General features: G+C 67.6%; 45 protein-coding genes, 1 tRNA gene, 2 rRNA genes and 2 pseudogenes (2 of these 50 running past the window's edge). 27 read left to right on the top strand and 23 right to left on the bottom strand.

What is annotated here, in order from left to right; all coding sequences use genetic code 11:
• From M2351_RS35200 to M2351_RS35220, 5 genes are all read left to right on the top strand, one after another.
• A 23S ribosomal RNA gene (locus M2351_RS35200) occupies positions 1-1,930 on the top strand (it extends 816 nt beyond the left edge of the window).
• 124 nt (positions 1,931-2,054) lie between these two features.
• Positions 2,055-2,170, top strand: a 5S ribosomal RNA gene (gene rrf, locus M2351_RS35205).
• 90 nt (positions 2,171-2,260) lie between these two features.
• Positions 2,261-2,337, top strand: a tRNA-Met gene (locus M2351_RS35210).
• A gap of 424 nt (positions 2,338-2,761) precedes the next feature.
• Positions 2,762-4,009, top strand: a complete 1,248-nt coding sequence (locus M2351_RS35215) for an efflux RND transporter periplasmic adaptor subunit (RefSeq protein ID WP_264660648.1) — start codon at positions 2,762-2,764, stop codon at positions 4,007-4,009.
• Positions 4,006-6,165 carry an HlyD family efflux transporter periplasmic adaptor subunit gene (locus M2351_RS35220; protein ID WP_264660649.1) on the top strand — a complete coding sequence of 720 codons (2,160 nt, stop codon included), beginning with the start codon at positions 4,006-4,008 and terminating at the stop codon, positions 6,163-6,165. Before M2351_RS35215 ends, M2351_RS35220 begins: the two co-directional genes overlap by 4 nt.
• A 140-nt stretch (positions 6,166-6,305) precedes the next feature.
• Here the strand turns inward: M2351_RS35220 and M2351_RS35225 are convergent, their stop codons facing one another.
• Together M2351_RS35225 and M2351_RS35230 are read right to left on the bottom strand one after the other, a co-directional pair.
• Positions 6,306-6,938 carry an efflux RND transporter periplasmic adaptor subunit gene (locus M2351_RS35225; RefSeq protein WP_264660650.1) on the bottom strand — a complete coding sequence of 211 codons (633 nt, stop codon included), beginning with the start codon at positions 6,936-6,938 and terminating at the stop codon, positions 6,306-6,308.
• Positions 6,939-7,066: 128 nt separating this feature from the next.
• Positions 7,067-8,689, bottom strand: coding sequence for a TolC family protein (locus M2351_RS35230; protein WP_264660651.1), 1,623 nt, complete (start codon positions 8,687-8,689; stop codon positions 7,067-7,069).
• A gap of 399 nt (positions 8,690-9,088) precedes the next feature.
• Here M2351_RS35230 and M2351_RS35235 point away from each other — a divergent pair, with 399 nt between their 5' ends.
• Entirely contained in the window at positions 9,089-22,255 is a 13,167-nt protein-coding gene (locus M2351_RS35235) for a VCBS domain-containing protein (protein ID WP_264660652.1), read from the top strand.
• Here the strand turns inward: M2351_RS35235 and M2351_RS35240 are convergent.
• From M2351_RS35240 to M2351_RS35255, 4 genes and pseudogenes are all read right to left on the bottom strand, one after another.
• On the bottom strand, positions 22,137-22,997 hold the full coding sequence (locus M2351_RS35240; RefSeq protein WP_264660653.1) for a hypothetical protein: 861 nt from the start codon (positions 22,995-22,997) through the stop codon (positions 22,137-22,139). The two genes, M2351_RS35235 and M2351_RS35240, sit on opposite strands and share 119 nt — an antisense overlap.
• On the bottom strand, positions 22,957-23,280 hold the full coding sequence (locus tag M2351_RS35245) for a hypothetical protein (protein ID WP_264660654.1): 324 nt from the start codon (positions 23,278-23,280) through the stop codon (positions 22,957-22,959). Before M2351_RS35245 ends, M2351_RS35240 begins: the two co-directional genes overlap by 41 nt.
• The gene (locus tag M2351_RS35250; RefSeq protein ID WP_264660655.1) at positions 23,277-23,423 is read right to left on the bottom strand and encodes a hypothetical protein; all 147 of its coding nucleotides are present in this window, start codon (positions 23,421-23,423) and stop codon (positions 23,277-23,279) included. Before M2351_RS35250 ends, M2351_RS35245 begins: the two co-directional genes overlap by 4 nt.
• A gap of 25 nt (positions 23,424-23,448) precedes the next feature.
• Positions 23,449-24,093, bottom strand: a pseudogene (locus tag M2351_RS35255) (IS5 family transposase); the annotation flags it as partial.
• 663 nt (positions 24,094-24,756) lie between these two features.
• Here M2351_RS35255 and M2351_RS35260 point away from each other — a divergent pair.
• From M2351_RS35260 to M2351_RS35270, 3 genes are all read left to right on the top strand, one after another.
• The gene (locus M2351_RS35260; RefSeq protein WP_264660656.1) at positions 24,757-25,020 is read left to right on the top strand and encodes an IS1/IS1595 family N-terminal zinc-binding domain-containing protein; all 264 of its coding nucleotides are present in this window, start codon (positions 24,757-24,759) and stop codon (positions 25,018-25,020) included.
• A 245-nt stretch (positions 25,021-25,265) separates the two neighbouring features.
• Positions 25,266-25,577, top strand: a complete 312-nt coding sequence (locus M2351_RS35265; protein ID WP_406567481.1) for a DDE-type integrase/transposase/recombinase — start codon at positions 25,266-25,268, stop codon at positions 25,575-25,577.
• Positions 25,578-25,651: 74 nt separating this feature from the next.
• Positions 25,652-25,969: an HD-GYP domain-containing protein gene (locus M2351_RS35270; RefSeq protein WP_319801964.1), complete on the top strand. Its 318-nt coding sequence runs from the start codon at positions 25,652-25,654 to the stop codon at positions 25,967-25,969.
• Between the two features lie 288 nt (positions 25,970-26,257).
• Here M2351_RS35270 and M2351_RS35275 read toward each other — a convergent pair whose 3' ends face one another.
• Positions 26,258-27,457 (bottom strand): IS256 family transposase, encoded by a 1,200-nt coding sequence (locus M2351_RS35275; protein WP_264654291.1) that lies wholly within the window; start codon positions 27,455-27,457, stop codon positions 26,258-26,260.
• 709 nt (positions 27,458-28,166) lie between these two features.
• Entirely contained in the window at positions 28,167-28,424 is a 258-nt protein-coding gene (locus tag M2351_RS45380) for a TRAP transporter large permease subunit (protein WP_406567482.1), read from the bottom strand.
• Between the two features lie 335 nt (positions 28,425-28,759).
• On the opposite strand from M2351_RS45380, the gene M2351_RS35285 reads away from it, so the two are divergent.
• On the top strand, positions 28,760-29,902 hold the full coding sequence (locus M2351_RS35285; protein WP_264660659.1) for an MBL fold metallo-hydrolase: 1,143 nt from the start codon (positions 28,760-28,762) through the stop codon (positions 29,900-29,902).
• Between the two features lie 64 nt (positions 29,903-29,966).
• Positions 29,967-30,578: a hypothetical protein gene (locus M2351_RS35290; RefSeq protein ID WP_264660660.1), complete on the top strand. Its 612-nt coding sequence runs from the start codon at positions 29,967-29,969 to the stop codon at positions 30,576-30,578.
• 92 nt (positions 30,579-30,670) lie between these two features.
• Here M2351_RS35290 and M2351_RS35295 read toward each other — a convergent pair whose 3' ends face one another.
• From M2351_RS35295 to M2351_RS35315, 5 genes are all read right to left on the bottom strand, one after another.
• Positions 30,671-30,952 (bottom strand): hypothetical protein, encoded by a 282-nt coding sequence (locus tag M2351_RS35295; protein ID WP_264660661.1) that lies wholly within the window; start codon positions 30,950-30,952, stop codon positions 30,671-30,673.
• A 29-nt stretch (positions 30,953-30,981) separates the two neighbouring features.
• Complete coding sequence (locus M2351_RS35300; RefSeq protein WP_264660662.1) at positions 30,982-31,227, bottom strand: helix-turn-helix domain-containing protein; 246 nt, start codon at positions 31,225-31,227, stop codon at positions 30,982-30,984.
• 358 nt (positions 31,228-31,585) lie between these two features.
• Positions 31,586-32,560 (bottom strand): recombinase family protein, encoded by a 975-nt coding sequence (locus M2351_RS35305; protein ID WP_264660663.1) that lies wholly within the window; start codon positions 32,558-32,560, stop codon positions 31,586-31,588.
• 509 nt (positions 32,561-33,069) lie between these two features.
• Positions 33,070-34,596, bottom strand: coding sequence for an IS66 family transposase (locus M2351_RS35310; protein WP_264660664.1), 1,527 nt, complete (start codon positions 34,594-34,596; stop codon positions 33,070-33,072).
• A 105-nt stretch (positions 34,597-34,701) separates the two neighbouring features.
• Positions 34,702-35,604 carry a class I SAM-dependent methyltransferase gene (locus tag M2351_RS35315; RefSeq protein ID WP_264660665.1) on the bottom strand — a complete coding sequence of 301 codons (903 nt, stop codon included), beginning with the start codon at positions 35,602-35,604 and terminating at the stop codon, positions 34,702-34,704.
• A gap of 368 nt (positions 35,605-35,972) precedes the next feature.
• Here M2351_RS35315 and M2351_RS35320 point away from each other — a divergent pair, with 368 nt between their 5' ends.
• The 14 genes from M2351_RS35320 (at position 35,973) to groL (ending at position 47,814) form a co-directional block, all read left to right on the top strand.
• Entirely contained in the window at positions 35,973-37,568 is a 1,596-nt protein-coding gene (locus M2351_RS35320; RefSeq protein ID WP_264660666.1) for a hypothetical protein, read from the top strand.
• A gap of 201 nt (positions 37,569-37,769) precedes the next feature.
• On the top strand, positions 37,770-38,081 hold the full coding sequence (locus tag M2351_RS35325) for a hypothetical protein (protein WP_264660667.1): 312 nt from the start codon (positions 37,770-37,772) through the stop codon (positions 38,079-38,081).
• 11 nt (positions 38,082-38,092) lie between these two features.
• Complete coding sequence (locus M2351_RS35330; protein WP_264660668.1) at positions 38,093-38,296, top strand: hypothetical protein; 204 nt, start codon at positions 38,093-38,095, stop codon at positions 38,294-38,296.
• A gap of 54 nt (positions 38,297-38,350) precedes the next feature.
• Positions 38,351-39,052, top strand: coding sequence for an SOS response-associated peptidase (locus tag M2351_RS35335; RefSeq protein ID WP_264660669.1), 702 nt, complete (start codon positions 38,351-38,353; stop codon positions 39,050-39,052).
• Between the two features lie 545 nt (positions 39,053-39,597).
• Positions 39,598-40,938: an IS5 family transposase gene (locus M2351_RS45385; RefSeq protein ID WP_406567480.1), complete on the top strand. Its 1,341-nt coding sequence runs from the start codon at positions 39,598-39,600 to the stop codon at positions 40,936-40,938.
• 494 nt (positions 40,939-41,432) lie between these two features.
• Positions 41,433-41,903 (top strand): Hsp20 family protein, encoded by a 471-nt coding sequence (locus tag M2351_RS35350; protein WP_264660670.1) that lies wholly within the window; start codon positions 41,433-41,435, stop codon positions 41,901-41,903.
• 106 nt (positions 41,904-42,009) lie between these two features.
• The gene (locus M2351_RS35355) at positions 42,010-42,504 is read left to right on the top strand and encodes an Hsp20/alpha crystallin family protein (RefSeq protein WP_264660671.1); all 495 of its coding nucleotides are present in this window, start codon (positions 42,010-42,012) and stop codon (positions 42,502-42,504) included.
• 173 nt (positions 42,505-42,677) lie between these two features.
• The gene (locus M2351_RS35360) at positions 42,678-43,361 is read left to right on the top strand and encodes an ETC complex I subunit (RefSeq protein ID WP_264660672.1); all 684 of its coding nucleotides are present in this window, start codon (positions 42,678-42,680) and stop codon (positions 43,359-43,361) included.
• Positions 43,362-43,373: 12 nt separating this feature from the next.
• Positions 43,374-43,733: a hypothetical protein gene (locus tag M2351_RS35365; protein WP_264660673.1), complete on the top strand. Its 360-nt coding sequence runs from the start codon at positions 43,374-43,376 to the stop codon at positions 43,731-43,733.
• A gap of 151 nt (positions 43,734-43,884) precedes the next feature.
• Positions 43,885-44,259 carry an SPW repeat protein gene (locus tag M2351_RS35370; RefSeq protein ID WP_264660674.1) on the top strand — a complete coding sequence of 125 codons (375 nt, stop codon included), beginning with the start codon at positions 43,885-43,887 and terminating at the stop codon, positions 44,257-44,259.
• 28 nt (positions 44,260-44,287) lie between these two features.
• On the top strand, positions 44,288-44,566 hold the full coding sequence (locus M2351_RS35375; protein WP_264660675.1) for a hypothetical protein: 279 nt from the start codon (positions 44,288-44,290) through the stop codon (positions 44,564-44,566).
• Positions 44,567-44,944: 378 nt separating this feature from the next.
• Entirely contained in the window at positions 44,945-45,784 is an 840-nt protein-coding gene (locus M2351_RS35380) for a S1C family serine protease (protein WP_264660676.1), read from the top strand.
• 65 nt (positions 45,785-45,849) lie between these two features.
• Positions 45,850-46,140 carry a co-chaperone GroES gene (groES, locus tag M2351_RS35385; protein ID WP_264660677.1) on the top strand — a complete coding sequence of 97 codons (291 nt, stop codon included), beginning with the start codon at positions 45,850-45,852 and terminating at the stop codon, positions 46,138-46,140.
• A gap of 39 nt (positions 46,141-46,179) precedes the next feature.
• The gene (gene groL / locus M2351_RS35390) at positions 46,180-47,814 is read left to right on the top strand and encodes a chaperonin GroEL (protein WP_264660678.1); all 1,635 of its coding nucleotides are present in this window, start codon (positions 46,180-46,182) and stop codon (positions 47,812-47,814) included.
• A gap of 149 nt (positions 47,815-47,963) precedes the next feature.
• Here groL and M2351_RS35395 read toward each other — a convergent pair whose 3' ends face one another.
• From M2351_RS35395 to M2351_RS35425, 7 genes are all read right to left on the bottom strand, one after another.
• Complete coding sequence (locus tag M2351_RS35395; protein ID WP_264660679.1) at positions 47,964-48,674, bottom strand: IS6 family transposase; 711 nt, start codon at positions 48,672-48,674, stop codon at positions 47,964-47,966.
• A 257-nt stretch (positions 48,675-48,931) separates the two neighbouring features.
• Entirely contained in the window at positions 48,932-50,443 is a 1,512-nt protein-coding gene (locus M2351_RS35400; protein WP_319801960.1) for a PAS domain-containing sensor histidine kinase, read from the bottom strand.
• Between the two features lie 109 nt (positions 50,444-50,552).
• Entirely contained in the window at positions 50,553-50,762 is a 210-nt protein-coding gene (locus M2351_RS35405) for a dodecin family protein (RefSeq protein WP_264660681.1), read from the bottom strand.
• A 368-nt stretch (positions 50,763-51,130) separates the two neighbouring features.
• Positions 51,131-51,754, bottom strand: a complete 624-nt coding sequence (locus M2351_RS35410) for a 2OG-Fe(II) oxygenase (RefSeq protein ID WP_264660682.1) — start codon at positions 51,752-51,754, stop codon at positions 51,131-51,133.
• Positions 51,755-51,842: 88 nt separating this feature from the next.
• A complete protein-coding gene (locus M2351_RS35415) occupies positions 51,843-52,010 on the bottom strand; it encodes a hypothetical protein (protein ID WP_264660683.1) in 168 nt (55 codons plus the stop codon).
• 543 nt (positions 52,011-52,553) lie between these two features.
• A complete protein-coding gene (locus tag M2351_RS35420; RefSeq protein WP_264660684.1) occupies positions 52,554-54,116 on the bottom strand; it encodes a hypothetical protein in 1,563 nt (520 codons plus the stop codon).
• A 56-nt stretch (positions 54,117-54,172) separates the two neighbouring features.
• Entirely contained in the window at positions 54,173-54,898 is a 726-nt protein-coding gene (locus M2351_RS35425) for a hypothetical protein (protein ID WP_264660685.1), read from the bottom strand.
• A 254-nt stretch (positions 54,899-55,152) separates the two neighbouring features.
• On the opposite strand from M2351_RS35425, the gene M2351_RS35430 reads away from it, so the two are divergent.
• Positions 55,153-55,398 carry a HigA family addiction module antitoxin gene (locus M2351_RS35430; RefSeq protein ID WP_264660737.1) on the top strand — a complete coding sequence of 82 codons (246 nt, stop codon included), beginning with the start codon at positions 55,153-55,155 and terminating at the stop codon, positions 55,396-55,398.
• Positions 55,399-55,453: 55 nt separating this feature from the next.
• On the opposite strand, the gene M2351_RS45030 is transcribed toward M2351_RS35430, so the two are convergent.
• Positions 55,454-55,978 (bottom strand): DinB/UmuC family translesion DNA polymerase, encoded by a 525-nt coding sequence (locus tag M2351_RS45030; protein ID WP_319801961.1) that lies wholly within the window; start codon positions 55,976-55,978, stop codon positions 55,454-55,456.
• Positions 55,979-55,986: 8 nt separating this feature from the next.
• Between M2351_RS45030 and M2351_RS35440 the strand changes: the two genes are divergently transcribed.
• Positions 55,987-56,445: a transposase gene (locus tag M2351_RS35440; RefSeq protein ID WP_264660687.1), complete on the top strand. Its 459-nt coding sequence runs from the start codon at positions 55,987-55,989 to the stop codon at positions 56,443-56,445.
• Positions 56,446-56,508: 63 nt separating this feature from the next.
• On the opposite strand, the gene M2351_RS35445 is transcribed toward M2351_RS35440, so the two are convergent.
• Both M2351_RS35445 and M2351_RS35450 read right to left on the bottom strand, forming a co-directional pair.
• Positions 56,509-57,003 carry a hypothetical protein gene (locus M2351_RS35445; protein ID WP_264660688.1) on the bottom strand — a complete coding sequence of 165 codons (495 nt, stop codon included), beginning with the start codon at positions 57,001-57,003 and terminating at the stop codon, positions 56,509-56,511.
• Between the two features lie 434 nt (positions 57,004-57,437).
• Positions 57,438-57,671, bottom strand: a pseudogene (locus M2351_RS35450) (IS481 family transposase); it runs 726 nt beyond the window's last position.

A 57,671-nucleotide genomic window follows, 5' to 3' on the forward strand; every position in this document is an offset into this window, starting at 1 on the left:
TAGCGCGTCGGACGATTGCCCACGGGGGTAGAGCACTGGATGGGCTAGGGGGGCGCGAGCCTTACCAAACCTAACCAAACTCCGAATACCGTGGAGCACAGTCCGGCAGACAGACGGTGGGTGCTAAGGTCCATCGTCGAGAGGGAAACAGCCCAGACCGCCAGCTAAGGTCCCCAAATCACGGCTAAGTGGGAAAGGATGTGGGAAGGCCATGACAACCAGGAGGTTGGCTTAGAAGCAGCCATCCTTTAAAGAAAGCGTAATAGCTCACTGGTCTAGTGAAGCCGGCCTGCGCCGAAAATGTATCGGGGCTCAAGCCGTGTACCGAAGCTGCGGATGTATCGCAAGATACGTGGTAGCGGAGCGTTCCGTAAGCCTGCGAAGGGCGTCCGTGAGGGTGCCTGGAGGTATCGGAAGTGAGAATGCTGACATGAGTAGCGACAAACAGTGTGAGAAACACTGTCGCCGAAAGTCCAAGGGTTCCTGCGCAAGGTTAATCCACGCAGGGTGAGCCGGCCCCTAAGGCGAGGCCGAGAGGCGTAGTCGATGGGAACCAGGTTAATAGTCCTGGGCCTGGTGGTGTGTGACGAATTCCAACGCGTGTATGTCCTGATCGGATTGGACATGCTGTAGAGGGGTTCCAGGAAACAGCCCCACCGTATAGACCGTACCCGAAACCGACACAGGTGGACTGGTAGAGCATACCCAGGCGCTTGAGAGAATGGTGTTGAAGGAACTCGGCAAATTGCCCTCGTAACTTCGGAAGAAGAGGGCCCCGTTCGTGCGCAAGCGCGGGCGGGGGGCACAGACCAGGGGGTAGCGACTGTTTACTAAAAACACAGGGCTCTGCGAAGCCACACAAGGCGACGTATAGGGTCTGACGCCTGCCCGGTGCCGGAAGGTTAAGAGGAGGGGTTCACGCTCCGAATTGAAGCCCCGGTAAACGGCGGCCGTAACTATAACGGTCCTAAGGTAGCGAAATTCCTTGTCGGGTAAGTTCCGACCTGCACGAATGGCGTAACGACTTCCCCGCTGTCTCCAACACCAACTCAGCGAAATTGAACTCTCCGTGAAGATGCGGAGTACCCGCGGTCAGACGGAAAGACCCCGTGCACCTTTACTACAGCTTTGCAGTGGTGCTAGGGATCTCATGTGTAGGATAGGTGGGAGGCTAGGAAGCCCGGGCGCCAGCTCGGGTGGAGCCATCCTTGAAATACCACCCTTGAGGTCTCTGGCATCTAACCGCAACCCGTGATCCGGGTTCGGGACCCTGCATGGCGGGTAGTTTGACTGGGGCGGTCGCCTCCCAAAGTGTAACGGAGGCGCGCGATGGTTGGCTCAGAGCGGTCGGAAATCGCTCGACGAGTGCAATGGCATAAGCCAGCCTGACTGCGAGACCGACAAGTCGAGCAGAGACGAAAGTCGGCCATAGTGATCCGGTGGTCCCACGTGGACGGGCCATCGCTCAACGGATAAAAGGTACGCCGGGGATAACAGGCTGATGACTCCCAAGAGTCCATATCGACGGAGTCGTTTGGCACCTCGATGTCGGCTCATCACATCCTGGGGCTGGAGCAGGTCCCAAGGGTTCGGCTGTTCGCCGATTAAAGTGGTACGTGAGCTGGGTTTAGAACGTCGTGAGACAGTTCGGTCCCTATCTGCCGTGGGTGTCGGAGTTTTGCGAGGATCTGTCCCTAGTACGAGAGGACCGGGATGGACATACCTCTGGTGGACCGGTTGTGACGCCAGTCGCATCGCCGGGTGGCTAAGTATGGACGGGATAACCGCTGAAAGCATCTAAGCGGGAAACCCACCTCTAAACCAGAACTCCCTTGAGAGCCGTGACAGACCATCACGTCGATAGGAGGCATGTGGACGGGCGGCAACGCCCGAAGCTGAGCCTTACTAATCGCTCGATCGGCTTGATCCCATCGCCGCCGCGCCACGCGCAGCGGCCAGCCCACACACAAAACACCCAACTCCGCCGCAAGAAGCAAACGTCCTCACTTACAAGACAGCCCGTCCGGTTGGATGGCTCGCGTGTGCCTTGGTGACCTGGTGGTCATGGCGAGGCTCCCAACACCCGATCCCATTCCGAACTCGGCCGTGAAACGCCTCAGCGCCGATGGTACTGCGTCTCAAGACGTGGGAGAGTAGGTCGCCGCCAGGTCACCACGGCACACGCCAGGCCAACCCGCCCGGACAGGCCGACCAGTACACCGTCACTTGCACATGTCCTCACAGCGTCCCGACCCACACCCGCGGGGTGGAGCAGCCCGGTAGCTCGTCAGGCTCATAACCTGAAGGTCGCAGGTTCAAATCCTGCCCCCGCAACCAAATCAGCCCGTCAGGCCCCACGCCCGACGGGCTTTTTGCTGTCGACTCACCACAGACGTGGTGCCGTCGGTCTTCACCCGGCTCCAACCTTTGCCTTCGAAACGCTCCGTGTTGGAGCGGAACTCTCATTTTGCCATAGGTCTCGGTTTAGGGCGATCTTACCGATTGCCGGAATCGTGCGTCTTAGCGGAATCTTCAATGATCGAGCCTCACTAAAGAGGACGGAAATCGCTCATTCGAGACAATACCGCGATAGATGATGACCACAGACATCAAGAACGGCGCGCAGCAGGATTCTCCGGTCGATGGTCATGCCAATCGACAGATTGGTGCCTTGACTGGCCTTCTGCAACTGGAGAGACGCGCCAGGCGGGCAGGGACGATTGAGGAATTCGGATTTCTGGCGGTCAATGAAACCTTAGGGTTGATCCGGTACCGGCAGGCTGCGCTGTGGCGGTGTGACGGTCCGCAGGGCGGTCGTCTGGCCGCGTTGTCCGGGGTGCCGCTGCTCGATCGCCGGGCGCCCTTCGCGGTCTGGCTGGAGCGCGTCCTGAGGCAGGTGGCCACCGACCAGGGCGCATCAACGGACGCGAGCGGGCCACGGCGCATCGATGCGGTGTCCCTGTCACCGGAGCTGGCCCGGGACTGGGCGGAGTGGTTGCCGGCGCACGTGGTGTGGGTGCCGCTGCTTGGCCGCGGGCCTTCGCCGCTCGGGGCGCTCGTGCTCGCCCGGGAGGAACCCTGGGGGGATGCGGAGCTGCACCTGCTCGGCTACATCGCCGACGCCTATGGTCACGCCTGGCAGGCCTTGGAGGGCGTCTCCCGCTCCGGGATCGGGGCACTGTTCCACCGGCGGCGCGCCCGCGCGGCGGCGTTCGCCCTGGCGCTCGCCGGCGTGGCGGCGGTGCTGGCCTATCCGGTCCACCAGTCGGCCCTCGCCCCGGCGGAGGTGATCGCCCGCAACCCCACCGTGGTCCGCGCGCCCATCGACGGCGTGGTCGACCGGTTCGAAGTGCAGCCGAACGAGGAGGTGCGGGAGGGGCAACTGCTTCTCGTGCTCGACCGCGTGCGCCTGCAGAACCGCCTGGACATCGCCCGCAAGGCCTACGAGGTGGCGGAGGCGGAACACCGGCAAGCCGCGCAGCAGGCGCTGTTCGACCCGAAGAGCAAGGCCAACCTCGCGGTGCTGAAAGGCCGCATGGAACAGCAGGCCGCCGAGGTTGCCTATGTGGACAGCCTGCTGGCCCGCGTGGAGATCCGGGCGCCGCGGGCCGGCGTCGCGGTTTTCGACGACGTGAACGACTGGATCGGCCGGCCGGTGAAGATCGGCGAGCGCATCCTGACCGTCGCCGACCCGCGCGATACTGAATTGGAAGTCCGCCTGCCGGTTGCCGAAGCCATCGCGCTGGACCCTGGGGCGGATGTCCGCTTGTTCCTCAACATCGATCCTCAGAACCCGGTGTCGGCCTCCCTGACCTACGCCGGATACCAAGCGGAGCCCACGCCCGACGGCGTTCTGGCCTACCGGCTGAAGGCGCGCTTTGCCGACGACGCGCCGCCGCCGCGCATCGGGCTGAAGGGCACGGCGAAGCTCTACGGCCACGACGGGCGGGTGATCGAACTGCTCCTGCGGCGGCCCTTGGCCAGCCTTCGCCAGAGGCTCGGCCTGTGAACGCTGCCGCGATCACGACGGCGGCGGTCTCGTCGGTGCGGGTGGACGCGCCGCCGCGGATGCCGCCGCTGCGCGAGGAGCTGATCCTGCACCCGGGACCGCGGGCGCCGGGCGGCGCCCCGACCTGGACGTTGCAGGACCCGTCCAGCAACCGCTTCTTCCGCATCGGCTGGGCGGAGCTGGAGATGCTGGCGCGCTGGGACCGCGGCACGCCGGACGCCATCGCGGCGGCGGTGTCGGCGGAGACCACGCTGCGCGTCTCGCCGGGGCAGGTCGAGGGCTTCGCGCGTTTCCTGTGGACGCAGGGGCTGTTGCAGGCCTTCGGGGACGGTGCGCTCGGCCGGCTGAAGGCGCACGCGGCCGCGGCCAAGCCGCCCTTCCTGACGTGGCTGCTGCACACCTACCTGTCCTTCCGCATCCCGCTGGTGCGGCCGGACCGCTTCCTGCGGGCGACGATGCCGCTGGTGGCGCTGCTCTACACGCGGCTGTTCCTCGCGCTGACCGTGCTGGCGGCTCTGGTCGGCGGGGCGCTGGTGCTGCGGCAATGGGACGCCTTCCTGGGGACCTTCCCGCACTTTTTCACGCTGGAGGGGGCGGCGCTGGCCGGCCTCGTGCTCGGCGGGGCGAAGCTGGCGCACGAGTTGGGGCACGCCTACACGGCCCGGCGCTTCGGCTGCCGCGTGCCGTCCATGGGCATCGTCTTCCTGGTGCTGTGGCCGGTTCCCTACACCGACGTGACCGACGCCTGGAGGCTGGTGTCGCGCCGCCAGCGCCTGGCCATCGGAGCGGCGGGCATGGCGGCGGAGCTGGTGCTGGCCGCCTATGCCACGCTGGTCTGGAGCTTCCTGCCGGATGGGCCCTTGCGCAGCGTCGCCTTCCTGCTCGCCGGGTCGACGTGGCTGCTGACGCTGGCGGTGAACCTGAACCCGCTGATGCGCTTCGACGGCTACTTCCTACTGTCGGACTGGCTGGACGTGCCGAACCTCCAGGACCGCGCCTTCGCACTGGCCCGCTGGCGGCTGCGCGAGACGCTGTTCGGCCTGGGCGAGGCGCCGCCGGAGGCGCTGCCGGCGCACAAACGGCGCGTCATGCTGGCCTACGCCTACGCGACGTGGCTGTACCGCTTCTTCCTGTTTCTGGGCATCGCGCTGCTGGTCTACCACCTGTTCTTCAAGCTGCTGGGGCTGTTCCTGATGATGGTCGAGATCGGCTGGTTCATCCTGCGTCCCATCCAGAAGGAGTTGAAGGCCTGGGCCGAGCGCCGCGCCCGGTTCCGGCCGAACCGACGCTTGGCGGTGACGGTCGCGGCGGCGCTGACGGCGGTCGGTCTGCTGCTGGTCCCCTGGCGCGGCACGGTGAACGCGCCGGCGGTGCTGCGCGCCGAGCAGCAGGCGTCGATCTTCGTGCCGAAGGGCGCGCGTCTCGTCGAGGTCGGCGCCGTGTCCGGCGGGGCGGTGGAGGCGGGCCAGCCGCTGTTCCGCTTCGACTCCCCTGACCTCGCCCACGACCGCGCGCAGGCCGAGCGCAAGGCGGAGGTCGCGCGCTGGCGCACGGAGGTGCAGAGCCTCGACCGCAGCCTGCTGGAACGCACCCAGGCCGGCTGGCGCGAGCTGGAAGCCGCCCAGGCGGAAGCGAGGGGGCTGGCGGAGGAAGAAGCGAAGCTGACCGTCACCGCCCCCTTCGCGGGCGTGGTCCAGGACGTCGCGGACCCGCTGTCGCCCGGCGAGTGGCTGCCGGAAGGCATGAAGCTGGCGACGGTGGTGTCGCCGCGATCCCCCTTGATCGAGGCCTATGTGGCGGAGGAGGACTTGGCCCGCGTGCCCACCGGCGCGTCCGGCGCTTTCCTGGCCGATGCCGGGGAGGACCGCTGGATCCCGGCGCGCGTCGTCGCCATCGCCGCCACCAGCAGCCGCACGCTGCCCGAGCCGGCGGTCGCCTCGGTCTACGGCGGGACGGTCCCGACCCGGATCACGCGCGGCGACGTGCTGGTCCCGGAATCGCCCGTCTATCGCGTGCTGTTGCGCCCGGAGGAAGGGGCCGCCACGCCGGCCCGGATCACCCGCGGCATGGTGCGGATGGATGGTGCGGCCGAGAGCATGGTCGCGCGCCTGTGGCGGATCGCCGTCGGCGTGGTGCTGCGGGAAAGCGGGTGGTGAACAGCGCCTGAACTGGGCCCCTACCCCAACCCTCCCCCGCCCAGCTCACGCGCAAGCGAAGCTTGCGCTGACGCGGCAGGCGGACCTTTGGTCCGCCGAGAGCGGGGGAGGGTTAGGGTGGGGCCCCAGTGCGACCGCTTCTACCGCGGCAACTCGAACTGGGCGGTGCCGCTCATTCCGGCGATCAGATCGGGGGTGGGCTGGATCAGGCTGCCGAAGATCTTGATCGACTGGCTGACCGGGTCGATCCGGGCGCCCAGGCGGACGATCTTGGCGGAAACGGTCTTGCCCGTCTCCTCGATGCGCACGGAGAAGGGCGTGCCCGGCTTCAGCCAGGACAGCCAGCGGGACGGGACGATCAGCTCCACCTCCAGGTCCCGGTCGTCCAGGATTTCCATCAGCTCGTGCCCTTCGGCGACGTACTGGTCGCGGCGGACCTTCAACTCGACGACGCGGCCGGGGTAGGGGGCGGTGATGGAGCAGCGGTCAACCAGCGTCTGCATCATGCTGACCTCGGCCTCGGCGGCGGCGAGCTGGGCGGCGGAGGCCTCCACCTCCAGCGCGCTGATCGAGTTCAGCTTGTCGAGGCGGGTGTGGACCTGGTGGGTCTTGCGGGCGCCCTGGGCCTGGGCGCGGGCCTTCTCCAGCCGCGCTTTGTGCAGGGAGCAGTCGATCCCGGCGATGCGCTGCCCGGCGTTGAAGCGCTCCCCCTCGCGCAGTGGCAGGTCGGCGATGCGGCCGGGAACCTCGGTCGAGAGAATGGTGCTGCGCACCGGGCTGAGCTGGGCGCGGATCTCGCCGGGGGCGTCGTTCGCGGATGGTGCCTGCTCCGCCCAAGCCGGCGCCGCCAGGAGCAGACCGCCGATGGCGGCGGCCCACAGGGAATGGGCGAGGCGGGCGTTCAGGACACCGGCTCCTTGCTCGGACCCGCCTTTTCGGCCGAGGTCGCGGCCGGAGCGGCCGGGGCCGTGTCGTCCTTCAGTTCCTTGGCTATGCGGCCGGACTGCCAGTCGGCGAGGACGCGGTCGATGCCCATGGACAGGCCCTTGACGTCGTGGCTCTCCACCGTGTCCGGCATCGGGTCGAGGCCGAGCGCGACGTAGACGGTGGAGATCGCGTTTTGCAGGTCGGCGTAGGCGCGGTCGCGCGCCAGTTCCGCGTTGATAGCCGAGGCTTTGGCACGGATGCGTTCCAGCCCGGACTCGGCGCTTGCGGTCGCCTGTTGCTGCACCTGTTCGTTGATGCGCCGCTCGATGGATTCCAGAAGCTGCGTCTGTTCGTAGGTGGTGTGGGCGCGCAGGAACTGCTGCTGGGCGACGTGCACCTGGGTCAGCGTCGCCATGCTGACGGCCAGCCGGCGGAAGTCGCTCGCCTCCTCCTGCGCCTCGGCGGCGGTGATGGCGGCCGGGCCGGAGGCCAGCGTCACGAGGTTGTAGGCGAGCCGCGCCCCTGCCTCCGCCCAGTTGTTGTACACGAGGAAGGAGTTGCTGTCGTAGTTGTAGCCGCCGGTCAGGCTGATGCCCGGCAGCATGCGCACCATGGCCTTGCGGACCTCGGCCACATTGATGCGCTTCTGGTAGCGTTCCTCCTGCAACTCCGGCCGGCGGAGCAGGGCGACCGTCTCCATCCGCTCCATGGGGATGGACAGTTCGGGCAGGGTCTTGCGGAAGCCGTCCGGTAGCTGAAGCGAGTAGGTCTGGCCGAGCGGCAGGTTCATCAGAGCGGCCAGCTGCGCCTTGGCGATGGCGAGGTCCTGCTGCACCGTTTCCAGCTGGCGGATGATCTCGATCAGCGCCTTCTGGTAGCGCAGAGATTCCAGCGGCGGGCGCAGCCGCTCCTCCTCCACTGTCTGGCTGTCCTTCAGCGCCTTGCGCGCCTCCTCCAGCACGGGGGCGATGCGGCCCTCCAGGCGCTCGCCCGTGGCGGCCTGCCAATAGGACGCGCGCACCTGCTGGATGATGGCGTTGATGATGCGGCGGCGCCGTTCCCCGGAGATCAGGACGCGGTCGGCCTGCTGGTGCGCCTGGAAGTAGCTGACGCCGAAATCGAGGATGTTCCAGGTCAGCGTCAGGTCGGCCGTCGCCCGGTTCCGGTCCTGGCTCATCGACGGTTCCAGCGAGCGGACGCCGGTCGTCGTGTTGCGGCTGACGGTCAGGTAGTCCTTGTCGCGGGTGGTCAGGCCGGCGCTCGCCGCCAGTTTGGGCAGCAGGTCGTAGCTGGTCAAGGTCAGCTGGCGCGACTGCACCGCCTCCTCCAGCATCGCCTGCCGGTAGTCGAGGTTGTACTTGATAGCGCGGGCCATCGCCTCGGCGAGCGAGATCGGACCGGCGACCGGTTCCTGGTCGGTGAACAGGCGGGCGCGGTCGGCCTCAACCTGGGCACGGCGCTCCTCCAGCGTCAGCGGCTCGGGCGTCACCGCGCAGGCGCCGAGGGCCAGGGCGAGCGCCAGCAGGGCCGCGCCCTTGGCGCCATTGCGCGTCCGATTGCCGCTCAGTCGAGCCTGTCCCGCCGTCCCTGCCGCCATGACCAGATATCTCGCATTCGATTTGCTTTCTAAATATGCCTATGTCACATTCAAGTATGTCGTGCAAGAGCATCGTTGAGGACAAATTTTCAGTTGGTAAATGAAAGGTAAACGACGCTCTTTAAGCATGACGATAGGATAGAACTAACGGTGCATTGGGTGTTGTGCAGCTTCCGATTGCGATCAATCTGCTGTGTAGCGAGCAAGATTTCGGGAATCACCCGGTGGTTGTGGGAATTTCGGGCGATATGCGGTTTTCGACATAGCGAGCGCTGAGCGCGCCCGAATGGGCGTGACGGGAAAAAACAAAGCCAAACGGGCGAGCAGGCGGGGCAGAGGCAGATCATGGGCATCATGAAGCACAGGGATGCTAAGCGGGTTTCGAAGGTTGGGGCGCCGATGGACGGGGCTGCCCAGGCGGCCTTCCCGGCGGCCATCACGACCACGGCGCTCGCCCTTGAACCACGCTTCCTGTTCGACGCGGCCGGAGTCGCCACCGCCGTCGAGGTCGCCCACGCCGACGACCACGCCATTCCCGCGGCGACGCCGGACCCGCACGCGGTCGACCAGCAGCTGCTCGCCGGGCTCGCGGCGCAGCCGGCGGCCGCGGACGCCGCGGCACAACCCGCGGCACCCCCCGCCACATCCGCGCCGGCACCAGCCCAGCCGGCGCACGAGGTCGTGTTCGTCGACGCATCGGTGCCACAATACGAAAAGCTGCTCCAGGGACTGCCGCCGGCCACCCAGGTCGTGACGATCGACGCCAACCGCGACGGCCTCGCGCAGATCGCCGACGCGCTGAAGGGCCAGCAGAACGTCACGGGCATCCACATCCTGTCGCACGGCTCCGCGGGCGAGATCTCGCTCGGCAACGCGGAGATCAGCAGCGCCACGCTGGCGACCCACACGGCGGAGCTGGATGCGATCAAGGGCGCGCTGGCGCCCGGCGCCGACATCCTGATCTACGGCTGCGACGTGGCGCAGGGCGAGCAGGGCGTCGCCTTCGTGAACCGCCTCGCCGCGGCCACCGGCGCCGATGTGGCCGCGTCCGTGGACGACACGGGCAGCGCGGCGCTGGGCGGCAACTGGGTGCTGGAGGAACACACCGGCGCCATCGAGACCTCCATCGCCGTCAGCGCGGCGGGGCAGGAGGCCTACCAGGGCCTGATGGCAAACATCCTGCCGGGCTCCGCCGGCTGGACGCCGCTGATGCAGGGCACACTGTTCGATCCCAACAACGACACCCAGGCCAAGGCCGCGGACACCGACCTCGTCGGCGACACCGCCCACGCGGTGCTGTACGGCGCCTACGACAACAACGGCACGCCGGACAACCCCAACGACGACTTCCTGGCCTTCCGCATCCGCATTGACAATCCGACCAGTTCCACGGAGTTCGGCGGCGTCGCGGTCATCGGCATCGACGCCAACCAAGACGGCCGCATCGACCTGTTCCTGGCGGTGGACGGGCGCAACAACACGCAGGCGGTGCGCATCCTCGACCCGGGCACCGGGCTCAACAACTCGCCCAACACGACAACGACCTCCGCCCTTCCTGCCGGCTGGCTGGCCAACAACGGCGTCTATTCCTTCACCGCCACCAACTATTCGGTCGCCGCGGTCAGCGCCGCCAACGATCCGCAGTGGACCGGCAACACCGACCTCGGCAACGACGGCAAGACCGACGTCTTCGTCAGCTTCAAGATCCCGATGGCCGACATCGCGGCGGTCATGACCAAGCCGTCGGCCACCGACCGCAACGGCAACGTCGGCCCGCGCGGCACCACGGGCATCGCCGGCTTCACCAAGGACACCACCGTCTCCTACGTCCTGATGACGGAGACGCAGCCGGGCCCGATCAACGGCGACCTGGGCGGCGTCGGCGCCAATTACGACAAGAACCTGACCTTTGCGCAGCTCGGCGCCATCACCGGGCCGATGACGCCGTCCAACCCGCTGGCGGTGGGGCAGTCGGTCACGATCAACCACACCATCGGCGACGGCAACCTGTCGGCCAACGAGGACGGCGCCGTCCTGCTGCAAGGCAAAGTCGGCTCGACCACCGCCGACGGCTCCTGGGTCAAGGTCACCGTCACGGACGGCGCCAGCCACAGCGTGACCGGCTATGCCCAGGTCAGCGGCGGCGCTTGGCAGATGACCAAGGATCTGTCCTCGCTCAACGACGGTACCCTGTCGGTGTCGGCGGAGCTGTGGACGACGGGCACCGGCTCCGGGTCGCACGTCACCAACTCCGTCGGCGACAGCACCACCGTGCTGCACGACCGGACGCCGCCGGTCATCGCCGTCGATCCGGTGCTGACCGCCGGGCGCCCGACCATCGGCGGTACATCGGACCTGCCGGTGGGGTCCACTCTCACGGTGACCGTCGATCCCAACGGCGACGGGATCCTGACCGACGCGGTGACCTACACCACCACCGTCCGGAACGGGCAGGTCTGGAGCATCGACACGGCGGCGATCGCGCCGACCACCGGCACGATCGCCGTCGCCGGCCTGACCCGCTACGCCACCGTGACGGCCAGTGCGTCCGACACCGCCGGCAACGCCACCACGGTCACCGCGATCACCCGGCCCACCGTCGATGCGCTGGTCACCATCAGCGCCACCCCGACCATCACCGGAACCTGGGGCGGCACCAACGGAGGCACCGATTCGCTGTCCGTGACCGTCGGCGGTGTCGACCTCACCAGCGCGCTCGTCATCAGCGGCAAGACCTGGTCGGTCACCATTCCCGGCGACAAAGCCCTGGTCGCAGGCCAACAGTACGAGGTCGTGGCCAAAACCACGCGGGCGGGCGGCGCGATCGCCATCGATGCCACCAGCAGCGAGGTGGCCGTCCTTGCCGGCAACAGCGTCGCCATCGGCAGCAACGCCAGCCAGACCGTCACCACTCCGACGATCAGCGGCACCACCACGCTGGCCCAGGGGTCGGTCCTCACCGTGCGGCTCGACCCGAACGACGACGGGAATCTTAGCGACGCGGTGACCTATGCGGTCATCGTCGGCACCAACGGCGCCTGGACCCTGAACACCGCGACCGCCACCCCCATCGCGGGCGCCATGCCGTCCGACGGGCTGAACGGTGCGGTGGGCGTGCTGGTGAAGGGGGTGGATCCCAACGGTCAGCCGTTGAGCGCCACGCAGACGATGACGATCACCGTGCCGGTGGTGAAGATCTCCTCCGTCGGCGGGGCGATCGGCGGCACGGGGCTGGCCGGGGATTTCATTCTCAACGGCACCGAGGACGTCTCCGTTACCATGACCGGAACGTCCAGGAATCTCGCCGGCCAAACCATGTCGGTCTCCGTTACCGACGGCACCACGACGAGGACGGCCAGCGGCACCGTGGCCCTCGACGGAAGCTGGTCGGTCACCTTCTCCGGCGCGCAGTCCCTGAATGGGCTGAAGGACGGCACCCTGACCGTCACCGCGCAGTCGTCCACCGCCTCCGCCACCACGGTGTTGACACACGACAAGACGCCGCCGGTCATTCAGATCAACGTCCCGACGCTGCTCAGCAACAACAGCCAGGTGATCACCGGGGCGTCCGACCTTCCCGATGGCAGCGTGATCAATCTGGTTATCACAACCTCCGTAACCAAAGCCGGTTCGACAACGACAAAGACGGTCAACAGCACCGCCACCGTCACCAAGGGTGCGTGGACGACCCCGACGCTGACCCTCGACGCTGGCGCCAGCGTGTCGATCACCGCGTCGAGCACGGCCACCGACACGGCTGGCAATCCTCCGGCCAATGCGACGGCGGCCACGGCGGTCGCCTCGAACAACGGCTTCAAGCAGCCGAGCGTGACGGTCAACACCATCGCCGGCGACAACATCATCACCTCGCCCGAGATAACGGCGGGACCGATCACCATCAACGGCGCCTGGGACAGCGGCACCAACGCGTCGTCCGGCACCGTGACGGTGACGATCACCGGCGTGTCGTCGGGCGTGGGCAGCGGCGTTCCCGCTGCGGGGCAAAGCTACACCATCACAAAGACCGCGTCGGCCGTGACCTCGACCACCAACGGCTGGTCGGTCACCCTGACCAGCGCGGAGGTGCAGTCCTTCCAGAACGGAACGCTGACGGTCAAGGCCAGCACCACCGTCAGCAGCGCGACGGCGGAGGCGGTGGCGCTGCCCGTCGTGGCGCTGTCCAACGGTGTCGGCCAGTCCGTCAGCATCACCAGCCCCATCGGGGATGGCAATCTGTCCAAGACCGAAGGTCAGTCGGTCGTCATTTCCGGCACGGCCAGCAACGCCATCAACCAGGCGGTGACGATCACCGTATCCGACGGCACCCACAGCGTCACCGGCAGCGCAACCGTGGCGGCAAACGGCCAGTGGTCCACCGCCGGCCTGGACCTGTCCACGCTGAACGACGGAACGCTGACCGTCACGGCCGCGCTGGGCAGCAAGCAGGCGACCGCCTCTGTTCTCTATGACAAGACGCCCCCGGTGTTCGCCATCACGTCGGCGGCATCGGTGGTCGTGGCTCGGCCGTCCATTGGCGGCACCGTAACCGGGTTGTCGTCGGGGACCGTTCTGACCGTCACCGTCGATCCCAACCGGGACGGCAACACGGTGACCTACCTCGCGGTCGTGGGCGCCAACGGGGCCTGGAGCGTCGACACCTCGAAGGCGGCTCCCTCCTCTGGCACCCTGCCGGAAACCGGCATCCCCGCCGGGGCATCCATCACCGTGTCCGGCACCGACGCGGCGGGCAACACGACGACGGCGACGGCCGCCTCCGTTACCGCGATCAGCGACGATGCCGGCATATCCGCCAGCGATTTCCGCACCAACGACACCACGCTGGTCTTCACCGGAACCGCCGCGCCCAATGCCGCCGTGCAGGTCACGCTGACCAGCGCGGCCAATTCAACGGTCGTCTTCCAGACTTCCGTGCAGGCCAACGCCCAAGGCGTCTGGACGCTGGACCGCTCCGCCGCGGCGGCGCTGGGCGGTGGCACATACACTCTGACGGCCGCCACGACCGACAGCGCGGGCAACACGGCAACGGCCACGCAGGCGGTCGTCGTCGACGTGGCCCCGCCGACGGTCGCCATCACCGGTATGACCGACGACACGGGGACGGCCGGCGATTTCATCTCCAACGACACCACGCTGCTTTTCTCCGGCACGGCCGAAGCCGGCAGCCGCGTGACCGTTACCCTGACCAACGCCGCCTCCACTCAGGTTTTCCGGGCCGTCGTCGTGGCTGACGCGAACGGGGCCTGGTCGGTGGACCGCACCGGGCAAGCCGCGCTCGCCGACGGTGCTTACACGCTGACGGCCGTCGCCAACGACGCGGCCGGCAACAGCGCCACCGCGACGCGCACCGTGGTCGTCGACACCACGGCGACGCTCGCCATCACCACCAACTACAAGGCGTCGTCCACCGCCCCCGTCATCACCGGCTCCAGCGATCTGGAGGCGGGCCAGAGCATCGACGTGACGGTGAACGGCGCCACCTACCGCGTCCAGGCCCAGTCCGGCGGCGGTTGGAGCCTCGACCTCGCCTCCGCCCTGCCGACCTCCGGCACGAAGACGGCGCTGGTGGACGGGCAGAGCTACACCATCACCGCCACGGGCACCGATGTGGCCGGCAACACGGCGACCGCCGGCAAGACGATGCTGGTGGACGTCAGCGCGCCGAAGGTCGCGATCGTCAGCCCGCTGGACTGGAACGGCGGCAACAGCAACGGCGTCCTCACCCTGGCGGAGGACCGCAGCGTCGTCATCAAGGGCACCACGGCCAAGGGGGCTTCGACGACCGCGCTGGCCGGCGGGCAGATCGCCGTCACCATCACCGACGGCACGACGACGATCAGCGACACGGCCACCGTGCAGGCCGACGGCAGCTGGAGCCTCGCCGCGCTGAACCTGCGCGGGCTCGCCAACGGCACCATCACCGTCGCCGCCACCTATGTGGATTCGAGCGGAGTCGCCTACACCGACGTCGCGACCGTCCTGCACGACAAGAGCGGACCGGTGTCCATCGACGGCATCAGCACCGACACGGGCGCGCCGGGCGACTTCGTCACCGCCGACCAGACGCTGGTCTTCCGCGGCAGCGCCACGGCGGGCCAGCCGGTCACCGTGACGCTGACCAATTCCGGCAACGGCACGGTCTTCAGCGCGACCGTCACCGCGTCGGCCAATGGTACCTGGAGCTACGACAACCAGGGCAACACGCTGCCCAGCGGCACCTACACGCTGACCGCCACCAGCAACGGCACAACCGCCACCCAGGCCATCACCGTCGACGCCGTTGCGCCGGCGGGCCCGGTCACGGTGGCGAGCCAGACCACGGGAAGCGTCACCCCGACCATCACGGGAACCGCGACGGTCGGCGCCGGCGAGACGCTGACCGTCACGGTGAACGGCAAGACCTACACGGCCGGAGACGGCAGCCTGACCCTGACCGGCACCTCCTGGTCGCTGACCATCCCGGCGGCGGACGCGCTGGCCCCGGCCAGCACGGACAACGGCTTCAACGGCACGTACTCGGTCACTGCGACGATCCGCGACACGGCCGGCAACACGCTTAGCGATGCGACGAGCAACGAGCTGACGGTCACCGACGTCACCAAGCCCGTCATCGACCTGGACAGCGTCGCGAGCGGCGTCAACTACGCGGTCACCAGCACCGACGGCGCCGCGGTCAGCCTCGACAACGACGGCGCCGCCGCCACGGTGGTGGAGGCGAACAAGCTCCAGAACCTGACCGTCACCGTCGGCGGGTTGCAGAACGGCGGCAGCGAAAAGCTCATCCTCGGCCGGACGACGGTCGCCGCGGACGGCTCCAGCGGCAGCAAGCTGGACATCCTCGTCGGCAACGTCCGGGTGAACCTGAGCTACGCGTCGGGCGTCTTCACCATCACCAAATACGACTGGTCCAGCCTGACCGCCGCCGAGGCGCAGGCGGTGATCCGCGACATCCAGTACCAGAACGCGCTGGGGACCGGCTCCACCGCCGGCCAGCGGACCTTCGCGTTCCAGACCGTCGACCAGGCGGGCAACCTGTCGGACGCGGCGACGGCCACCGTCACGGTCGCCCTGGGAAGCACTCAGACGCCGACGACCACCCAGACGGTGACCATCACCAAGGCGGTGGACGACGTCGCGCCGCGCACCGGCGATCTGGCGAGCGGTGCCGTGACCAACGACACCGCGCCCGAACTGCAAGGCACGATCAGTGCCGCTTTGGGCGCGGGCGAGGTGGTCGCGGTCTACCGGGGCGGGACCCGGCTGGGCACCGCCACGGTCAACGGCACCGCCTGGACCTACACCGACAGCACCCTGAGCAACGGCGCGACCTACAGCTACACGGCGCGGGTGGAGAACGCCACCAACCAGGGCACGGCGTCAACGGCCTTCAGCCTGACCATCGACACGGCGGCGCCGAGCGCTCCGGGTTTGGCGCTGGCGACCGACAGCGGGGCGAGCGGCAGCGACCGGATCAGCAACGTGGGCACGGTGACCGTCTCCGGCCTGGAGACCGGGGCGAGCTGGGAGTACACGACCAACGGCGGGACGAACTGGACCGCCGGTACGGGCAGCAGCTTCACGCTGGCCGAGGGCGGCTACGCCAACGGTGCTGTGAAGGTCCGGCAGGCCGACAGCGCCGGCAACCTCGGTGCCGAGGCCAGCCTGGGCGCCACGGTCATCGACGCCACTGCGCCCGTGGTTGCCAGCGCCACGGTGTCCGGCACCTCGCTGGTGCTCGGCTACACCGAAGCGAACCGGCTCGATGCGGCCAACCGCGCCGGCACGGGCGCTTTCACCGTAAAGGTCGGCGGCAGCATCGTCACCGTGTCGGCGGTCAGTGTGGACGCGACCAACGGAACCGTGACGCTGACGCTGGGCAGCGCGGTGGTGGCCGGGCAGAGCGTCACCGTGTCTTACGCCGACCCGACCGTGGGCGACGACACGACCGCCACCCAGGATGAGGCGGGCAACGACGCCGCCAGCTTCACCGACCGGGCGGTGACCAACGCCACCGGGGCGACCACGCCCACGCAGACGGTGATCATCACCAAAGCGGTGGACGACGTCGCGCCGAAGATCGGCGATCTGGTGACCGGGGCGAGCACCAACGACACGGCGCCGGAACTGCGCGGCACGATCAGCGCCGCGCTCGGCACGGGCGAGGTGCTGGCCGTCTACCGCGACGGCGTGAAGATCGGCACGGCGACGGTCACCGGCACCGACTGGACCTACACCGACACGGGCCTGAGCAACGGCTCGACCTACAGCTACACGGCACGTGTGGAGAACCTGGTCAATCCGGGCACGACCTCCTCGGCCTTCAGCCTGACCATCGACACCACCGCCCCGGCCGCGCCGGGCTTGGCTCTGGCGACGGACAGCGGCGCGAGCGGCAGCGACCGGGTCAGCAACGTGGGCACGGTGACCGTCTCCGGCCTGGAGACCGGGGCGAGCTGGGAGTACACGACCAACGGCGGGACGAACTGGACCGCCGGTACGGGCTCCAGCTTCACGCTGGCCGAGGGCAGCTACGCCAGCGGCACCGTGAAGGTGCGGCAAACGGACATCGCGGGCAACCTCGGCGCCGAGGCCAGCCTGGGCGCCACGGTCATCGACGCCACTGCGCCCGTGGTTGCCAGCGCCACGGTGTCCGGCACCTCGCTGGTGCTCGGCTACACCGAAGCGAACCGGCTCGATGCGGCCAACCGCGCCGGCACGGGCGCTTTCACCGTAAAGGTCGGCGGCAGCATCGTCACCGTGTCGGCGGTCAGTGTGGACGCGACCAACGGAACCGTGACGCTGACGCTGGGCAGCGCGGTGGTGGCCGGGCAGAGCGTCACCGTGTCTTACGCCGACCCGACCGTGGGCGACGACACGACCGCCACCCAGGATGAGGCGGGCAACGACGCCGCCGGCTTCACCGACCGGGCGGTGACCAACGCCACCGGGGCGACCACGCCCACGCAGACGGTGATCATCACCAAAGCGGTGGACGACGTCGCGCCGAAGATCGGCGATCTGGTGACCGGGGCGAGCACCAACGACACGGCGCCGGAGCTGCGCGGCACGATCAGCGCCGCGCTCGGCACGGGCGAGGTGCTGGCCGTCTACCGCGACGGCGTGAAGATCGGCACGGCGACGGTCACCGGCACCGACTGGACCTACACCGACACGGGCCTGAGCAACGGCTCGACCTACAGCTACACGGCACGTGTGGAGAACCTGGTCAACCCGGGCGCGCCCTCCACGGCCTTCGCCCTGAGCATCGACACCACCGCCCCGGGCACGCCCGCCATCACCTCGGCAACGGACGACGCCGCGCCGGTGATCGGCACGGTGGCGAACGGCGGCGTGACCAACGACACCACGCCGGCCCTGACCGGCACGGCCGAGCCCAACAGCACGGTCAGCGTCTACGACGGCACGACGCTGCTCGGCACGACGACGGCGAACGGCGCGGGCGTCTGGACCTACACGCCGTCGGCGCTGAACCAGGGGACCCACAGCTTCACCGTCACGGCGACCGACGCCGCCGGCAACGTCAGCGGGGCTTCCACGGCCTACGCGCTCACCATCGACGCGGCGCCGACCGGCACCGACACGACGATCAGCACGCCGGAGGACACCCCCCGCACGCTGACGGCGGCCGATTTCGGCTTCCTCGATGCCGATGCCGGCGACACGTTGGTCAAGGTGAAGGTGACGCAGCTGCCCTCGGCGGGGACGCTGACGCTGAACGGCACCGCGGTCGTGCTCAACCAGGAAATCCTGCGGGCCGACATCGACGCCGGCAAGCTGGTCTTCACCCCGGCCGCGAACGCCAACGGCATTGGTTATGCCAGCGTCGCGTTCAAGGTCTCCGACGGCACCGTCTACGCGGATGCCGCCAGCGTCCTGAGCATCGACGTCACGCCGGTGAACGACGCGCCGGTCGCCACGGCGGGCAGCGTCACCATGGCGGAGGACGCCACCCGCGTCTTCCAGGCCAGCGATTTTGGCTTCACCGACGTGGACGGCCATGGGCTGGCGGCGGTGATCATCACCTCGCGCCCGGCGGCCGGCACGCTGGCCTACAACGGCACGGCCCTCACGGCGGGCGACGTGGCGTCGGGCTTCGTGGTGGCCGCGGCGGACCTCGGCAAGCTGACCTTCACGCCGGCGCGCGACGCCAACGGCACGGGCTACGCCAGCTTCGCCTTCAAGGTCCAGGACAACGGCGGCACGGCCAACGGCGGGCAGGACACGTCCGCCACGGCGACCCTCACCATCAACGTCACTCCGGTGAACGACGCCCCGACCGGCGCCGACAAGACCGTCGGCACGGCGGAAGACACGCCCTACACGCTGGCGGCGGCCGACTTCGGCTTCGCCGACGTAGACGCGGGCGACGCACTGGCGGCGGTGACAGTGACTCGGCTTCCCGCAGCGGGTACGCTCACGCTGAACGGCATCGCCGTGACGACCGATCAGGTGATTTCCAGGACCGACATCGACGCCGGCAAGCTGGTCTTCACGCCGGCCGCCGATGCGAGCGGCACCGGCTACGCCAGTTTCGCGTTCAAGGTCTCGGACGGAGCCCTCACTGCGGCGACCGCCAACACCATCACGGTCGATGTGTCGGCGGTGAACGACGCTCCCCTCGCCGTGGCGCAGACGGTCGCGGCGGTGGAAGACGTGGAGCGGACGATCACGTTGTCCGGCACCGACGTTGACGGCGACGCGCTGACTTACCGGGTCAACCGGCCGGCGGCCGGCACCTTGTACCAGGTGAACGCCGACGGGTCGCGGGGGGCCGCGATCACCGCGGACGGCACCGTGGTGACCGACGGCGCCCACCGCGTCATCTACGTCTCGGCGCCGGACGGCAACGGCGCCGGCCATGGCACCTTCACCTTCACGGTCGCGGACGCCTCGATCGTGAGCGCGCCGGCCACGGTGACGGTGAACGTCGCTCCGGTGAACGACGCGCCGGCCCTGACGGGCACCAAGGCGACACTGGCCGGCGGCACCGAGGACACCCCCTACGTGATCCGCAAGGCCGACCTGCTGGCCGGCTTCACCGATGTGGACGGCGATTCTCTGTCCGTAGCGGACCTCGTCGCCAACCATGGCACGCTGACCGACAACGGCGACGGCACCTGGACCTTCACGCCCGACGCCAACTACAACGGACCAGTCGGCCTGACCTACAGCGTGACGGACGGCAAGGGCGGATCGGTGGCCGCCTCCAACGGCTTCACGCTGGCGGCGGCGAACGACGCCGCGGTGATCGGCGATCCCACCTCGGCCGCGGTCATCGAGGACGCGAACGTCACCAACGGCAAGCTCATCGCCACCGGCACCCTGTCCATCCAGGACGTGGACGCAGGCGAGGGAACGTTCCGGACGACGGTCGGCAGTGACCCGGGCAACCTCGGCAGCCTCGCGCTCCAGGCCGACGGGACCTACGCCTATTCGGTCGACAACAGCGCCGTGCAGTTCCTCGGCGCCGGACAGACCAGGACTGACAGCTTCACCATCACGTCCTTCGACGGCACCACCAAGCGGATCAGCTTCACCATCACCGGCGTCAACGACGCCGCGGTGATCGGCAGCGCCGATGCCGGGACCGTTACGGAGGACAAGGACGTCACGGCCGCCGGCCAGTTGGTGACCGGCGGAACGCTGACCATCGCCGATGCCGATGCCGGCGAGGCGAGCGTCCAGCCGCAGGCCGGCACCGCGGGACGCTACGGCACCTTCACGCTCGCCGCCGACGGACGCTGGACCTACGCGGCGGACAACGCGCAAGCCGCCATCCAGCAGCTCGGCGCCGGGGAGACCCTGACCGAGACCTTCACGGTCAAGGCGCTCGACAACACCACGCACACGGTCACGGTCACCATCGCCGGGGCCAACGACGTACCCGTGATCGGCACGCCGACCGTGTCCTCCGTCACCGAGGACCTGAACGTCGTCAACGGCGTCCTGACCGCCGCGGGCACCATCGCGATCGGCGATGCGGATCAGGGGCAGGCGGCGTTCCAGACCGCCGTAGCCTCCAGCGCCGGCAGCCTGGGCAGCCTGACGCTGCAGGCCGACGGGCGCTACGTCTATACGGTGGACAACAACGCCGTGCAGTTCCTCGGCACCGGTCAGACCAAGGTCGATACCTTCATCGTGACGGCCAAGGACGGCACCACGCGGCTGATCGCCATCACCATCAACGGCGCCAACGACGCACCGACCTTCACCAGCACCCCGGCGGGAACGGCCTACACCGACACGTCAGCCCCGGACACGTTCCAGAGCTTCACCGGGACTCTGGCCGCCCGCGACGCCGACGGCGACGGGGTGACCTTCGGCATCGGCGGGGGCACCGTCCAGGGCGGCACCGTCGCCAAAGCCGGCGCCTATGGCACCCTGACCGTGAACAGCGCGACCGGCGCCTTCACCTTCGTGCCCGACGCCGCCGCCATCGACGCGCTGCCGGGCGGCGTGAACCCGGTTGAAACCTTCACGGTGACGATCGCGGACGGGCAGGGCGGGACGGCGTCGCAGACCCTGACCATCAGCCTGACGGGCGCGAACGAGACCCCGTCCGTCAGCACCACGGCGGTGTCCACCCCGACCGGAACGCCGGTGGCACAGCCGGCGGCCCCGACCGTCACGACGCCCACGCCGGTGGTCCTGTCCACCATCGAGCCGACCCGGCCGACGACGAGCACCAGCGTCTCCCAAGCCGTTGCGTCGGTGCTGAGTGCAACGGCGTCGACCCTGCCCCGCGCGTCCACGGACTTGACAGCGCAGGACACGTCGTCGAGCGTGGTGGCGCAGACGGCGATGACCCGCGATCCTGGTAGCCAGTCGTCGTCTCCGACCAGTCTCGCCCCGTCATCCTACCGCGGGAACAGCCTGCTGCCGCCGTCGGTGTCCTTCGTCGCGTCCGCCGACACGCTGGGCGGCGCCAGCCTCATCACGGTCGGGGCGGTTGGCGACCGGGTGGTCACGCCCGGCCAGCCGAACCTGATCTCCGTGCCGGCCGGCACGTTCCAGACGTCCGACCCGAACGCCCACATCACGCTCCAGGCGTCCCTGTCCGACGGCTCTCCGCTGCCGGCCTGGCTGAAGTTCGATTCCTCGAACGGCACCTTCAGCGGCAACCCGCCGCCGGACCTGAAGGTGACCATGAGCATCAAGGTCATCGCCCGCGACGACCAGGGAGCCCAGGCGACGACGGAATTCCGTCTCAACATCGGCAACAACGCGTCGGACGAGACCGGGGGCGCGGCGCCCAGGCCGGCGGCAGGGCGGGGCAATGCGGACGGCAAGACCCCGGCCGACGATTCGCCCGTTCCGGAGGAACAGCGGAGCGCGCCGGCTGAATCCGCGCCGGCCCAAACCACACCGGCGGGCCCAGAGCCCGGCAAGCGCGCCGATGCGGATCCGGTCAAAGCGCCGATCGGCAAGCTGGCCTTCTCGCGGCAGGTGAACGCGCAGGCGCCGAGCGGTCTGCTGGCGGAAGGGGAAGAACTGCTCCGGAGCATTCAAATGTTGCTCGCCGGTTAAGCCACAGCATTGCGGCGTTGAGGACGGACCATAGGCAGGCGCACCGATCTGAGCAGCAAGCAAAGGCGGTTGCGCGCCCCACAACCACCGACACTTGGCGCCCCGGTTCGAATGAGCCGGGGCGTTCGTGCGTTTGGGTCTTGCGCATCTGAGCAGCGCCTTCGCAGACCACCAGGATGCCGGCCAGCTCGCCGTGCAGGTCAGCGTCCAACCCCGCCCCGGCAAGGGAGGGGGTCAGGACGATGCGGTCGATCATGACCCGCACCATCTCCATTGCCTCCGCGCTGTCCTCGCCCTCAGCGAGGGCCGCCTCCAGTGCCTCGACTTTGCGGCGGTAGAGGTCCAACAGCTGGGGGTGCAGCAGGACCGCCGGCAGGTCCGCGTCGGTTTCCTCGGCCTCAGCGAGCAGCCGGGCCTTGTCCGCCTCCAGCCCGGTCAGGCGCCCCTTCATCGACTCGTGGTACAGCCGGTCCTCGATCGCCTTCAGGACGCCGGTGATCTTGCGCTCGACCGCCGCCAGTTCGCGCTCGCGCGTGCGCCGATTGGCGGCGCGGTCGGCCGTTGCTGCTGCGCCGCCGGCACGGAAGCTGTCGACGAATTCCTGGATCAAGTCGGGCGCCAGCAGGCGCTCCTTCAGCCCGGTGAGGACCCGCCGCTCGACGTCGAAGCGGCTGATGGTGCGATCGTTCGCGCAGGTGCCCTTATTCCGGTGACCGGCGCAGCCATAGCGGTCCTTGGCCATGATGGTGTAGCCGGCGCCGTAGCACCCGCAGGTCAGGAGCCCCGAGCAGGAACTTGCGACGGTGCGCCCGGTTCAGGGCGTTGCCTTGGTCGTCACGACCGATGTCGAAGCTGATCGATGCCTGCCGGGCCTTCGCCCGCTCCCACAGTACAGCGTCGACGATGCGCAGCTCCGGCACCTCCACCACCTCCCACGCCTCCGGCGAGTTGGGCCGCGCGACCCGCTTGCTGGTCTCCGGGTCCTTGACGTAGGAGCAACGGCAGGGCCATGCAGTTCTGCTCATGAGGCGCCGAGGGCCAACAAACGGTCGAAGCTGAGGGCGTTGGTGCAGAGGGCTTGGCGGACGTTCTTGACGCCATTGGCGCGCAGGATGTTCAGGGCGAAGGAGCGCAGGCGGGACGTTGTTGCACCGAGGCGGCGGAGCATGTGCCGGTGTGGCCGGCGCTGTCGGTTACGCGATGCGGACGGAGTCCGGGCGCCCAAGGTCGAGCATGCGGTTCAGGACCAGGATGGCGACGTCGATCTCGGTCTGCCGCCGGTCGTCGGTCTGGAAACGTAGACCATCCCCGATCACGTGTTTGTAGCGGCTGAAGAAGGCCTCCACGAGCGCGCGCAAGTTGTCGCCGGAGGCTGCCTGCCACGCCATGCGGCCACCTTCGGCGATGGCCTGCGGATGCCGATCCCGCGGTGTCGGTTCGCTCCGCGCGGTATTGCTCAGCACCGGTGTGGAGCGCGGCGGCACGACCACGGCCGCCTCCGGTTGCCGGCTGCTCACGGCTTCGTAGACGCCGCTCTGGTCGTAAGCGCCGTCGGCGATGACGGCCTCGAGTGGCTCGGTGATTTGGTCCAGCAGTGGGCCGATTTGTGAGGCGTCATCCACGTCATGGTCGGTCAGTGTCGCGGCGACGATGCGCCCGGTGGCGGCGTCCAGGCCGATGTGCAGCTTCCGCCACGCGCGGCGCCGGCGCGTGCCGTGCTTCTCGACCAGCCAGTCACCGGGGCCGCACAGCTTCACACCGGTGCTGTCGACCAGCAGACGCACCGGCTCCTTGGCTTTTGCCGGCGGGGTCGGGACCGTGACCGTCTTGGCCCGGCGGCTGAGCGTTGTCTAATCGCATTCAATCCGTCAACCCTTTGCTGAGCAATCTCTGCTCTTCATCACTGCTTTGACGTCGCAAGGGACCGTTGCGGCTGCGCATTGGGCAAAGCCGCTTGGCCGAAGCTCCGGGGGTCGAAGCACGGGCCCATTCTAATTCCTGCATTCCCCGCCTCGATATGCTGCCGCGTTCCCGTCGTCGGTTCGGGTCAGGCGGGCGTCTGCCGGGTTCACGGTTGTCTCCGCGGTCGGTAGCAGACCGCCGCATGATGGGCATTCGGGGGATCAGCCTTCCCATGTGGAATGCGCCGTCCAAGGTGGCAGGCGACAACTCTCAGCGCGGAATGGCCTCGCCCACGTCCCCGGCAGGGACGTCGCGACCGTCTGGACGGACGGAGCACGGTGACAGTCGATCACCTCATGGCGCGCGCCCAAGGCAAAGGAACCCCATCGGGATGGATCTCAGGAGGCGGTTGACGTGGCCGCCTCGGGCTCGAAGTCCGCGCCCGTCTTTCACATCGCGTGCATGACCACCGCCATCTTGCGGGCCAGGGCGACCGCCGCGCGCGTGAAGGTTCCGTCAGGGCTCGCGTCAGCTTGATCGTCGCACTGGAGCTGTCGTAGAGGGTCACCTCCGCTTTTCTCCGCTTTTGGAGGTTACGCATGCGCTGCCCGCACTGCTCTTCGACCGCGACGACGGAGCGTTCGGACCGGACGGCACACGGGTATCGGCGCTTCCGCTGCCGCGGGTGTGGGCGCCAGTTCAACGAACGCACCGGCTCGGTGCTGAACCGGCTGCAGGTCCCCACCGACGTGGCCTTTCTCAGCGTGCGGTGGCGGCTACGGCTCAAGCTTAGCCTGCGGGACCTCGCGGAAATCCTGCTGCTGCGTGGCTTGGTCGTCTCGCATGAGGCGGGGCGCGATTGAGAAGCCAAGCTGGCGCCGTTGCTCACCGAGGCCCTACGCAAACGCCGGAAGGGTCAGATCGGCCGGAGCTGGGACGTCGATGAGACCTACCTGAAGGTCGCGGGGCAGTGACAGTCCCTGTATCGAGCAATCGATACAAACGGCAACCTGGTCGACGTCTTCCTCAGCGCGACGCGTGGCCAAGCCGCCGCCGAGGCGTTCTTCCGCTCGGCCGTGGCGGTCTCACCGGCATCATTCCGGAAACCATCACCTCCGACAAGCACGCCGGCTACCCGCCGGCGCTCGACGCGGTCTTCGGCGAGGATGTCGAGCACCGAACATCCAAATACAAAAACAACCATTTGGAGCAAGATCGCCGCGGGGTCAAAGGGCGCACGCGTCCGATGCGTGGGTTCAAATCCGCGGCCAGTGCGGCCCGGTTCTGCCGGGCTCACAACGAGGTGCGCAACGTCCTGCGGCCGGCGACCCGGCGCAAGCAGCATGTCCTCGCCGCACGCCGACGGGCGATCCATGTCCAGAGGGTCGCCGCCTTGCGTGACATGCTTGCCGTCGCATAACCCGCGAGCACCCTCCGCGTCCTCATCCGCTTCAGCTCCGGGCGTGGCGCGAGAGATGACGGAACCTCACCGGACTGCCGCACGCCTCCGTGCTGCGCAACATCGTTGGCTGCCACCACGAGCGATGGGATGGCACCGGTTACCCCAACGGGTTGGCGGGTGCCAGCATTCCTCTGGAGGGCCGCATTGTCGCCGTCGCGGATGTCTTCGACGCGCTGACGTCCGAGCGGCCGTACAAAATCGCGTGGACCTTTGAGGCCGCCGCCTTCCTCCGCGACCAGGCCGGCCGGCACTTCGACCCTGCCTGCGTGGACGCGCTGCTCGCGGACCCGGGCGCCCTGTCGACGATCCGGCACCGGTTCCGGGAGGAGCCATTCGCGACCAGAGGCTGAACGCTGTCGTCGTCTTTCGTGATGCCGGCTCTGAGCGGAAGATGATCCGAACCGTCGCCGCAGAGTAGTTGATGCGAAAAGTGAGTCGGGGGTTCCGCGGATCTCCGGCTTTTTCCTCAGAGCGGTTCGTGCGAAAAGTAGAGCTATTCTGGTGAAAAGCGGAGAGTGGATCAGGTGAAAAGTGCGGAACCATCCACGTGGGGACAAGCCGCTGATGATGAGGATCGTGCCCCGAGGCGTGGTGTCTGAGGGGGCCTCTGTGCTCTTCGGCGGGTTGAGGCCGCCGGTCTACTCCGCTGCGATGGACAGCGGATCAGGGGTGTGAGGGTGGCACAGCTCGGCCAGGCTTTCCATGGTCATGTAGCGCCGGGCCACCGCCCATTCATCATGCTGCTCCAGCAGCAAGGCGCCGACGAGGCGCACAACCGCCCCTTCGCCAGGGAAGATGCCGACGACGTTGGTGCGCCGCTTGATCTCGCCATTCAGCCGCTCCAGAGGATTCGTGCTGTGCAATTTGGTGCGCAGGTCCTTGGGGTACTTCATGTAGGCCAGCACGTCGAACTCCGCCTCGTCCATCAGCGCCGCCAGCTTGGAAAAGCGCGGCCGCAGGCTGTCGGCCACCCGGCGCCACTGCTCATGCGCCGCCTCAGCGGTCTCCTGGGCAAAGGCGGTGCGAATGGTGGCCGCGACCATCGTCTGGTGCGCCTTGCCGACGCAGGCGAGGAGATTCCTCATGCAATGAACACGACAGCGTTGAAGTGTGGCGCCCAGCACCTTGGAAGCGGCGGCCTTCAGCCCGAGATGCGCATCGGCGATCACCAGCTTTACGCCGCGTAGGCCCCGGCGGGTGAGGGTGCGCAGGAAATCGGTCCAGAAGGTCTCGGCTTCCGACAGCCCGAGGCCGAGCCCCAGCACCTCGCGCCGGCCATCGCTGTTGACGCCGATGGCCAGTATGGCGGCGAGCGAGACGATGCGGCCGTCCTGGCGCACTTTCACGTAGGTCGCATCCAGCCACACAAAGGGCCAGTCGCCTTCCAGCGGCCGGTTCAGGAACGCCTGCACGCGCTCGTCGATGTCCTGGCACAGGCGGCTGACCTGGCTCTTGGAGATGCCGGTCATGCCCATCGCCTTGACCAGATCATCGACGTTGCGCGTCGAGATGCCCTGCACGTAGGCCTCCTGAATCACCGCGATTAGCGCCTTCTCCGCGGTGCGGCGCGGCTCCAGGAAGGCCGGGAAGTAGGAGCCGCGCCGCAGCTTGGGGATGCGCAGGTCGATGGCCCCGGCGCGCGTCTCCCAGGTCCGCTCCCGGTAGCCGTTGCGCTTGGTCTGGCGGTCCTCGCTGCGTTCGCCATACCCGGCGCCGCACAGGCTCTCCACCTCCAGCTCCATCAGGCGCTGGGCGGCGAAGCCGACCATCTCGCGCAGAAAGTCGGCATCGGCGCTCTTCCCAATCAGCTCCTGAAGAGCGATCCTGTCCTCGGTCATCGTGGTCTCCGTCTTGGTTGATGGTCGTTAAGCAACCTCAACTTAGCCGAAGAACACGGTGACCGCCGCTCCCGAACGGCCGGCCCGCCTGCGCCAGCTATGGGGGAGCGCTCCGGCGGGCCAGCCTCACGCCTCAGACACCACGCGGTGGGACGCGATCCTGATGAGCACGTCCGGCCCTGAGTTCGTTCAGGAAACCGGACCACCGCTGTCGCTCCGGCTTTATGACTGGACTCCGGAATGAGGATTTCTGCGCCCGGGTTCCGGTTTCATGAGCGAACAAAACAGCAGCATGTTTTCACGGTGTTGGTGGGTCAGCGGTTGTCCTTCGGCATCAGGAGACCGAACCGCTCGGCGCGGTCGAGCAGCGCTTTGACCGAAGTCGCCAACCAGGCCGTACCACGGCGTGGCGTGCGGATGCGCATCTCCTCGAGCCGCACGGCGATAGCGCGCAGTTTGATGGTCGGCCCCTATATGCCGGCAATGACCAGCAGGAGGTCGTCCTTGGGCGGCTTGCGCAGCGCCGGCGCGATCAGGTCCGGCTCGGCCAGCCCTTCCGCGGCGAGCCGATGGACCGCGCGCGGCAGCCGGTCCGCGGTCCAGGGCCGGTCGGGCGAGCCATACGCACGCCGACCATTTCGCCGTTCGGCGTGAACGCCTCCAGGGTTGCGACGGCCTCATACCGCGAGATTTGATGGAACCGGCTGGCCTACATGTGGGCGGGAAGCCAAAGGATGATCGTCGGAAAGGCCAAAAGCAACGCGATCACGACAAGGTGGCTGAACACATGAGGGACGATGCCACGGAATACGTCAACCACCGGAGTGTTCGGGTATTTCGAGACGACGAAGGCATTCAAGCCCATGGGCGGGGTTACGAGCCCGAGTTCGGCGATTACGATGACGATGATGCCGAACCAGACCAGGTCGAAGCCGAGCGAAGCTACCAGCGGTGCGGCATCTAACAGACCCTAGCCGACTCAGACCGTTTCCTATTGTCAGTTGACCGACAGGTCACCCTCGGGACATTTCGATAAAGATCCAGTATGCTCACGACTTCGGTGAGCAGAGCGCCACGGCACAATCCCGAAGATGTAGCAGGCTTCGGGGAATGCGCAACTTGTGAACTGCTGCTTATACTTCTTAGAAGAATGCGCGGATCCGTGGCGCTCTTACAATGGTTTGCCTTGGAGCAGTCTGCCAGACGCTGCCGTGTGTCCTTGCACCTCAACGCCGCTGCCCCCTCGATCATCCCAACTCATGCCGCCTATCGGCAGATGGCGGCGTGGTGGAGGTCGGCTCAATGTTCCCTGAACAAGAAGACACACTCCTGCATCGCCGCCATGTGCTCTGCGGTGGTGGCGCCGCCGTTTTCGGAGCGATGCTGTCCACGCTTCTCAGTGGCACCAGACCGGCGCGCGCGGAGCCGATCTCCGGAGCCGTCCCGGAGGTCGATCAGGTCGCCGTGCGGGTGGTCATCGACAGCGATCAGTTCGCCGTCGCGCCGAGCGCCAAGGCGGGTTCCGTGGACATCCAGCGCTTCGGCTGGGGCATCGGCGACAAGCCGCCGGGCAAGACGTTGGTCAGCGAGTTCGGCCTGTCGATGCTCGCCGAGAGCAAGAGCGGCCCCGAGACGCAGAACATCCTGGTGGATTTCGGCTTCACGCCGGAGGCCCTGATCAACAACGTGCAACTGCTCGGCATCGATCCGGCCAGCCTCGATGCCTTGGTGCTGAGCCATGGCCACTACGACCACTTCGGCGGCTTGATCGGGTTCCTGCGCCAGCATGGCGCCGCGCTCAAGCCGAACCTGCCGTTCTACGTCGGCGGCGAGGATTGCTTCTGTTCGCGGGAATGGACCGCCGGCCCGGTGCGTGGCGACTTCGGCGCGCTCGACCGAAAGGCGTTGGAAGACGCCAAGCTCACCGTGACCTATGCCGAGGGGCCGGCGCTGGTCGCCGGGCATGGCTTCACCTCGGGCCAGATCGGGCTGACGAGCTTCGAGAAGCTGTTGTCGCCGAGCGCCATGCGCATCGGCTTGGAGCATGGTATCGGCTGCTACGCCGACAAGCTGCCGCCCGACGAGCGCACGCAGGCCGTGGTCCCCGACCAGTTTCGCCACGAGCTGGCGACGAGCTTCAACCTGAAGGGACGGGGCTTGGTCGTGCTGACCTCGTGCAGCCACCGCGGCGTGGTCAACGCGATCCGGCAGGCGCAGTGGGCCTCGGGGGTGCGCAAGGTCCACGCGGTGATCGGCGGCTTCCATCTGGCGCCCTACAAGGAGGACTACGTGCGCGAGACGGTCGCCTCGCTGCGGGAGATCGACCCCGACTACATCATCCCGCTGCATTGCAGCGGCGAACCTTTCTACGAGATCGCCAAGGCCGAGATGCCGGGCAAGCTGCTGCGCTCCTACACGGGTACGCGCTTCGTCTTCACGGCGTGAACCATTTGTCCGCCGGAACGGTCCGGTCAGCCACACAGGCTGCCCAATCCAGGGAGAGTGTCACATGAACCTGTTCAAAATGACCCTGCCTCTGTTCGCCACGGTGCTGACCTTTGCATCGCTCGGCGCCTTCGCCCAGAGCCACAGCGCCGCCCATATGGCGCCGAAAACCGACGGGGAGATGATCGCCAATGCCATGTCGGCGGCGCCACGCGCGGTCGCCGAGACGGCGACGATCATTGCCATGAATGAAAAGGGCGAGGCACGCACACTGCGCCAGGGCACGGGCAATTTCACCTGCATGCCCGACAACCCGATGACGCCGGGCAACGACCCGATGTGCCTGGACAAGAACGCCATGGAATGGGCCAAGGCGTGGATAGAGCACAAGGAGCCGCCGAAAGGGCAGATCGGTCTCGCCTACATGTTGGCCGGCGGTTCGGATGCCAGTAACAACGACCCTTATGCGACGGCGCCACCGCCGGGCCACACATGGGTGGACACCGGCCCGCACGTGATGATCCTAAACGCGGTGGACCTGTTGCAGGGCTATCCCACGACCGCCGAGAATGCGCGGGCGCCCTATGTGATGTGGGGCGGCACGCCCTATGCGCACATCATGATGCCGGTGAGTGAGTCCATTGAGCAAGCCGCCGAGACGCCGGCCAAGCCATAGCCGGGCGGTGGCAATTTAGCATGCTGTATTGTTCCCTCCCCTTGAGGAGCAGATCAACAGACGCCGCTGATCTGCTCCCCGGCTTTCTGCAATCAGAGAACGGCGTTTACGCCGGAAGCCCAGGCCAAGTCGAGCTTGCTCCAGTCCATCAACGCGCGGGCTCGCCGGCACCGTTCCGAGGTCACGCGGGCCACCTCGCCGATGTCCGGTCCGGGCGGCGCGATCGGAGCGCCGCCGTCAGCCCCCGAGCCGTCCTGGTCCACCGCCTCGAGCATAGCGCCATAGACCGCCCACACGGTGTGCATCGGCAGGCCAGTCGCCTTCATCGCCAACACCACCTGCGCGGCGGTCGGTTTCCGGAGGACGCGAACCATTTGGGGCTCAGGCTTGGGTGGTCCGCCCGTCATGGCTCATCTCCGTCATGGTCGCTCCCCTCGCTCAGCCGCGCCCCCGATCCATCGTCCGCGTCGAACGCGACGCCGGTCGCCTCGAACGCGGCGCGCAGCCGGTTGCGCGTCGTTGGTGTTGCTGCTGTGGTGCCCAGTTCGAAATCCTGAAGCGTGCTGTAGGCCAGCCCGGTCCGCCCTTGCGCCTCCAGTCGGGACCAGCCGAGGAGCTTGCGCGCGGCGAGGCACTGGTCAGGGGGCATGAATCACTCTTCGTTCCGGGGCGGGGGTGTCGAACCTACTCCGCGGCGGCGTGGTCGTCACGCTCCAGCAAGCTGTGCGCGCGGGCGCGGTCGAGGGGCGCCCGTGACCGTTCGGCCGAGGTGCAGAAGACCGGCAGGGCAAGGCGGTCCTGCGGCAGTTGGCGTTGATACTGCCCAGCGGGACGACCGGGCGCGCGTATTGCGAGATGCCCATTCGGCTACGAACGGAATGCTGACGGCCGATGCCGTTGCGGGCACTCCGTTGGCCATCCCGCCCGTCGTTTTGCGCACGCGCCCGAGGCTCGGGGACGCGCGCAAGCGCCTCCTCAAGCACGGACACCTCCTCTCGCGCTCCCAATCAGCTTTGCGTGGTCCGCGCCTTCAGTGACTTCGGGGGGCGACCGCGTCGGCGTGGCGCCTCCGGCTTGGGAAGAGGCCGATCTTCCAGCAGTCCCTGTGCGACGGCTTTTCCCAGCAGGTTCTGCACCGACGACACCGACCAGCGCGCCTCGCCGCGCGGCGTCCGACAGTGAATGTCTTCCAAATGCTGGGCGATGTTGGCGAGCGTCGGGTTCTCCAACGTGTTCACCGCCATGGCGACCAGGGTGACCAAGTCGTCGCTGTCCCGGCGACGCGGCGTGCGCTCCAGTACCGCCTCGTCCACAAAACCGTCCCGCGCCAAGCGCCGGACGGCGCGCGCCAGGGCCGGTCCGGTCCAGGGGCCACCGTCGGGCCGCCGCGAACCGCTCTTGTCCAGGCTGCGGGCCACGGTCTCCCACGGATACGCGGGCCGCATCGCCCGAACGTGGGGCAGGATGGCGTCGGCCACGCGCAAGACATCGGCGTCGCGCCGCGCCTCGCGCGCGTCGGTGACGGCGCGCACCGCCGCGGCGGAGCGGAAGCGCAGCCCCGGATTGCCACCGATGCGGCCGCGCTCGCGGGCCGCCTTCAACCCGGCCTTGGTGCGCTCGCGGATGAGGGCGCGTTCGAACTCAGCCACCGCGCCGAGGATCTGCAGGGTGAAGCGGCCCTGCGGGCTGGTGGTGTCGATGGGATCACCGAGCGAGCGGAAGCCGGCGCCCTTGGCGTCGAGCGCCGCGAGGATCTCCAACAGGTGGGCGAGCGAACGCGCCAGGCGGTCGATGCGCACGACGACCAGCACATCGCCCTTGCGGCAGCGCTCGACGGCGCGCTTCAATTCCGGGCGCGCCCGATCGCCGCCGGAGGCGTGCTCGCGCAGGATGGTCGCGCAGCCGGCGTTCTTGAGTGCGTCGATCTGCGGGTCGGTGGTCTGCTCGTCGGTCGACACGCGGGCGTACCCGATCAAGGCCATGGCATCGTCTCCATCGGCAGCAGCTGGCTCATCCAAAAGAGTTTTATCAAAAGTGGCGGGCCACCGGCTGGACTATTTTACCAAATTCGCAGATGGTACGTAACGCCCGTTTGGTAAAATATCTGAGGCCACGGCGGACCCATGACCGTCACGCGCTCCCGGCCGGGGCGACCGCGCCACGGGCAGGGCAGGGGAGCCGGCGAGGAGCGGCAATGCCCCGCCATGAGGCAAGGACGACGCGCTTGGACGCGCCGTTTTCGGTACGGGGAAAGCCACAAGCCGCCCACGGGGTGAGAGCGCAGGCCGATGCAAATAGGCTTCTAAACGGATCCACCCGACAACGACACAGCCAGCCGACAGGCCAAACCATGCGCGAAGGGAATTTGGCGCCTGTGAAGGACCTCTATCACGAACCTCCAGTCTCAGAATACAACTCCATTTAGCTATCATCTCCAATGATTACAGCGACTTACGCCGAAACCGCGTACGTGGGGCAAAAGTCCGGGCGCTCAGGCCATCGCTGATCGCATTCTGATGAGGTTGGGGAGGTCGGGGGCGTCAACTCCAGACACGCCGAGGCGGTGGCCAAGATAGTCCCAGAAGGAGACACCGAGCTTGGCGCAGGTCAGCAGCAGGCCGGCGAAGGCATCCCGACCGTCACGCCCCGGATCGGACTGGGTGCCGCCGGAGACCTTGCGCTTGGTGACCTGCGGGCGCAGGTCACGCTCCGAGCCGTTGGTGTTGAGCGGCACCTCCGGGCGGTCCAGCACCACCAGCAACTCGTCCTTGTTGGCGTGCAAGCGGTCCAGCAGACGGTCGAGCGTGGCGAAGCCCGTGCGCCGACGGAACAGGCGATCGAAGCGCGTCCGCAACGCGGAGCGTCGGCGGCGATCGGGAGCCCGCCGATAAGCTTTCAGGTCGGCGTAGAACCACCAGATCAGCGCCCGCACGCGCTGCTGGGCGGCGTACTGCTGGTCGGTGAAGGTGTCGAGCTTGTGCACCAGTCGCTCCGCGTGCACCCAACATAGAGCGTGGTGATCGACGGCGAACTGGCCGGCATCGTCGGACAGGATCACGGTGTCGGGCAGCAGGCCATGCGCCTTGATGGCGCCCCACACCACCCCTTCGGTGGCGATCAGCACCGGATCGGGCGACACCGTCAGCCCGGTGATTCCAAGCCCGTCGAGATGCTGCAGCCACGCCGCGTGGTCGGGGAAGTGGCGGATGGGATCGGCGGCCAGCCGGGCGATGAGCGATCCCGACAGAGCACGCTGCCGCAGGTACGCCAAGGCATGGGCGTTGATCACGTAATCGCCATAGCCGGCCCGCAGCACCTCCAGAAAGTTCAGCCGGCTCTTGGAGGCGGTGGTGGCGAAGGCGGTGAAATGATCGTTGCCGACCTGCGTGCAGAAGGCGTTCTGGCGTTGGTGCCGGGCACCGGTGTCATCGACGCTGATCCACGCCGCGGTTTCCAGCCCGGTCCGCAGCACCGCGCGGGCCTCGGCGCGGAAGGTGTCCGTGCCGGTGTTGAGCAGCCGCACGAGCTGCCGCTTGGAGAGGTCGATGCCGAAGGCCCGCAGTTGGCTCACCAGGCGCGGCATGGTCACTTGCCCCTGATGGTGCTGCAGCAGCACGAAACGGCGCAGCTCCGGCCCGAAGTGGCCGGTGATCCCCGCCGGCATCGGGGCGACCAGCGTCTCGCCGGTTGGGGTCACCCAGCGCTCCCGGCGGATGCGCATCACATGCGGGCGCACCACGAGATCCTGGACGACGAAGTCCTCATAGCCCTTGAAGCGCGAACCGGCCGGCGCATCCAGTTTGATGATCCGCTCCTCCTGGATCACCAGCCGCTCGGTCTTGCGCCGCTTCTGGCCACGCTTGCCGCCGGCCTGCGGTTTGGGCTCGGTCTTCGGCTCCATGCCGCTCGGCCGGATCACCGGCCGGCCTTTCACGCCCTTGAGTGCGGCGACCTCCGCCCGCAGATCCGCAATCGCCTGCTTCAGGGCCGCGTTGTCCGCCAGCAGGCGTTCGGTCAATCCTTCGAGATCGCCGCGCGACAGCTCGGACAGAGGTAGCTTCTCAGGGGTGCTCACACCCAGAAACATGAGACCCGGGCAGGCCAAAGCCAACCCCGGTCCGTGTCAGGCCTGCCCGGCTTTTTGCCCCACGTACGAAACCGCGCTGACGTTTTCAGGAATTTCCGGTTTCAGCGAGCAGAGCGCTGACGCTGCGGGGCGGGTGTCGGCGAGTTCGGCCCGCCAGCCCGGTTTCGAAACCACGATGGGACGGTCGGCCCCGCTAGGTGTCGCGGAACGGCCGTCCCGGGATGAGCGCCAAACGACGATGGTCTCTCCGTCGTCGGACTGGAACGGCGCCTCGGCCGGGTCGCAGAGGACGTGTTCGGCGAACCAGCGGCGAAAGGCCCGGTGACGATCGATGACCGTCCCGTAGACGGGGTTCTCGTAGACAACAAAGACGTCGCGCGCCTCCCGCGCGACCGCGCCGCCCAGCCGGTCGATGACCCGGGCCAGGACGTCGGGGCCGAAGGAATGGTAAATGAAGACAAGCAGATCCCCATCCGGCAGCGGCACGTCCAGTGCATCGCCCTCCGCGATGGTGACCGGGGGACGATGGGGAAAGCGCTTTGCGACGATGGCCGCGTTGCGCCGGGCGATCCGCACGAGGTGCGGGGAAATGTCGACCCCGACGACGGCCCGGAACGGGTGTTCGCTGGCGATGATCGTCGACCGCCCCTTGCCGCATCCGAGGTCCAGAAAGCTGCGGCTTTCAAGGTTCGGGATGGAGCGCAGGGCGGCCCGCAGGCAGCTCGGCTGGCAACCGGCGTAGGCGGTGATGCCGGCGTCGCCCGGTCGGCCGGCCCTGAGGAGCCAAGCCGGGATGTAGCCGCTCGTCCGCGTGCCGTAGTCGGCATCGAAGGGATGGACGCGCAGCCAAGGATCGCCGCGCCGACTCGTGTTCTGCAACCTGACCAGGGCCGACCAGAGGACGGCGTTCCGAGCGGCCCACGTCGCGGCGGCACGCACGACCGATCGGAGCGGCAGCCTGGACGGCATCATGGCGGTGGCCCACCGTGACCGAGGAGACTTCCCGCTATAGCAGCGCGCGTGCGGTCGCGGAACGGAATACGGCCTTACGCGCCAGGGGAATGGGGCGATGGGGAAATGCCGCCCTATCCCGGATTCCTGCGGACCACTCCATCCGGCGAGCCCGCGCGCACGGTGCACAGGAAGGACGCCAGCTCACGGTTGAGCACCGTTCCCGCGGGATGCGGCGGCATTCGGCTCATTCGACTGTCTTTCGTGCTTGGTCCGTGTGGGCTGCCGCGTGCAAGCCTTGGTGGACCGGGCGGCATGCGGCTAAGCTGCCGCAAGACACCTGACCAACGGATGCTATGATGGCCCAGACCACGCCGCTCACCGCGCTCGCCAAGATGGTCGTCAAGGACATGGCTGCGGGTCGCGCGGGTGAGGGCATTGACCTTGCCCTGCTGGCGATCGATCAGATGCCAGACGCCGCCGAGCAGCTGGTGGACCTGGTCATCGCGGAAGCGCGGCGCAAGAAGCCGAACGCGCGATTGATCGACGCCTTCGCGCTCCTGCTGGGGCATGCGCTGGAGACGCTGCGCTACGGCGTCGAACGCCGTCTGCCGGACGCCTTGGCACGGGCCGACGCGCTCCGCGGGACACTTCGTCGCCTCGGCCGCGACGGCACCCTCGGCCCGGAGACCATGGTGACGATCCTCGGCCAGTTCGCCGCCGCCAAACTCGACCCCGGCGACGAGCTCAGGAACGTTATGGCCGACGTGATGGAGGAGGCTGGGGCCACGTCGGGCGGTGCCGACGTCGGCGAGCTGGCCGATCACCTGTCGGCACTCGCCGAGGCCGTCAAGGATGAGTTCGAGCTGTTCGCCCAGCTGCAGGAGTTCACCGCCGCGCTGCCGGACGACAGCCGGAGCCTCTTCGCGGTGGCGTCTTTCACGCCGGGCGTTGAGCGGCTGCGCGAGGCCGCGGTCGGTTGGCTCTTCGACCCGGCCAGCCTGGTTCGCAGGGCGACGGCGCGCACCGTTGAGCAGACCGCCCCACGCCGTCTGGTGTCCGGCACCATGCTGCGGCGGATGATTCAGATGCGCAACTGGCTGCCGGAGGCCGACCGCGCCGCGCTGGACGACGCGATCAGGGCATGCCGCCAGAACGGGATCACCGTGGTGCCGTCGAAACCGGCGCAGGTCCGCGACGTCTTCGTCTCGGGCTGGGACGGCTCCGGCGCACAGTCGGTGTTTGTGGTTGCCCGGGAGGGCCGCAAGACCGCCATTGCCTCCGTGCTTCTGAAGCTGGGGGTGGGCGTGCGGGACGCCTGGGTCCAGCATGGGGGGAGCCGCCGGGAGGCCGACGGCATGCTCGACGACATTGATGTCCGCATCGGCCTGATCCCCTCGACCGAGGACTACGTGCACAAGGCTATGGCGCACGCCTTAACAGTCAACTTGATCTCCGGTGTCGTGCCGCCGTTCGGCCTGCTGGACGTCGTTGAGACGACTGGGCTGGCGAACATCCAGCCGAACGCTGTACCCGTTGAGGAGATGGTGGCGTCGTTGTGCGAGGCGATGCCGCCGGAGTGGTTGGAGCCGACAGCCGTTGCCCGGGCGCTCAAGAACAGCGTCGCATGGGACGAGCAGCTTCCCTTTGTATCGTCGTGGTTCGAGGACGATGCCGTCGTTGGCGAAGTGTTGGGCAGCAAGCGGATGGCGGCGCCCAAAGCGCTCTCCGCGGTTCTCGACGGGATTCTGGAAGGCCGCCGCCGGAAATGGGCCGAGCTGATGGCTTGGACCGCCTTCGCGCTGCGGGAGTCCGACGAGGACGCGGATTGGCCGGAGTTCGCCCTGGTCGCTCGTGAGTTGCTCGCCGGGCGTGCGCTCCGCGAGATCCCCGCGATGATGACCATCGCACGCGTGACGGCGGAGGCTTACGCGTTCCGATTTCGGCGATAAAGACGCCCAGGGCGGAGAGGGGACTGATGGCGGTTCTCACAACGGACCACAGTTTTCGGAAACCATGCACCAGTGCCATGGGGCAATTCTCCAGTCGGCCAGCCAATCCTCTTGAGCATCTTCTCTCCCACGGACGGGCGCGCTACACCTCGGCGCCGCTTTGGCCATTCCGTGAGATGCGATGATCGACACACCCGAGTTTTGCCCAAGGAGCGCGACCTGATCCGGCGCGAGTTCATGCTGCGGCTCAGCAGCGCCCGATCCATCCACGACGGCATCCTGGTGAAGCGCTGGGCGACCGGCCCACACAAGGGCCAGCCCAAGCCGGCCGCCGCGGTGCAGAGCATGATCGAGCGGGGCCTGTTGTCCCTGGTGGACGACGGCGCGCACTGGCTCAAGGCGACCTTTACGCCGGCGGGCCTCCAGGCGCTGCGCCGCATGGCCGCGGACCAGCGGGCGCTGCCGCCCCGCCAGTACCAGCAGCTGCTCGACGAGCTCGCCAGCCTGCCGTGAGGGGAGGGGAGATGACACGCATGTCGGTTCAGGTGGGGGACCGCTTTACCCGGACGGCTGGATCGCCCAAGATCTATGTCGTCACCGCCCTCGTCGACAAGCCCGGCCATCTCCCGCACGCCCGCCTGCTCCTGGAGGGCGGCATGCCCACCGACGAACTCCTCGTCAGCGTGGATGCTCTGGGTGACCGCAAGCATTGGCGCCCGGTCCCGTGAGGGGCCTCCGCCGCACGCGTTGACACCCTGCGGTCCCGCGCCCACAATCGGCTCATGTGCGGACGCTTTGCTCTTCATTCGCCGGCCAGTCTCCTGGTTGACCGGTTCGCAGCCACGGTCCACGGCGACGCCCCAGCGCCGCGGTACAACGCCGCGCCGATGCAGACCCTGCCGGTCATCCGGTTCAACCCGGAGACCAAAGAGCGGCGCCTCAGCCCGCTAAGGTGGGGCTTGGTTCCGGTGTGGGCGAAGGACCCTTCCGGTGCGGCCAAGATGATCAACGCGCGCGCCGAGGGCGTGGCTGATCGGCCGGCGTTCCGCTCCGCCTTCAAGAAGCGCCGTTGTCTGGTTCCATTCGATGCTTATTACGAGTGGCGCAAGGTCGATGGAGCGAAAATTCCGCATGCCATTGCCACGGACAGCAACGGGCCGGATGCCTTCGCCGGGCTTTGGGAAGGAAGGAAGGACCCGGACAGCGGAGAATGGCTTCACACCTTCACCATCATCACCACCGAAGCCAACGACGCGACCCGCGCCATCCATGATCGCATGCCGGTGATCCTGCCGCCCGACCGGTGGAGCGCCTGGCTGGGCGAGGAGGAGATCAGCCCTGACGCGCTGCAGGCGATGCTAAGCCCGTACCCGAGCACGCACATGCGGGTCTGGCAGGTTAGCAAGGACGTCGGCTCGGTCAAGAACGACCGTGCCGACCTGATCGACGCTGTGGACAGCGGGCCCGCCATCAATCCCGCCTGACACCGCCGCGGCACGATTGTCCTCCTGCCAACGAGCTCTGGCGCGCTCGTTTGGCTGAGGACAAAACCGGATTATGCGCATTGCCTCGACGAGCGTTGTCAATGTGATGCAGTGCGTGAGTTGAGCCCCCAGCGTTTGACGGGGATACACTCCGACAGCCCGTCGTCAACGCCTATCCACGTCGTCGCCAAATCCGGCCAATGATTGTGCAGTCCAGTCAATCTCCGAAACGGACAGCGGGGCCCGCGCGGCCGATGATGCGAAGTCGAATGAATGATAGCCCCCTTCATCACAGTCGCAGAATCTCGGCTATGGGATACAAATCAAACAGTCGATAACGGCGCTGGTGTGGAGTGGACCGGAGCCGGACCAAAGCGGCTCCGGGGCCGTGTCCCGGCACGTGGTGTCTGAGGCGTAAGGCTGGCCCGCCGGAGCGCTCCCCCTAGCTGGCGCAGGCGGGCCAGCCGTCCGGGAGCGGGCGGTCACCGTGTTCTTCGGCTAAGTTGAGGTTGCTTGACGACCATCAACCGAGACGGAGCAACACGATGACCGAGGACAGGATCGCTCTTCAGGAGCTGATTGGGAAGAGCGCCGACGCGGATTTCCTGCGCGAGATGGTCGGCTTCGCCGCCCAGCGCCTGATGGAACTGGAGGTGGAGAACCTGTGCGGCGCCGGCTACGGTGAACGCAGCGAGGACCGGCTGACCAAACGCAACGGCTACCGGGAGCGGACCTGGGAGACGCGCGCCGGCGCCATCGACCTTCGCATCCCCAAGCTGCGGCGCGGCTCCTACTTCCCGGCCTTTCTGGAGCCGCGCCGCACCGCGGAGAAGGCGCTGATCGCGGTGATCCAGGAGGCGTATGTGCAGGGCATCTCGACCCGCAGCGTCGATGATCTGGTCAAGGCGATGGGCATGACCGGCATCTCGAAAAGCCAGGTCAGCCGCCTGTGCCAGGACATCGACGAGCGGGTCCACGCCTTCCTGAACCGCCCGCTGGAGGGCGACTGGCCCTTTGTGTGGCTGACCATCTGGGTGGCGCCGGAGGCGATCGCCGCCTGGACGCCGGCCAAGACGGGGCGGCGCGGCCGTCCGTCCCGCTACTCGGCCATCGCGATCGAGGCTGGGTTGATGCTGCGCCTCGCCTTTGGCCGGCCGTGGCGCCAGACCGAAGGCCTGCTGGGTTCGCTGATGCGCCTGCTCGGCCTGGACCTGCCCGTGCCCGATCACACGACCTTCTCCCGGCGTAGCGCCGATCTGGAGGTTGCAGCAGCGCTGGCCAGGACGGACGGCCCGGTCACGGTAGTCATCGATTCGACCGGGCTGAAGGTGTTCGGCAAGGGCGAGTGGCACCAGGAAAAGCACGGCGGCCCGACGCGCCGTAGTTGGAGAAAACTTCATCTGGCGAGCAATCCTGATACGGGCGAGATCCTCGCGTCGGAACTGACGACCACGGAGGACGGCGATGCCTCTCTGGTCGGCCCCTTGCTCGACCAGATAAGGCGCCCGATCGGCACGGTGCTTGCGGACGGCGCGTACGACGGCGAGCCGGTCTACCACGCCGTGACCGCCCGCAGCCCCGAAGCGGAGGTGATCATCCCGCCGCGCTCGACTGCGGTGCCGAGCGACACCGCCGAGAGCGCTCCCACGCAGCGTGACCGCCACATCCAGATGATCGCGGAACGCGGACGGCTCGGCTGGCAGCGGGCGGTCGGCTACGGACGCCGGTCCCTGGGCGAGGTGGCGATGTTGCGGTACAAGACCCTGATCGGGCGAAGCCTGCGCGCTCGGACTCTGCCGACGCAGAAGGCCGAGGCCGCCGCTGGCTGCACGGTCCTCAACATCATGGCAAGCCTCGGGATGCGGGTCTCCCGCAAGGTCGCCTGAACGCCAACTTTCTAGGGCGGAGCCCGTCAACGCACCGAGTTTTGCACCAACGTCATGCCCAACGATTTCTTTCCACCCACAGTCCGATCCACAACCACTTCCAGCTCCGCCGCCACCTGATCTCCGCCTCCCAGTATCGCACCGTCCGCGCTCGCGCCTTCACCACCTGGCGCGAGGCTACCGGCCTTGCCCGGACTGCCTGATCCAGTGAACACGGGAGTTGTTCAAATCCTCCGTGCATCAACCGACCGCGAAGTTGACAGCACCGTCGTGCCCACGAGCCATGGGTGGCCTGATCGCGCCAGAACCGGATGCCCTGCCGATCCATTATCCAAGGGGTTAGGTTTCCGCCTTTTGACGCGCTCCGAACGCCTCTTGAACCAGAGGCAGAGTTTCCTAAGTCGAAAGCGTCAAGGGCCCCCTTGGGACTTGCAAGGTCTACGCGCCGCGATTGGCGCGCTCGTACCCATGTTGCTCATAAGGAGGATGTGGCTATGGGCATGATCGACTTCTCCCCGCTGTTCCGATCGACCATCGGTTTCGATCGGCTGTCCGACCTGCTCGACGACGCGATGCGCTACGAGCCGTCGGACAACTACCCGCCCTACAACATCGAGAAGACCGACGAGGACACCTACCGCATCACCATGGCGGTGGCCGGCTTCGCGCCCGAGGACATCACCATCACCGTGCAGCCCAACCTGCTGGTGGTGGCCGGCCGCAGGCCGGGCCGTGAGGCGGTCCAGTACCTTCACCACGGTCTGGCGATGCGTCCGTTCGAGCGGCGCTTCGAGCTGGCCGACTATGTCCAGGTGTCGGGCGCCAAGATGGAAAACGGGCTGCTGTCCGTGGAGCTCGCACGCGAGCTGCCGGACTCCCTGAAGCCGCACACCATCCAGATCGCAAGCGCGCCGAAGCCCAAGACCATCGAGGCGCAGCCGGTTGGGACGCCGCAGGCCGCTTGAGCTTCGCTGGCTCAAAGCCGCCGCCGGCCCGCATGGACGGGCCGGTGACGGCGTGTGCCACGATCGCCTTGAGAAGGAGCTGTGACGATCAAGACAGGAGGATGACATGAGCGTGCGTGATCTCATTCCGTGGGGCCGCGAGCGGGCTCCCAGCGTGCGGGGTGGCGAGGTCATGGACCCGTTCCTCTCTCTGCAACGTGACATGAACCGCCTGTTCGATGACGTCTTCCGCGACCTCGTCAGCCCCGTGCCGTCCGTCGGGTTCGGTCGCATGGGCTGGCCGCACACCGACGTCCTCGAAACCGACAAGGAGTACCGGGTCACGGCGGAACTGCCCGGCCTGGAGGAAAAGGACATCGACCTGAGCTTCCAGGACGGCGTGCTGACGCTGAAAGGCGAGAAGACGTTGGAGCAGGACGGTGAGGGCAAGCGCTACAGCGAGCGTTATTACGGCCGCTTCGAACGTTCCATCGCCGTCGGGCCGGACGTGGACGAGGACAAGATCAGCGCCTCGTTCAAGAACGGTGTGCTCACCGTCGTGCTGCCCAAGTCGCCGGAAGCGGACAGCAAGGTCAAGCGCATCACCGTGAACGCGACCTAGTCGGCATGGGCGTGCCGCCTTCCCGGCGTGGCGGGCGGCACGCCGGCATCGTCCGGTCCAGGGAGGATGTCATGTGGAGGCAAGAGGAACAGGTTGGAGCCAAACTTCGGTCGCTTCCAGACGTGACCTGGGCGTTCGCCCCGAGGCCGACGGCACCCGGGGACTCGCCGCCGGTGGCCAACGACGCCGATCCGTTGGCGCCGTCGCCCACCGTGCCGCCGGGCACCATGGCCCTCATCCACAAACCAGGGCGCAGCGCGACGACCTCGGGCAAGGTCCGCTCGTGTGCGTGGGTGCTCAGCTTCCAGCCCTGCTCAGCTCAGTTCGTCGAGCCGCTGATGGGCTGGTGCGGCGGCGACGATCCGTTGCGCCACGTCGAACTGCGCTTCCGGAGCCGGGACGCGGCGGTGCGCTTCGCCACCCGCCACGGCATCCCGTTCGAGGTTGATGAGCCGCCGCGGGACCGGCCGACGGCTGTCGGCTGTCCGGAGCCGCCGGCTGCGATGTGGACCGACTGGATGCTGGACTGCCTGGAGCCGGTGCGCAGCGGTGATCTGCGCTGGTCGGCCGCGGACGTCGAGCGCGCCATCCTCAACCCGGCCGGCCTGTTCCGCGATCCGTTCGAGGTGGTCTCTCACGCGGCACTGACGAGCACGGAGAAGCGCCGCATCCTGACGTCGTGGGAGTGGGATGCCCTGCGCATCGAAGCGACCCAGGACGAAGCGTGGCTCGACGGTGAGCCGTCGCGCCTGGAGGAAGTGCGGGCCGCCCTGCGCGCCCTTGACGGACGCGCCATGGTCCCACCTCCGGCCAACACCGACCGCCGCCCCGGCGGCACGGACGCCAGGGTCGCCTGAGGGAGGTCGGCCATGCGGATGTTTGATCCTTGGGACTGGCAAGGCTGGACTGAGGGCGAGGGCGGCGAGCCTCTCGGCCCGAACGCGGAGCATCTGGTCCGCTGGGGGCTGACCGTGGCCTTTTGCCTGTTTGTCGCCTCTCTGTATCCCGCCGAACTGGTAGCAGGCCTGCTGGGCGTGCTTCTGCTCATGGGCTCCATCGCCGCCGCAACCGCCGCGGAGCTGCGCGACGAGCCGGTCTTCGCCCCGCACTTCACCCTGTGGGACGAAGCCGCCGCTTCGGCGGCACTCGGTCTTTTGGCCTGGCTCGTCCCCTCGCTGCGACCGGGATTGGTGGTGGCGCACCTCCTCGCGGGCGGCTCCATGAGCTGAACGGCAATACCGGAGGCGCCATGGGCCAGAAGACCAGTTTGACCATCTGGTCGGCGACGTCGCCACCCCACCCGTTCCGCCCCGGTCGCCCGTCCCCTCGGAGGCTGGGGCGTGATCCGGTATCCCCGGACATCATCGATGGAGGGAAACCATGACCTACGCAACGTGGAAGGACAGGAAAGACAACGGCATCGTCGATCTGGTGACCCTGCTGCTCGGCGCCGCGCTGTTCCTCGGGCCGTGGCTGTACGGCTTCGCGGACCAGGCAACCGCGTCCTGGAACGCCTGGATCACCGGGGCCGTGATGGTCGCGCTGGCGGCCGCGGCGATCTTCGCCTTCGCCGAGTGGGAAGAGTGGGTGAATCTGGTGGTCGGCCTGTGGGCGGTCGTGGCGCCTTGGGCGCTCGGCTTCGCCGGCCACAGCTCGGCCATGCGGACCCACGTGGTCGTCGGCCTGGCCGTCGCGGTGCTGTCGGCCGCCGAGGGCTGGTACTTCCACCGCAACCCGCCGCGCCTGACGGCGTGACGCGCCGGAAACGAGCAAGGAAGATGCCATGCGCAAGCTGATCGTGGCCGTGCTCTCGACCGTGCTTGTCCTCGGCGCGGCCGGTCCGGCGCTTTCCGCCTCGCGCACGACGAGCGCCACCGCGGACGTGCCTTGCTCGGAGACGCGCAACACTCTGGCCAAATACGCGGCGGATCACGGCTGCTCGGACCTGAGCAACGTCAACCGGCACGGTGACCGCGTCGAACCGACGGCTTCCAAGGCGGGACAGCCAATCCGACTCAGCGTCGACGTGACGTCCGGCGCCGTGCAGGAGCATCAGGGTTGACGAACGCCGGCCGGGGCGCTCCGCCCCCGGCCCCGACGCTCGCGGCCCAGACTGGAGGCGGAAAGCCTCACCGGTGATCCCGGCCCGGGAGCTTGGCTGGGACCCCCGGCCAACGAAGGAGTGCCGTCATGGTGCGAACTCTGTCCCGCTTTGCCATCGTCTTTGCCCTGTTCGCCTGTGCGGCCCCGGCCACGGGACCATCGCCGGTGTCTGCGCAGGAAACCGCCCCCGTGCCCGGCATGCCGAGCCTCGCGCCGATGCTGAGCGCCGTGACCCCCGGCGTCGTGAACATCGCCGTGCGCGGGCACACGGAGATGGACAAACCCGCTGCTGCGCGACCCCTTCTTTCGCCGCTTCTTCGACCTGCCGGACCAACCGGTGCGCCGGGAAACCCGGGCGGCCGGGTCGGGGGTCATCGTCGACGCGCGCAACGGCTATGTCCTCACCAACAACCACGTCGTCGCGAACGCCGACATCATCGAAGTCACCACCAAGGACAAGCGCCAGTTCCGGGCCAAGCTGCTGGGCCGCGACCCACAAACGGAAATCGCCGTTTTGAAGATCGACGCCGACAACCTCAGCGCGGTTCCGCTGGGGGACAGCGACCGGTTGCAGGTCGGCGACTACGTGGTGGCGATCGGCAACCCGTTCGGCCTGGGCCAGACCGTGACCGCCGGCATCGTCAGCGCGCTGGGCCGCAGCGGCCTCAGCGAAGGCTACGAGGATTTCATCCAGACGGACGCGTCTATCAACCCGGGCAACTCGGGCGGGGCGCTGGTCGATCTCCGCGGCCGGCTGATCGGGATCAACACCGCCATCCTGGCGCCCAGCGGGGGCAACATCGGCATCGGCTTCGCCGTGCCGATCAACATGGCGCGCCAAGTGATGGAGCAGATCCTGCAGTACGGCGAGATCCGGCGCGGGCGCATCGGCATCGCCGTCCAGGATCTGACGCCGGAGATCGCCGGGGCCATGGGCGTGACCGAAACGGAAGGCGCGGTGGTCGCGCGGGTCGAGACGGGAACGCCGGCGGAGCGCGCCGGCATCCGCCAAGGCGACGTGATCGTCGCCATCGACGGCAGCCCCGTCCACAGCGCCGCCCAGGTGCGCAACCGGGTCGGGCTGAAGCGGGTTGGCGATGCCGTGGACCTGACGCTGCAACGCCATGGCGCCCAGCGCAGCGTGACCGCCCGGATCGAGGCCGCCGCACGCTCGTGAGGGGCACCCCCGCCGGGATGCGGTGCCCGGACCGAAGCCGTCAATTCAGAAAGGGAGAATGAGCCATGACATTCCGTCCGCTGCATGACCGGGTCGTGATCCGCCGCGTGGAGGAGGACGCGAGGACCCCCGGCGGCATCATCATTCCCGACACCGCCAAGGAGAAGCCCATGCAAGGCGACGTGGTCGCCGTCGGCCCCGGGGCGCGCGACGAGCAGGGCCGCCTGCAGCCGCTCGATGTGAAGCCGGGCGACCGCGTGCTGTTCGGCAAATGGGCGGGCACCGAGGTGAAAATCGACAACGAGGATTATGTGATCATGAAGGAGACCGACATCATGGCGGTCATAACCGCCTGAGCGTCGCGTTCCAAGCGTTGCCAAGGGAGGGTTTGAGCCATGGCTGCCAAAGAGGTGAAGTTCTCCACGCCGGCCCGCGAGAAGATGCTGCGCGGGGTGGACATACTGGCCGACGCCGTGAAGGTGACGCTGGGGCCTAAGGGCCGCAACGTCGTCATCGAGAAGTCCTTCGGCGCGCCGCGCATCACCAAGGACGGCGTGACCGTCGCCAAGGAGATCGAGCTGCCCGACAAGTTCGAGAACATGGGCGCCCAGATGGTCCGCGAGGTCGCCTCTAAAACCAGCACGGAGGCCGGCGACGGCACCACCACCGCGACCGTGCTCGCCCAAGCCATGGTCCGCGAGGGGGCCAAGGCGGTCGCCGCCGGGGTGAACCCCATGGATCTGAAGCGGGGCATCGACAGGGCCGTGGAGGCGGTGGTGGCCGATCTCACGGCGCAGGCCCGCAAGATCACCACCAACGAGGAGATCGCCCAGGTCGGCACCATCTCGGCCAACGGCGACCGCGAGATCGGCGACATGCTGGCGCAGGCCATGCAGCGGGTCGGCAACGAGGGCGTCATCACGGTGGAGGAGGCCAAGAGCCTGGGCACCGAACTGGACGTTGTGGAAGGCATGCAGTTCGACCGTGGCTATCTCTCGCCCTACTTCGTCACCAACGCCGACAAGATGATCGCGGAGCTGGAGGACGCCTTCATTCTGCTGCACGAGAAGAAGCTGTCGGGCCTGCAGGCCTTGTTGCCGGTGCTGGAGCAGGTCGTGCAGTCCGGCAAGCCGCTGCTGATCATCGCCGAGGATGTTGAAGGCGAGGCGCTCGCCACGCTGGTGGTGAACAAGCTGCGCGGCGGCCTGAAGATTGCGGCCGTGAAGGCGCCGGGCTTCGGCGATCGCCGCAAGGCCATGCTGGAGGACATCGCGGTCCTGACCGGCGGTCAGGTCATCTCCGAGGAACTCGGTATCAAGCTGGAGAGCGTGACCATCGACATGCTCGGCCGGGCCAAGCGCGTGCGCATCGAGAAGGAGACCACCACCATCATCGACGGCGCCGGCCGCAAGGAGGACATCCAGGCCCGCACCGCGCAAATCCGCGCGCAGATCGAGGAGACGACGTCGGACTATGACCGCGAGAAGCTGCAGGAGCGTCTGGCGAAGCTGGCCGGCGGCGTGGCGGTCGTGCGGGTCGGCGGTTCCACCGAGGTCGAGGTGAAGGAGCGCAAGGACCGCGTCGAGGACGCCATGCACGCCACCCGCGCGGCGGTGGAGGAAGGCATCCTGCCCGGCGGGGGCGCCGCTCTGCTCTACGCCGCTCAGGCGCTGCACTCCCTCGCCCCGGAGAACGACGACCAGCGGATCGGCATCGACATCGTCCGGCGTGCCCTCCAAGCCCCAGCGCGCCAGATCGCGACCAACGCCGGGGTGGACGGCTCGATCATCGTCGGCAAGTTGCTCGACCGCGGCGAAGCGCACTGGGGCTACGACGCCCAGAACGACCGGTACGGCGACATGTTCGGCTTCGGCATCGTTGACCCGACCAAGGTGGTGCGCGTCGCGCTGCAGGACGCCGCCTCGATCGCCGGCCTGCTGATCACGACGGAGGCCATGATCGCCGAGAAACCGGAGAAGAAGGCAGCTCCGGCGACGCCCGGCGGTGGCATGGGGGACATGGACTTTTGAGTCCTCACAGCGGCTGGCCCGCAGCGGCCAGCCGCGCCACCGTTCGGGCAAGCGATGCACGGCGGCTCCTGCAGGCGCTGCATGCGGTGCTGTCAACTTCGCGGTCGGTTGATGCACGGAGGGTTTGAACAACTCCCGTGTTCACTGGATCAGGCAGTCCGGGCAAGGCCGGTAGCCTCGCGCCAGGTGGTGAAGGCGCGAGCGCGGACGGTGCGATACTGGGAGGCGGAGATCAGGTGGCGGCGGAGCTGGAAGTGGTTGTGGATCGGACTGCGGGTGGAAAGAAATCGTTGGGCATGCCTGGCGGACTTGAACCTTTTCCTGTGTCGCTCGCGCCGTCGGGTCGGCTGATGTGATACTTCGCAGGCGTTATTCAAGTATCGGTTCTGTCGGTGTTCGCCACCGAGTTTCAGATCCTTCTTCGCGGCCGCGTATGACTTTAGCTTGTCGGTCACGATGACGCGCGGGGCGTAACGCAACCCTTTCAGCAGCTTGCGAAAGAAGCGCTTGGCCGCCTTCTTGTTGCGCCGGCTCTGGACCAAAATGTCGAGGACAACGCCGTTCTGGTCGATCGCGCGCCAAAGATAATGTTGCTTGCCGCGGATGCGGATGAAGACCTCGTCCAGCAACCACTTGTCACCCGGCCGGGGCCGACGGCGCTTGAGGGTGTTGGCGAACGCCCGGCCAAAGCGCAGCCCCCACTCGCGGATGGTCTCGTAACTGACCTCGATGCCGCGCGCAGCCAGGATCAACTCGACCTCGCGCAGGCTCAAGCTGAAGCAGTGGTACAACCACACCGCTTCATGGATGATCGCCGCCGGAAAACGAAAGCCGCGGTACAGATTGGGCGTCGTGCTCATGCCCGGCACCCTGCCATGCCAATCCGGCGGTCGGCAACCTGACAGCACCTCGGGCGTCGGCCGCACCCGCAAACGCCGCCAAGCCTACGGCCAGCATCATCGCCGAAACACTCCGCAGTCGCATTTTATCCTCCCCCACACTTCATCAGGGACGATCACCGTCCCGAAGGACAAGACGATCTCACCCAATGAGCTGTGTGGATGGTGCGATACGGCAGCAACTCTCCTTCGGCGTACCCTCTGAGCGCTGATCGCACTCACGGTTCGTTGTCGTCAAGCCGCGGAGCGCTTATCCGATCGGCGGCCGCAGCCTCGACCGCGAACACGGAACCGCGGCCGACACGCGATCGGACCGTCACGGTGTGCTGAAGGACGGCGGCGATCCGCTTCACGGTGATCAGGCCAAGCCCCATGCCACCCCGGCCGCCGTGGGCCCGCCCCTGCACCGGATGGAAGTCGTCGAAGAGGCGGGGGAGGTGCTCCTCGGGAATGCCGAGGCCGGTGTCCCAGATCTCAACGCGCACATGGGCTCCGCGCTGACGGCAGCCCACCAGGACCCCACCGTGGTCGGTGTAGCGGATCGCGTTGGCGATCAGGTTGCGCACGAGGCGCTCCAGCAGCAATGGGTCGCTGCGCACCGTTCGATCGGCGGACACGAGCCGCAGGTCGAGGCCCCGGTCCGCCGCCTGGGGGGCGAAGTCATCATACAGCCGCCCGAGCATGGGGCCGAGCGGAACCGGGCCGACCTTGGGCACGACGGCTCCCGCCTCCAGCTTGGACAGGTACAGAAGGTCGTCGAGCAAAGCGATCGCCGAGGTCAAGGCCGTCTGTGCCTTGTGCACGAGGCTCAGCAGCGCGGGCTCGGTGACGCGATGTTCGAGCAGGCCCGTGAACAGGGCGGTGGCCTGGAGCGGCTGCCGCAAGTCGTGGCTGGCCGCCGCGATCAACCGCGTCCGCGCCGCGTTGGCGCGCTCGGCTTCCCGCTTGGCCGCGATGAGCTGATCTTCCGCCCGCTTGCGCTCGGCGACATCGATCGCGATGACGATGATGCCCAGGATATCGCCGGCCTCGGAGCGCAGCGGCAGCTTGATCTTCTCCATCAGCATCGGCGTTCGGGACGGGATTGGCACGAACGGCTCGGTGAGCACCAGCGTCCGCCCGGTCCGCAGCACCTCCTCGTCCTCACGGCGCAACAGCGCGGCCACGTCCGGCGTGCAGAAGTCGGCGTCCGTGCGGCCCACGACGATGTCCGGAGTGCGCACGCCGCAGGCGAGGGCGAACGCCCGGTTACAGCCGAGATAGCGGGACTGGCAGTCCTTCCAGAGGATCCAATGCGGCAACTGGTCGATGACCGTGCGCAGCATCGTTTCGCTCTGCCGCTGCCGAGCTTCGGCTTGTCGCCGTGCGGTGATGTCGCGAGCGTGGACGACAACCTCGGCCACCTTTCCCGAGGGCGCGATGACCGGTTCCAGGGAGATGTCGAAGCAGCGTTCGCCGACCGTCCGTTCCACATGCAGAGACCGGCCTCCCGCGCCGATGGTCTTGAGGGCCCATCGCAAATTATCGGCATCGTTGGAGGACAGGGCATCGAAGATGCTGCGCCCCGGCACGCTTGCCTCCGTCCGGCCGAGGAATGCGGCCGCCGCAGCGTTGACCAGCCGGATGGTGCCGTCCACGCGCAGCACCAGCACCGGGTCCTGGAGCGCGTTGAGCGCCGTGCATGCCACCGCATCCATCGCCACCTCCTTAACCGCCCTGTCCTCAGGCATGCCTACTGTGGCAAAAATCGACGGACCGAGAAGATTCGCCTCCCCGGAGCCGGTCAGGGGAGAGGGAACCGGCGGAGCGCGCCCTGTGCGGGCACGCTCCGCAGTCGGGCTATTCCTTGCCTTCCAGAGCGAAGGTGATCTTGGCGTTGATGCGGTAGCTCGTGATCTTGTTGTTCTCAACCTTCGCCTCGAACTCCTTGACGTAGATCGATGATATGCCCCGCACTGTCTCCGTCGCTTGGCGCAGAGCGTTTTGCGCGGCTTCCTCCCAGCTGTTGGGCGACTCCGCAAGCACCTCAACGACTTTCAGCATCGTCATGGCGTTTCCTCCAGGATTGCCTTGGCCCAAGATTAGGCGGCACGCATCACGCATGCACAAGACCAACAACTCGGGCCGGCTTCTGCTGCTGGGGGCCACGGCATGCCCCCCCGATCTTATGCGAACGACCTGCACATCAGACGAACATTCCGTTATTCTGCTCTCCAAGCAGGTCTGCTGGTGCCTTCTTCTTATGGAGTGCGTGTGGCAATTGGCCGCGTTTGCTGCAATGGACAGCGGCCACGGCTCCGGGGCCAAGCCCGCCGTTGGTGACCGGTTTCCCGCTGTGCCGCGCCATGTTTCAGAAAAGTTCCCGGTGGGCGATGAACGAAGCGCCGTTTGCCATTCCGCCCAGGCGGGAGATGTCCCTACGCGCGGTTGCCCATGAAGCCCTTCGCCCAGACGCCCAGACGATGGCGCCATTGCTCCTGCCAGACGTAGGCGCCGCCCTTGACCCAGTTCATTTGGACGGCTCGGCGCGGCCCCTCAAACGGCGGGTGCCCATGCCAGGAATGGTCGGAGCGGCGGAAGCACAGCAGCGTCCCGGCCTCGGGCGGCACCTCGGCAGCATAGTCCTCCAGGTTTGGCGAACGCAGCACGCGCAGGCGGCCGCCGGACGCCTCCCAGGGCGGGTTCATGTAGATCAGCACCGTAATGATCTTGCTGGCCGAGTCCGTATGGATTTTGCCGTCGGTGGCGCGGCACTGACCACGCACGGTGAACATGGTCGGGTAGGGCGAGAGGTCGAGGCCGAACTTCTCCGAGAACGCCTGCCGCATCTTCGGCCCGCGCAGTTCCTCGATGAAGGCGGCGAAGGCCGGGCCGTGCGGATAGACGTCGAGCGGGATCGATCCCGGCCTGTCCACCTGGGGGTAGTCGCGGTTGATCGCGGCCAGGTGCTCGGCCTTGACAAAGCCCGGCACGCACAGGAATTCGTACGGCTCCCGGTTCAGCGGCGTGGCGCGGAACGTGTCGAGGTCGAGCATGGTCATGGCGCGGGATCCGCTCCGTCAGATCAGGATGTCAGGGAAGCACAAGTCATCGCGAACGTGCTACTCCAGACCGCAGGGCTGTTCACCGCTATATGACGCGGCATTGTAGGAGGGCATTCAGGCCGCGGATGGACAGGCGATATCGGGCATCGCGAACGTTCTCGACGCCATTGGCGCGGGTGATGTTGGCGGCAAAGGATCGGATGCGGGCCAGGATGCCAAGGTTCTTGCCTACGCGGGAGGCGTCCTCGGCCATGGTGACGCCGCGGTGGTCGTGGGTGCGGTTTACATCCCCAGTGCCCGCGGATGGCCTCGGAGGCTACGGCCCTAGTGACGGAAGCGCCGCTGACGCGGACTGCCGCCGCGTCGGCTCGCGCGGTTCACAGTCCGGAACGCGACAACCGGTCTATGCGCTCGCGTCGGACGCACCGCCGCGTCAGGCGTTTCCAGAATCGTTTGTATTACTGACCATCGGCCTATTGATGCACAGAAAGAAGGCCGCTAGACAGATGTCCGCGGCCTGAGTCAAGGGAGGAAACGCCCAAGAATGGGCACGTCGCGCAAAGCGACACCGGATCATGTGATGCTGCGCCGCACCAAATCCAGCCCTCGCGGGGCTGGATTTTGCGTTTCGGGGTGCGCTGTCGCCAAAACGCTACAGCCCAGACCGCTCCCCCGACCGGCAAAAAGTTGTGCCCACGTCGGCGTGTTGCAGCGAGGCGAGCAGGGTAAGAGATCGCCCCAGGCGGAAACGTAACACCGTCCGGAGGGGTATCCGCTTGCGCCGGTTGAAGCGCGATCACCGAGCGCATTTGTCCGTGATGACCGGCGCGTCGTAGAGGCCGAGGACGTCGACCGCGCTGTCGTCCGGGCGATGGTAGCGGCGCACCAGCTGGCGCGCCTGAAAGCTCACGCAGCCGACCACTTCGGGAGGACCGGCGTCCGCAACGCCTTCGGAGTCCAGGGCATAGTGCTGGGCGGGATCGCCGATGTAAGGCTGCCCGATGTCGACGCCGTCGCGCGTGCGCTGCATGACCGGGAACGACGCGAGGATGCCGTCGGCGTGCTGCCAGCCGACCTGCCGCTCGCCGTGCTGAATGAGCTTCTGCGGATCGATGTCGGGCAGGCATTGCGTGATGGGAGAAAACATCTCGACCGCGTTCTCGCCGCCGCCCTGCCGCCGCACGCCATAACGGACCATCGGCCAGGACACACCGCCCGCCATGTCGTCGTAATACTGCCCGGCGCACGCCCGGGCGTCCTTCTCGACCGTTCCCTCGGGCACCCCCCAAGGACCGCAGGGAAGCAACTTGCGGTAAGTCGAAGCGTCGGCGTCGGTCTGCACGTGGATCTCGCTCATGGTGACTCCCCACACGTTGCCCATGAAGCCATCCATGGCGCCGGAGCACGCCCGCGCCTGGTGGTTGAGCGTGACCGGAATCGGGTGGAGGCAGGGGGTGAGGCCGCGGTAGACGCCGTCCGGCGTCGTCCAGCCGTAGCGTTGCGCGGCCGTGCTCGATCCCCCTTGGCCACCGGGCGCGATGACGGGTCTTTGGACGCAGCCGCCGATGGTGATTCCGAAAGGCGCGCTTGGCCGCTGCTGGTCGGGCAAGCAGCTCTGGATCTGCAGGAGCGGGCCGTTGTCGCCGAGTGGACGGTAGACCAGGCGGTAGGCGGGATAAATCTTGTCCTGGTCGGCCGGCATCCAATCGCAGCCGCGGTAATCGCGCTCGATGCGCCAGAGGCCGGCGCCGACGTCCGGTGAGCAGTCGTTGTACAGGGTCCGTCCTTTGGCGTCGCTCTTGTAGGTGCGCGTCTGCGCGACCACGGCCCCGCGCGAGTAATGGACGAGGTCGGGGCAGCCACCGCGCACGCGCTGGTCCAGCGACGCGGCGAAGCCGGGAATGCCGGCGCGCAAGGCGTCGATGTCGCCCACCACGGTCAGGGCGGTTCCGCCGGGCACGATGGTATCGCGCGGCGCGCGAGCGCGGCTGACCAGGGCGGCGCTGAGCGCGCCCTCCTGGCCGGCCCGCCGCGTCCACAGGATGGTCGCCGAGACGCTGCCGTCGGCGGCCGCCGCGAAGGTCACCGAGCCGGACAGGCGAATGGGCGTGCCGTCCGCGGCGCCGCCGGCGAGCGCCCCGGTCGCGTCGCCACGATAACCGGCGCGCAGCGTGAGTGGTGTTTCCAAGGTGATCTTGGCCTGGGTCTCCAGGGCCGCCGACCCGGTGAGCGGCGGGAAGCTGTCCGCCGGCAGGCCCAAAGGCTGGGAGGCGCGCACCGGTGCCGCGCCGGCCAGCGGGCCGGCGAGGAGGAGGGCGGACAGGAGGGCGCTGAGGGCGAACCGGGGCCAGGAGGGCATGCGGGGTTTCCTTGGGCGCGGAGAATGGCGCGGCACGATGGAGACGGGCGGTGGGGTCAGCGCGCGAGCCCGCCGCCCCGCCCGCCGCCGACCCCGGTGCCGCCAAGTCCGGCGGCCGCTTGGGTCCTGCAGGCGGCGATCAGCGCCTGCAGGGCATCCGACGGCTGGATGCCTTTGGCGGTCATCGCCTGCAGGCCGGCCTCCAAGCCGTCGTCCAAGGCGGCCACACGGTCCGCCGGTGCGCTGCCCGTGGCCAGCAAGCCCTTGATCATCTCGGCGGTGACGGCGATGGCGGCGACGATGGCGATCGGCAGGCGGTCCTGCATCAGGTCCAGAAGGCGACGGCGGTCGGCTTCTTCACGGACCGTGATCGCTTCCGCTCGGTCGCGCGCGTTGCGGTGGGCCTCGACGATGGCCGCGAACACCCGGTCGCGCGCGCCGGTCGGATCGATCGGCTCCCCTTTGGCGATGCGCTCGATGATGGCGCGCGCGTCGGCGTGCGCCGGGCCGGGTTCCGCGCCGCCGACAAGCGCCCGCGGGGGTGCCAGAAGGAGGTGGGTCGCGATATCGCGCGCGAAAGCCGCCCAAGCCTCGTCGGCGCCCTCGGCCACTTTGTCGAGCGCGCCGACGAGCAGAAACGTCTGCTGGAACGGCGTCTTCGCGTCGGTCTGATCCAATACCCGGCGCAGAGCGTCCGGGCGGAGGGGTTGCGGCCGCTCCGCCGGCGTGTCCGGAGAAACGGTCGCCGTGGCGTCGTCGCCGTTCTGGAGCTGGAACACCATGCCTTTCCTCTTGCACTTTCCCGCGTCCGTCCTCACCGGCGCAGGGCATCGTAACATCGGTTGTTTCCGTGGTCACGATCGCAACGAAAAGGGAATTACAATCGACGGACAGGCCGCGGTGAGCGGTAACGGGTTTGCGAAAGTCTGATCGTCTGCCAGCTGGTTGGGCGGGGAGCCCTCAAGTGCGATAAGGTTAATTCTGGAAAACCTGGGCCGGGCACCGGAAGCCGCCGTTACGAGAGAGGTAACAAAAGATTTCCGTTACCGACTTGGCCGATGCGCTCGACATAAGCCGCAAGCACGCCAGCCAGATCATCAACGGGCACACGCGCATCGAGCCGATGATGGCGGTGCGGCTGTCGCGCGTGCTCGGGACGACGCCGCGCTTCTGGCTCAATCTGCAGGCTTCTGTCGACGAATGGGATGCCAACGTCGAACTCGCCGATTGGCAACCTCGCACGACCTTTGCTGCACCTGGCCCGACCAATCATCCCGTGTAGATGAACCCTCCCGCCCCTGCTTGAGCTGGCGCTCAGGGAAGCCTCCTCAAGCGAGTTACGGACTCCCGGAGAATCCGAACGGGTCAGGCTCCGGGTCCTCCGCCGGGTTGGTCAGGTCCGTGCAGCCGACGCCGATGAGCCGGAAGGCACCACCATCGGCCTCAGATTCCAGAATTTCGTCGGCGACCCGAAGAATGTCAGCGGCCGAACGGGTCGGCTCGACGCGGCAGGAGCGGGTGAACTGGGTGAAGTCGGCGGCTTTGAACTTGACCACGACACTGCGGCCGAGCACCCCTTCCCGCGCCATGCGGCGCTCCACCTTGTTCGCCAACGGCCGCAGCTCTTCCCGCGGCGCCGCGGCCGTCGACACGTCCCAGTCGAAGGTCGTTTCCGCGGAAATCGATTTGCTGGGACCTTCCGGCTCGACCCTCCGGTTGTCCTCGCCGCGTGCAAAGCGGTGCAGCGTTGGGCCGAAACTTCCGTACCGCCTTGGCCAGCCAAAGCTCGTCCTTGCTCTGCAGTTCGCCGACGGTGGTGATGCCGTCGGCCCACAGCTTCCGCTCCAACGCCGGGCCGACACCCCCCAGAATGATGACCCGCTTCGGCGCTCGCAGGGCGGCGGCCTCGGCCCGGCCGACCATCAAGAAGCCGCGCGGCTTGTCCGCCCACCTCGTGGCTTGGGCCGGGGTGTGCCCCGGCAACTACGCCAGCACCGGCCGTAAGCGTAGCGCCGGATGCCGGCGCGGCAATCTCCACCTCAAGACCGCCCTGGTCGGCGCCGCCAAGACCGCGGTGCGCACCAGGGACAGGAACTGGAAGGCCAAGCACCACACGCTCAAAGCGCGCCGCGGCGCCCTGCGCGCGCCGCTGGCGATCGCCCACAAGGTCTTGATCGCCGCCTATCACATGCTCGCCGCGCATCAAACGTATAAGGACCTGGGCGAAGATCACCTAAACCACGTCGATCAGAAACGCGCAGCCCGCCGGCTCGTCCAGCACCTCGAAAGCCTCGGCTACGAGGTCGTCGCGACGCCCAAGGCCGCTTGAACCGGGAGCGCCCCATGCATCGCGGCCCACCCGACCGAGGGATTTTCATGGCAGTGTCCGTTGCTACTCGCCTCCCAGGTGGCACCAAATCGCCCACAGATGCCGGGAGTCGGCCAACGCTCGGTGCTGCCGGGGTGCCATTTGGCTGGCTGCGGTGATGGCCGCCTGCACGGCAGTCGCGTCGGCGCCGACTAGGCGCAGGAGATCCGTAAAGGGCCGCACGTTCAGTGACGCCGGCGGGCTGGCCCATTCCAGAAGGCGGGCCAGCCATTGGCTGTCGATCACAGCGGCGTCGGTGTAGAGCAACACGTCGGCGAGCTGTGCGGCGGCCCGATCAGCGACATAAGCTGCCGACCACCCTTCATGTTCCAGCCACGCGTGGGAGAGACCGTGAAGCGCTTCCGCAGCAGCATCCCACCCCGCGGCCGTCCACTCGTCGGGTGGACAGATCAGCCACGCTTCGCCGGTTCCATCGGCAAAGGTCCATCCGACTTCCACAGGATAGGAGCCAGGGCCGAAACCAGAGGCCTCGATGTCGAGAAAGGCAAGCCGCATCATGGTGGGACTATAACATCAGGGCAACCACGGGCAAGGCGATGCACGGCAGGCGGCGCGCGCCCGCTAACGCCGGGGCTCACCTAATTTCCGCCCGCTGCTCGGCCCGAACGGCAATGGTCCTGCCGGCACACTCATCGCCACGGATTCAGACGGGGCGGGCATCACGGGCTTTGGACCGGCACCGTCAAATCGTTGGCAGTGGGGGTGATGGGCGGCGCAGTTTGACCAAAGACGGCCGGCGGACCGAGTGATCACGCGGCCAGAGGCACGCCGGCCACCTCGGCCCAGGCGGAGAAGGCCTGGGCGTGGGCAGCTCGGAACTCGGAGGCGGTGAGGTGATCGCGGCGGAGGTGGACAAGGTTGTTGATCGGGTCATGGATGGAGAGGAAGCACTGCACCTGCCGCGGTGATTTAAAGTGTAGGGTCTGGGCACATCATTTCAGGGCCGCCAAGGTTGCATCGACGGCGTAGTTGGCGGTTCGGATGCGCTCTTTGGTCGGATCATAGGCGGCCTCGACCTCGTCGCGGAGCGGGGTTTTGGGAGAAAGTTCACAGACGCGGTCGATGGGCGTTTTGCCATTCAAGGCACTGTGTGGGCGATGCCAATTCCAAAAGTGCTGCCATTCGGCGAGGCGCTCCTGAAGGTCGGGCGCGCGCGGGTCCACGGT

Origin of the sequence: Azospirillum canadense (assembly GCF_025961225.1) — a bacterium.
Classification (GTDB): domain Bacteria; phylum Pseudomonadota; class Alphaproteobacteria; order Azospirillales; family Azospirillaceae; genus Azospirillum; species Azospirillum canadense.

Bases quoted from the DNA above. Each gene is read 5' to 3' on its own strand.
- M2351_RS35230 (WP_264660651.1), bottom strand. From the start codon at position 8,689: ATGGCGGCAGGGACGGCGGGACAGGCTCGACTGAGCGGCAATCGGACG.
- M2351_RS35235 (WP_264660652.1), top strand. From the start codon at position 9,089: ATGGACGGGGCTGCCCAGGCGGCCTTCCCGGCGGCCATCACGACCACG.
- M2351_RS35240 (WP_264660653.1), bottom strand. From the start codon at position 22,997: ATGGCCAAGGACCGCTATGGCTGCGCCGGTCACCGGAATAAGGGCACC.
- M2351_RS35245 (WP_264660654.1), bottom strand. From the start codon at position 23,280: ATGAGCAGAACTGCATGGCCCTGCCGTTGCTCCTACGTCAAGGACCCG.
- M2351_RS35250 (WP_264660655.1), bottom strand. From the start codon at position 23,423: ATGCTCCGCCGCCTCGGTGCAACAACGTCCCGCCTGCGCTCCTTCGCC.
- M2351_RS35260 (WP_264660656.1), top strand. From the start codon at position 24,757: ATGCGCTGCCCGCACTGCTCTTCGACCGCGACGACGGAGCGTTCGGAC.
- M2351_RS35275 (WP_264654291.1), bottom strand. From the start codon at position 27,457: ATGACCGAGGACAGGATCGCTCTTCAGGAGCTGATTGGGAAGAGCGCC.
- M2351_RS35285 (WP_264660659.1), top strand. From the start codon at position 28,760: ATGTTCCCTGAACAAGAAGACACACTCCTGCATCGCCGCCATGTGCTC.
- M2351_RS35290 (WP_264660660.1), top strand. From the start codon at position 29,967: ATGAACCTGTTCAAAATGACCCTGCCTCTGTTCGCCACGGTGCTGACC.
- M2351_RS35295 (WP_264660661.1), bottom strand. From the start codon at position 30,952: ATGGTTCGCGTCCTCCGGAAACCGACCGCCGCGCAGGTGGTGTTGGCG.
- M2351_RS35300 (WP_264660662.1), bottom strand. From the start codon at position 31,227: ATGCCCCCTGACCAGTGCCTCGCCGCGCGCAAGCTCCTCGGCTGGTCC.
- M2351_RS35305 (WP_264660663.1), bottom strand. From the start codon at position 32,560: ATGGCCTTGATCGGGTACGCCCGCGTGTCGACCGACGAGCAGACCACC.
- M2351_RS35320 (WP_264660666.1), top strand. From the start codon at position 35,973: ATGATGGCCCAGACCACGCCGCTCACCGCGCTCGCCAAGATGGTCGTC.
- M2351_RS35330 (WP_264660668.1), top strand. From the start codon at position 38,093: ATGACACGCATGTCGGTTCAGGTGGGGGACCGCTTTACCCGGACGGCT.
- M2351_RS35335 (WP_264660669.1), top strand. From the start codon at position 38,351: ATGTGCGGACGCTTTGCTCTTCATTCGCCGGCCAGTCTCCTGGTTGAC.
- M2351_RS45385 (WP_406567480.1), top strand. From the start codon at position 39,598: ATGACCGAGGACAGGATCGCTCTTCAGGAGCTGATTGGGAAGAGCGCC.
- M2351_RS35350 (WP_264660670.1), top strand. From the start codon at position 41,433: ATGGGCATGATCGACTTCTCCCCGCTGTTCCGATCGACCATCGGTTTC.
- M2351_RS35355 (WP_264660671.1), top strand. From the start codon at position 42,010: ATGAGCGTGCGTGATCTCATTCCGTGGGGCCGCGAGCGGGCTCCCAGC.
- M2351_RS35365 (WP_264660673.1), top strand. From the start codon at position 43,374: ATGCGGATGTTTGATCCTTGGGACTGGCAAGGCTGGACTGAGGGCGAG.
- M2351_RS35370 (WP_264660674.1), top strand. From the start codon at position 43,885: ATGACCTACGCAACGTGGAAGGACAGGAAAGACAACGGCATCGTCGAT.
- M2351_RS35375 (WP_264660675.1), top strand. From the start codon at position 44,288: ATGCGCAAGCTGATCGTGGCCGTGCTCTCGACCGTGCTTGTCCTCGGC.
- groES (WP_264660677.1), top strand. From the start codon at position 45,850: ATGACATTCCGTCCGCTGCATGACCGGGTCGTGATCCGCCGCGTGGAG.
- groL (WP_264660678.1), top strand. From the start codon at position 46,180: ATGGCTGCCAAAGAGGTGAAGTTCTCCACGCCGGCCCGCGAGAAGATG.
- M2351_RS35395 (WP_264660679.1), bottom strand. From the start codon at position 48,674: ATGAGCACGACGCCCAATCTGTACCGCGGCTTTCGTTTTCCGGCGGCG.
- M2351_RS35400 (WP_319801960.1), bottom strand. From the start codon at position 50,443: ATGCCTGAGGACAGGGCGGTTAAGGAGGTGGCGATGGATGCGGTGGCA.
- M2351_RS35405 (WP_264660681.1), bottom strand. From the start codon at position 50,762: ATGACGATGCTGAAAGTCGTTGAGGTGCTTGCGGAGTCGCCCAACAGC.
- M2351_RS35410 (WP_264660682.1), bottom strand. From the start codon at position 51,754: ATGACCATGCTCGACCTCGACACGTTCCGCGCCACGCCGCTGAACCGG.
- M2351_RS35415 (WP_264660683.1), bottom strand. From the start codon at position 52,010: ATGGCCGAGGACGCCTCCCGCGTAGGCAAGAACCTTGGCATCCTGGCC.
- M2351_RS35420 (WP_264660684.1), bottom strand. From the start codon at position 54,116: ATGCCCTCCTGGCCCCGGTTCGCCCTCAGCGCCCTCCTGTCCGCCCTC.
- M2351_RS35425 (WP_264660685.1), bottom strand. From the start codon at position 54,898: ATGGTGTTCCAGCTCCAGAACGGCGACGACGCCACGGCGACCGTTTCT.
- M2351_RS35440 (WP_264660687.1), top strand. From the start codon at position 55,987: ATGATGACCCGCTTCGGCGCTCGCAGGGCGGCGGCCTCGGCCCGGCCG.
- M2351_RS35445 (WP_264660688.1), bottom strand. From the start codon at position 57,003: ATGATGCGGCTTGCCTTTCTCGACATCGAGGCCTCTGGTTTCGGCCCT.